This window comes from Bacillus sp. 103mf, from assembly GCF_900116295.1.
Classification (GTDB): Bacteria; Bacillota; Bacilli; order Bacillales; family Bacillaceae_G; genus Bacillus_A; species Bacillus_A bruguierae.
The window spans coordinates 1-53,698 of sequence record NZ_FPAF01000020.1 but is presented as its reverse complement, the minus strand read 5'-3'; the positions used below and the strand labels follow the sequence as shown (position 1 = coordinate 53,698).

The 53,698-nt window shown below is 33.2% G+C and carries 55 protein-coding genes and 12 pseudogenes; 48 read left to right on the top strand and 19 right to left on the bottom strand.

Features of this window, described 5'->3' with window-relative positions; all coding sequences use genetic code 11:
* From BM350_RS23750 to BM350_RS23725, 6 genes and pseudogenes are all read left to right on the top strand, one after another.
* Positions 1-924: thiol-activated cytolysin family protein (locus BM350_RS23750; RefSeq protein WP_211482639.1), on the top strand; the 924-nt coding region annotated here is incomplete at its 5' end.
* A gap of 336 nt (positions 925-1,260) precedes the next feature.
* Positions 1,261-1,719, top strand: coding sequence for a DUF2262 domain-containing protein (locus BM350_RS23745; RefSeq protein WP_090919519.1), 459 nt, complete (start codon positions 1,261-1,263; stop codon positions 1,717-1,719).
* A 75-nt stretch (positions 1,720-1,794) separates the two neighbouring features.
* Positions 1,795-2,046: pseudogene (locus BM350_RS23740) on the top strand (plasmid pRiA4b ORF-3 family protein); the annotation flags it as partial.
* Between the two features lie 34 nt (positions 2,047-2,080).
* Positions 2,081-3,400, top strand: a complete 1,320-nt coding sequence (locus BM350_RS23735) for a hypothetical protein (protein WP_090919522.1) — start codon at positions 2,081-2,083, stop codon at positions 3,398-3,400.
* 241 nt (positions 3,401-3,641) lie between these two features.
* Positions 3,642-4,466 (top strand): MerR family transcriptional regulator, encoded by an 825-nt coding sequence (locus BM350_RS23730; protein ID WP_090919525.1) that lies wholly within the window; start codon positions 3,642-3,644, stop codon positions 4,464-4,466.
* A gap of 34 nt (positions 4,467-4,500) precedes the next feature.
* The gene (locus BM350_RS23725) at positions 4,501-5,502 is read left to right on the top strand and encodes a serine hydrolase domain-containing protein (protein ID WP_090919528.1); all 1,002 of its coding nucleotides are present in this window, start codon (positions 4,501-4,503) and stop codon (positions 5,500-5,502) included.
* Positions 5,503-6,151: 649 nt separating this feature from the next.
* Here BM350_RS23725 and BM350_RS23720 read toward each other — a convergent pair.
* The 3 genes and pseudogenes from BM350_RS23720 to BM350_RS23710 all read right to left on the bottom strand — a co-directional run.
* Positions 6,152-6,793, bottom strand: a complete 642-nt coding sequence (locus BM350_RS23720; RefSeq protein WP_090919531.1) for a Yip1 family protein — start codon at positions 6,791-6,793, stop codon at positions 6,152-6,154.
* Between the two features lie 230 nt (positions 6,794-7,023).
* Positions 7,024-7,575: a hypothetical protein gene (locus BM350_RS27750; RefSeq protein WP_244548071.1), complete on the bottom strand. Its 552-nt coding sequence runs from the start codon at positions 7,573-7,575 to the stop codon at positions 7,024-7,026.
* Positions 7,568-7,765: pseudogene (locus tag BM350_RS23710) on the bottom strand (zincin-like metallopeptidase toxin domain-containing protein); the annotation flags it as partial. The pseudogene BM350_RS23710 and the gene BM350_RS27750, both read right to left, overlap by 8 nt.
* Positions 7,766-7,910: 145 nt before the next feature.
* Between BM350_RS23710 and BM350_RS23705 the strand changes: the two are divergent.
* The 7 genes and pseudogenes from BM350_RS23705 to BM350_RS23675 all read left to right on the top strand — a co-directional run bounded on the left by BM350_RS23705 (position 7,911) and on the right by BM350_RS23675 (position 15,726).
* Positions 7,911-9,758 (top strand): PDDEXK-like family protein, encoded by a 1,848-nt coding sequence (locus BM350_RS23705; protein ID WP_090919537.1) that lies wholly within the window; start codon positions 7,911-7,913, stop codon positions 9,756-9,758.
* Positions 9,759-10,604: 846 nt separating this feature from the next.
* Complete coding sequence (locus BM350_RS23700; protein WP_090919540.1) at positions 10,605-10,832, top strand: single-stranded DNA-binding protein; 228 nt, start codon at positions 10,605-10,607, stop codon at positions 10,830-10,832.
* A gap of 56 nt (positions 10,833-10,888) precedes the next feature.
* Positions 10,889-11,962, top strand: a complete 1,074-nt coding sequence (locus tag BM350_RS23695) for a DNA cytosine methyltransferase (RefSeq protein ID WP_090919544.1) — start codon at positions 10,889-10,891, stop codon at positions 11,960-11,962.
* A 2-nt stretch (positions 11,963-11,964) separates the two neighbouring features.
* Positions 11,965-13,173, top strand: coding sequence for a DNA cytosine methyltransferase (locus BM350_RS23690; RefSeq protein ID WP_090919547.1), 1,209 nt, complete (start codon positions 11,965-11,967; stop codon positions 13,171-13,173).
* Positions 13,174-13,298: 125 nt separating this feature from the next.
* Positions 13,299-14,285 (top strand): HNH endonuclease, encoded by a 987-nt coding sequence (locus tag BM350_RS23685; protein ID WP_090919550.1) that lies wholly within the window; start codon positions 13,299-13,301, stop codon positions 14,283-14,285.
* A 138-nt stretch (positions 14,286-14,423) separates the two neighbouring features.
* Positions 14,424-14,711: pseudogene (locus BM350_RS23680) on the top strand (IS6 family transposase); the annotation flags it as partial.
* Entirely contained in the window at positions 14,695-15,726 is a 1,032-nt protein-coding gene (locus BM350_RS23675) for a DUF1998 domain-containing protein (RefSeq protein ID WP_244548070.1), read from the top strand. The pseudogene BM350_RS23680 and the gene BM350_RS23675, both read left to right, overlap by 17 nt.
* Before the next feature lie 258 nt (positions 15,727-15,984).
* Here the strand turns inward: BM350_RS23675 and BM350_RS23670 are convergent, their stop codons facing one another.
* The gene (locus BM350_RS23670) at positions 15,985-16,332 is read right to left on the bottom strand and encodes a YolD-like family protein (protein ID WP_090919553.1); all 348 of its coding nucleotides are present in this window, start codon (positions 16,330-16,332) and stop codon (positions 15,985-15,987) included.
* Positions 16,329-17,593, bottom strand: a pseudogene (locus BM350_RS23665) (Y-family DNA polymerase). The gene BM350_RS23670 and the pseudogene BM350_RS23665 overlap by 4 nt, the downstream one beginning before the upstream one ends.
* A gap of 219 nt (positions 17,594-17,812) precedes the next feature.
* Between BM350_RS23665 and BM350_RS27745 the strand changes: the two are divergent.
* From BM350_RS27745 to BM350_RS23640, 6 genes are all read left to right on the top strand, one after another.
* Positions 17,813-18,187 (top strand): hypothetical protein, encoded by a 375-nt coding sequence (locus BM350_RS27745; RefSeq protein WP_244548069.1) that lies wholly within the window; start codon positions 17,813-17,815, stop codon positions 18,185-18,187.
* A gap of 188 nt (positions 18,188-18,375) precedes the next feature.
* On the top strand, positions 18,376-19,527 hold the full coding sequence (locus tag BM350_RS28110) for a polysaccharide deacetylase family protein (protein ID WP_348272217.1): 1,152 nt from the start codon (positions 18,376-18,378) through the stop codon (positions 19,525-19,527).
* 6 nt (positions 19,528-19,533) lie between these two features.
* Positions 19,534-19,749: a polysaccharide deacetylase family protein gene (locus BM350_RS28105; protein ID WP_348272216.1), complete on the top strand. Its 216-nt coding sequence runs from the start codon at positions 19,534-19,536 to the stop codon at positions 19,747-19,749.
* A gap of 125 nt (positions 19,750-19,874) precedes the next feature.
* Complete coding sequence (locus BM350_RS23650; RefSeq protein ID WP_090919556.1) at positions 19,875-20,339, top strand: DUF2691 family protein; 465 nt, start codon at positions 19,875-19,877, stop codon at positions 20,337-20,339.
* 184 nt (positions 20,340-20,523) lie between these two features.
* The gene (locus BM350_RS23645; RefSeq protein WP_090919559.1) at positions 20,524-21,330 is read left to right on the top strand and encodes a YwqG family protein; all 807 of its coding nucleotides are present in this window, start codon (positions 20,524-20,526) and stop codon (positions 21,328-21,330) included.
* A gap of 110 nt (positions 21,331-21,440) precedes the next feature.
* Positions 21,441-21,929: a hypothetical protein gene (locus tag BM350_RS23640; RefSeq protein WP_090919576.1), complete on the top strand. Its 489-nt coding sequence runs from the start codon at positions 21,441-21,443 to the stop codon at positions 21,927-21,929.
* Positions 21,930-22,219: 290 nt separating this feature from the next.
* Here BM350_RS23640 and BM350_RS28100 read toward each other — a convergent pair.
* From BM350_RS28100 to BM350_RS23595, 9 genes and pseudogenes are all read right to left on the bottom strand, one after another.
* Positions 22,220-22,407: pseudogene (locus tag BM350_RS28100) on the bottom strand (hypothetical protein).
* Between the two features lie 370 nt (positions 22,408-22,777).
* A complete protein-coding gene (locus BM350_RS23630) occupies positions 22,778-23,005 on the bottom strand; it encodes a hypothetical protein (RefSeq protein ID WP_244548068.1) in 228 nt (75 codons plus the stop codon).
* Positions 23,006-23,077: 72 nt separating this feature from the next.
* Positions 23,078-23,431: a YolD-like family protein gene (locus BM350_RS23625; protein ID WP_090919565.1), complete on the bottom strand. Its 354-nt coding sequence runs from the start codon at positions 23,429-23,431 to the stop codon at positions 23,078-23,080.
* A 167-nt stretch (positions 23,432-23,598) separates the two neighbouring features.
* Positions 23,599-23,790, bottom strand: a pseudogene (locus BM350_RS27120) (hypothetical protein); the annotation flags it as partial.
* A gap of 228 nt (positions 23,791-24,018) precedes the next feature.
* Positions 24,019-25,008 (bottom strand): hypothetical protein, encoded by a 990-nt coding sequence (locus tag BM350_RS23615; protein ID WP_090919568.1) that lies wholly within the window; start codon positions 25,006-25,008, stop codon positions 24,019-24,021.
* Between the two features lie 278 nt (positions 25,009-25,286).
* Entirely contained in the window at positions 25,287-25,703 is a 417-nt protein-coding gene (locus BM350_RS23610) for a hypothetical protein (RefSeq protein WP_090920642.1), read from the bottom strand.
* Between the two features lie 46 nt (positions 25,704-25,749).
* Entirely contained in the window at positions 25,750-26,448 is a 699-nt protein-coding gene (locus BM350_RS23605) for a DUF1963 domain-containing protein (protein WP_090920639.1), read from the bottom strand.
* A 415-nt stretch (positions 26,449-26,863) separates the two neighbouring features.
* Positions 26,864-27,050, bottom strand: a pseudogene (locus BM350_RS28095) (hypothetical protein).
* A 231-nt stretch (positions 27,051-27,281) separates the two neighbouring features.
* Complete coding sequence (locus tag BM350_RS23595) at positions 27,282-29,153, bottom strand: S8 family peptidase (protein ID WP_090920636.1); 1,872 nt, start codon at positions 29,151-29,153, stop codon at positions 27,282-27,284.
* Between the two features lie 552 nt (positions 29,154-29,705).
* Between BM350_RS23595 and BM350_RS23590 the strand changes: the two genes are divergently transcribed.
* From BM350_RS23590 to BM350_RS23490, 20 genes and pseudogenes are all read left to right on the top strand, one after another.
* On the top strand, positions 29,706-30,458 hold the full coding sequence (locus tag BM350_RS23590) for a class I SAM-dependent methyltransferase (RefSeq protein WP_090920634.1): 753 nt from the start codon (positions 29,706-29,708) through the stop codon (positions 30,456-30,458).
* Positions 30,459-30,907: 449 nt separating this feature from the next.
* A complete protein-coding gene (locus tag BM350_RS23585) occupies positions 30,908-31,213 on the top strand; it encodes a TIGR04197 family type VII secretion effector (protein WP_090920631.1) in 306 nt (101 codons plus the stop codon).
* Positions 31,214-31,248: 35 nt separating this feature from the next.
* Positions 31,249-31,611 (top strand): annotated as a pseudogene (locus tag BM350_RS23580) (DUF3958 family protein).
* Positions 31,608-33,383, top strand: coding sequence for a deaminase domain-containing protein (locus tag BM350_RS23575; RefSeq protein ID WP_090948318.1), 1,776 nt, complete (start codon positions 31,608-31,610; stop codon positions 33,381-33,383). Before BM350_RS23580 ends, BM350_RS23575 begins: the two are co-directional and overlap by 4 nt.
* A gap of 22 nt (positions 33,384-33,405) precedes the next feature.
* Positions 33,406-33,801, top strand: a complete 396-nt coding sequence (locus BM350_RS23570; RefSeq protein ID WP_090948316.1) for a hypothetical protein — start codon at positions 33,406-33,408, stop codon at positions 33,799-33,801.
* Positions 33,802-34,299: 498 nt separating this feature from the next.
* Positions 34,300-34,755, top strand: a pseudogene (locus tag BM350_RS27735) (cytosolic protein); the annotation flags it as partial.
* A gap of 367 nt (positions 34,756-35,122) precedes the next feature.
* Complete coding sequence (locus tag BM350_RS23555) at positions 35,123-35,560, top strand: hypothetical protein (RefSeq protein WP_090919810.1); 438 nt, start codon at positions 35,123-35,125, stop codon at positions 35,558-35,560.
* 407 nt (positions 35,561-35,967) lie between these two features.
* On the top strand, positions 35,968-36,486 hold the full coding sequence (locus tag BM350_RS27920; RefSeq protein ID WP_280141416.1) for a GH-E family nuclease: 519 nt from the start codon (positions 35,968-35,970) through the stop codon (positions 36,484-36,486).
* 102 nt (positions 36,487-36,588) lie between these two features.
* Complete coding sequence (locus BM350_RS23545; RefSeq protein ID WP_090919814.1) at positions 36,589-37,170, top strand: suppressor of fused domain protein; 582 nt, start codon at positions 36,589-36,591, stop codon at positions 37,168-37,170.
* A 19-nt stretch (positions 37,171-37,189) separates the two neighbouring features.
* A complete protein-coding gene (gene cdiI / locus BM350_RS23540) occupies positions 37,190-37,585 on the top strand; it encodes a ribonuclease toxin immunity protein CdiI (protein ID WP_090919816.1) in 396 nt (131 codons plus the stop codon).
* Positions 37,586-37,808: 223 nt separating this feature from the next.
* Positions 37,809-38,099: a hypothetical protein gene (locus tag BM350_RS23535; protein ID WP_090919817.1), complete on the top strand. Its 291-nt coding sequence runs from the start codon at positions 37,809-37,811 to the stop codon at positions 38,097-38,099.
* 235 nt (positions 38,100-38,334) lie between these two features.
* Positions 38,335-38,688, top strand: a pseudogene (locus tag BM350_RS23530) (polymorphic toxin type 50 domain-containing protein); the annotation flags it as partial.
* Between the two features lie 16 nt (positions 38,689-38,704).
* On the top strand, positions 38,705-39,043 hold the full coding sequence (locus tag BM350_RS23525) for a hypothetical protein (protein WP_090919820.1): 339 nt from the start codon (positions 38,705-38,707) through the stop codon (positions 39,041-39,043).
* Positions 39,044-39,327: 284 nt separating this feature from the next.
* Positions 39,328-39,669 (top strand): hypothetical protein, encoded by a 342-nt coding sequence (locus BM350_RS23520; protein ID WP_090919824.1) that lies wholly within the window; start codon positions 39,328-39,330, stop codon positions 39,667-39,669.
* Between the two features lie 227 nt (positions 39,670-39,896).
* Positions 39,897-40,310: a hypothetical protein gene (locus tag BM350_RS23515; RefSeq protein WP_090919827.1), complete on the top strand. Its 414-nt coding sequence runs from the start codon at positions 39,897-39,899 to the stop codon at positions 40,308-40,310.
* 287 nt (positions 40,311-40,597) lie between these two features.
* Positions 40,598-41,131, top strand: a complete 534-nt coding sequence (locus tag BM350_RS23510) for a hypothetical protein (protein ID WP_090919830.1) — start codon at positions 40,598-40,600, stop codon at positions 41,129-41,131.
* Between the two features lie 88 nt (positions 41,132-41,219).
* Positions 41,220-41,567: a hypothetical protein gene (locus BM350_RS27730; RefSeq protein ID WP_244548067.1), complete on the top strand. Its 348-nt coding sequence runs from the start codon at positions 41,220-41,222 to the stop codon at positions 41,565-41,567.
* 593 nt (positions 41,568-42,160) lie between these two features.
* On the top strand, positions 42,161-42,352 hold the full coding sequence (locus tag BM350_RS23500; RefSeq protein ID WP_090919833.1) for a hypothetical protein: 192 nt from the start codon (positions 42,161-42,163) through the stop codon (positions 42,350-42,352).
* Positions 42,353-42,875: 523 nt separating this feature from the next.
* Positions 42,876-43,514: a DUF5984 family protein gene (locus BM350_RS23495; RefSeq protein WP_244548066.1), complete on the top strand. Its 639-nt coding sequence runs from the start codon at positions 42,876-42,878 to the stop codon at positions 43,512-43,514.
* A 136-nt stretch (positions 43,515-43,650) separates the two neighbouring features.
* Positions 43,651-43,866, top strand: coding sequence for a hypothetical protein (locus BM350_RS23490; RefSeq protein ID WP_090919838.1), 216 nt, complete (start codon positions 43,651-43,653; stop codon positions 43,864-43,866).
* Positions 43,867-44,110: 244 nt separating this feature from the next.
* Here the strand turns inward: BM350_RS23490 and BM350_RS23485 are convergent, their stop codons facing one another.
* Both BM350_RS23485 and BM350_RS27915 read right to left on the bottom strand, forming a co-directional pair.
* Positions 44,111-45,004, bottom strand: a complete 894-nt coding sequence (locus BM350_RS23485; RefSeq protein WP_090919841.1) for a DUF2268 domain-containing putative Zn-dependent protease — start codon at positions 45,002-45,004, stop codon at positions 44,111-44,113.
* Between the two features lie 5 nt (positions 45,005-45,009).
* Entirely contained in the window at positions 45,010-45,135 is a 126-nt protein-coding gene (locus BM350_RS27915) for a hypothetical protein (protein WP_280141415.1), read from the bottom strand.
* Positions 45,136-45,485: 350 nt separating this feature from the next.
* Here BM350_RS27915 and BM350_RS23480 point away from each other — a divergent pair, with 350 nt between their 5' ends.
* The 4 genes from BM350_RS23480 (at position 45,486) to BM350_RS23460 (ending at position 47,832) form a co-directional block, all read left to right on the top strand.
* Positions 45,486-45,848: a hypothetical protein gene (locus BM350_RS23480; protein WP_090919844.1), complete on the top strand. Its 363-nt coding sequence runs from the start codon at positions 45,486-45,488 to the stop codon at positions 45,846-45,848.
* Between the two features lie 8 nt (positions 45,849-45,856).
* The gene (gene cdiI / locus BM350_RS23475; RefSeq protein WP_090919847.1) at positions 45,857-46,231 is read left to right on the top strand and encodes a ribonuclease toxin immunity protein CdiI; all 375 of its coding nucleotides are present in this window, start codon (positions 45,857-45,859) and stop codon (positions 46,229-46,231) included.
* Positions 46,232-46,454: 223 nt separating this feature from the next.
* The gene (locus BM350_RS23470; protein WP_090919850.1) at positions 46,455-46,922 is read left to right on the top strand and encodes a DUF6985 domain-containing protein; all 468 of its coding nucleotides are present in this window, start codon (positions 46,455-46,457) and stop codon (positions 46,920-46,922) included.
* Between the two features lie 445 nt (positions 46,923-47,367).
* On the top strand, positions 47,368-47,832 hold the full coding sequence (locus tag BM350_RS23460; RefSeq protein ID WP_090919852.1) for a hypothetical protein: 465 nt from the start codon (positions 47,368-47,370) through the stop codon (positions 47,830-47,832).
* Between the two features lie 746 nt (positions 47,833-48,578).
* Here the strand turns inward: BM350_RS23460 and BM350_RS23455 are convergent.
* Both BM350_RS23455 and BM350_RS23450 read right to left on the bottom strand, forming a co-directional pair.
* Positions 48,579-48,941 carry a DUF4064 domain-containing protein gene (locus BM350_RS23455; RefSeq protein ID WP_090919858.1) on the bottom strand — a complete coding sequence of 121 codons (363 nt, stop codon included), beginning with the start codon at positions 48,939-48,941 and terminating at the stop codon, positions 48,579-48,581.
* Between the two features lie 481 nt (positions 48,942-49,422).
* On the bottom strand, positions 49,423-49,572 hold the full coding sequence (locus BM350_RS23450) for an aspartyl-phosphate phosphatase Spo0E family protein (protein ID WP_090919861.1): 150 nt from the start codon (positions 49,570-49,572) through the stop codon (positions 49,423-49,425).
* A 141-nt stretch (positions 49,573-49,713) separates the two neighbouring features.
* On the opposite strand from BM350_RS23450, the pseudogene BM350_RS23445 reads away from it, so the two are divergent.
* Together BM350_RS23445 and BM350_RS23440 are read left to right on the top strand one after the other, a co-directional pair.
* Positions 49,714-49,970 (top strand): annotated as a pseudogene (locus BM350_RS23445) (hypothetical protein); the annotation flags it as partial.
* Positions 49,971-49,996: 26 nt separating this feature from the next.
* Positions 49,997-50,278, top strand: a complete 282-nt coding sequence (locus tag BM350_RS23440; protein WP_090919864.1) for a transposase — start codon at positions 49,997-49,999, stop codon at positions 50,276-50,278.
* A gap of 157 nt (positions 50,279-50,435) precedes the next feature.
* Here the strand turns inward: BM350_RS23440 and BM350_RS23435 are convergent, their stop codons facing one another.
* On the bottom strand, positions 50,436-51,401 hold the full coding sequence (locus BM350_RS23435; protein ID WP_244548064.1) for a hypothetical protein: 966 nt from the start codon (positions 51,399-51,401) through the stop codon (positions 50,436-50,438).
* 616 nt (positions 51,402-52,017) lie between these two features.
* Here BM350_RS23435 and BM350_RS23430 point away from each other — a divergent pair.
* The 3 genes and pseudogenes from BM350_RS23430 to BM350_RS23420 form a co-directional block, all read left to right on the top strand.
* Entirely contained in the window at positions 52,018-52,557 is a 540-nt protein-coding gene (locus tag BM350_RS23430) for an STM3941 family protein (protein WP_090919870.1), read from the top strand.
* Between the two features lie 239 nt (positions 52,558-52,796).
* A pseudogene (locus BM350_RS28090) lies at positions 52,797-52,985 on the top strand (hypothetical protein).
* A gap of 63 nt (positions 52,986-53,048) precedes the next feature.
* Positions 53,049-53,698, top strand: a 650-nt coding sequence (locus BM350_RS23420) for a thiol-activated cytolysin family protein (RefSeq protein ID WP_211482638.1), incomplete at its 3' end; no start/stop codon positions are given.

Genomic DNA, 53,698 nt, shown 5'->3' with positions numbered 1-53,698 from the left:
GCAAGTGCTCTTAATGTTAACGCTAAATATCTTGACAATTCACTGAACATTGATTTTAATGCAATTGCAAATGGAGAGAAAAAAGTGATGGTTGCGGCATATAAGCAAATCTTTTATACCGTAAGTGCAGAACTACCTAACAATCCATCAGATCTTTTTGATAATAGTGTTACGTTTGATGAGTTAACTCGTAAAGGGGTAAGTAATACGGCTCCGCCTGTTATGGTGTCAAATGTAGCTTATGGTAGAACAGTTTATGTAAAATTAGAAACATCATCTAAGAGCAAAGATGTACAAACTGCTTTTAAAGCTTTAATTAAGGGTCAAGGCGTTGAAGCGAGTGGACAGTACAAAGATATTTTTGAAGACAGTACCTTTACTGCTGTAGTATTAGGCGGAGATGCAAAAGAGCATAACAAGGTTGTTACAAAGGATTTTGATGAAATCCGCAATATCATTAAAGATAATGCAGAATTAAGTTCTAAAAACCCAGCATATCCAATTTCATATACTAGCTCTTTCTTAAAAGATAATTCAACTGCTGCAGTTCATAACAATACAGATTATATCGAGACTACAACTACAGAATATTCTAGTGCTAAAATGACGCTTGATCATACTGGTGCATATGTTGCTCAATTTGATGTATCTTGGGATGAATTCACATATGATCAAAATGGAAAAGAAGTACTAACTCATAAAACTTGGGAAGGAAATGGCAGAGACAGAACTGCTCATTTCAATACAGTAATCCCACTTCCAGCGAATTCAAAAAATGTAAAAGTCGTAGCAAGAGAATGTACAGGTCTTGCATGGGAATGGTGGAGAACAATTATTAATGAACAAAATGTTCCATTAACAAATGAAATGAAAGTTTCAATTGGAGGAACAACATTATACCCAAGTGCTAATATTAGTCATTAATTAAAAGTGGAAGCGCCCTGTTTATAGGGCGCTTTTTTACTTGGTCGCTGTAATGATAAGGTTTTGTAGTCCTTAGCGTACAATTTTCCCAGAATGATATGAGTGTATTGTATTCTTCTTCTTCAACTATCGAGCTAGATTCTTGAACAATACCATATAAAAAATAAGATTTCTATGTAATAGCTTAGAAGAGATTGTGAAGGTTTTTCCTAAATTAATGTGTAGTTTAGTTTAAGAAGGAGTGATTCATTTCTATAACGAATTAGAGATAAAAAATCAAGAAAATGTCGATGTAATCAATGGAGGACTATATATTAATAGAAAGGAAATTAGGAGATGGAAAAATCAATACAAAGTGAATTGATTGGAGTGTTTACCTTTAATGAGGCTTGTAAAGTATATGAGCAAAATAAGGGGAAAATACATTGGCAATTGGATATGAGAAATGAATATGTAGATGTTAATGAAATGATTAAAAGAGCAGAGAAGCTTTTTTTATGCAGAGAAGAATTTGATAAAAAGGCTAAAGTAGCCATAGCAGAGAAATTGATTGATTACAAAAATGATTTTTGGCCTGAGTATGATGAGAATGATGAACATTTAAATTGGGATGCTGTAGATGCAGGAGAATATGATGTAACGAAAGAAGAATTTGAAAAAGCAATTACTCTCTATGACATTGAAATTAGAGCAAATGATATATACTGTGAATATCATGATGGAGATTTATTTGGAGGACACAGGATACATGCTTGTTTTGATAATGATTACAAGTTATTAAGTGCAGAGGTTTAGTTTTAATTAGATAAAAGTTGCAAGAATAATGCGAGGTCGCGTTAATTCGCAACTTTTAAATTAGATGACTGGGAACATGAGCTAGTACTAGAAAAAGTACTGCCAATTGATGAGAAAATGGTTATTCCTACATGTACAAAAGGAAAGCGTGCATGTCCGCCTGAAGATTGCGGCGGTGTTTACATGTATAACGAAATTCAAACAGCCCTAAAAGGTGAAGGAGAGCTGGATGAAGGGATAAGAGAATGGCTTGGGGAATTTGATCCAGAGGAATTTGACTTGGAGTTGATTAATAGCATTTTGGAGAAATTTGTTGTAAGGCGATAATATGTAGTGAAAACGTTAGGGGTGGAGTGAGCATATGGCACAAGAAGTATCATTACAAGATTTGTGTAAGGAATTAGAGAAAGAAGAATTGATTGAATTAGTAAAGCACTTGGCAGATCAGTATATGGATATAGATATGGCTGTAATGGAATGGTATGTACTGCAGAAGGGAACCGAAAAGCAAAATCCTCTATCAGACAAGCTACTTTGGGAATATTGGGAAAGGGCCGAAGAGATTATTAGTAATTTCAACGATTATGGTGGTGGACCTGAAGACCTTGAATATGAGGCTTATGAATATTTGGAGAAAATAACAAGCTTATTGCCTCAATATTCCATCCCTACTGAAGAGAAAAGAATACTAATCAATAGATTATTTATGCAATATGCCATTGGAAACTCTGGGTTTGATGATGTACTAATGGATACAATTTATGAATTATGTGAATCGGATTCGGACTGGAAACATGTGATTACGTTACTTCAAAAGGAACCTGATGATTGGAATCAAACACTTATCATGCGCATTTATAAAGATCAATTACAAGACGGGGAAGCGTATTTGCAATTGCGGTTACAATCTTTAAAATATGGGATGGATTATTGGGATTTAGCAGCATATTACATCTCACAGGAACAGATAGAGAAAGCAATCGAAGTTGCTGAAGCAGGAGTGGAGAACGGACAAGGCAGAAAAACAGAATTATTCGCATTTCTATTTGATTACTATGCGGATCAAAATGAAATGAATCAAATACAAGTTGTAGTAGACGCGGCCTTCCATAAACAATCAGACATTGGCCTAATACGTGAGCGTGCCTTCGTATACTTTAAACGGAAGAATGAGTATGAAAAGTTAAAGAATATGTTAGTAAGGGCATTTCGAACGGATTATCGCGATAAAAAGCATTATGATGATTTCAATTCAATGAAAGAGCATCTCTCAGCTGAAGATTGGGCAGAGGTGCAAGAAGAGATGATAGGAATTGTTCAAAAAGAAAGTATGATAGATTACTTGGAAATTTGCTATGACATGGAAATGTATGATGAAATATTAAAAATCATCCTTGAACCGAGTGAATATATATACATAGATTGGGACAGCTTTGCGGACAAACTTGTGGATCAATATCCGAGAGAAATCATTGAATATTATTGGAACAAAGGCTGTCTTCTTATACCGAGCGGCAATCGCAAACGTTATAAAGAAGCTGTAAAACACTTTGAAAAAGCAAGAGATATTTACGAAAAGAAATTAAATGAATATGATGTGTGGCAAACTCGCTTAGAAGCACTGGAAATACAGTATAGAAATAGGCGAGCGTTTTTAGATGAGATGCGTGTATTTGGATAAGTTGAGGGCTATTTCGGTTTGAAATAGCCTATTTCTTATGACTAAATTTGTCAAAAGGTCTTTGTTCTATGTCGAATCGCCGATATATTGGTAAGAATGGTCGATATTGTTTTATTGATTGATAAGGGGAATTGGATTTTTCGGAATATATCTGGTTGACTTTGCCCTTAGGGTAAAGTGTATAAAAGAATAGAACAAAGCATTCCATCCGTATAAAAATATGAAGAATGGAGGTGACCTCTTGCTATCGATTGGAGAATTTTCAAAGATATGCGAAGTATCGACAAAAACACTTCGATATTATGATGAAATTGGATTAATTCACCCTGATGAGATTAACCCTGAAAATGGTTATAGGTATTATTCCATCAGGCAACTAAAAAAGATGCTCTTTATCAACCGTTTAAAATCCTATCATTTTTCTCTGGAAGAAATTAAGGTCATTTTGGAATTGGAAGAGGATCAGTCAGAAGAGAAACTGTTTTCTGCTCTTAATCGCAAAAGAAAAGAAATACAGGAAAAGCTAAATGCTTTTGCATATACCTTAAATCAAATGAGTAATGACATTCTCAATTTAGAGAACGGCATACCAATTATGTCATACCTTGACAATATAGAAGTACAACTTGTTGGAACAAAGCCAATGAATATCCTTTCTATGCGTCAGATGATGAGTAGCGATGACTATGCTGCAGGATATGGAAGATATTTTAACAGGCTATATGAAAAGATTGCTAGAGAAAAGCTGACTTTGCTTGGTATGCCAATGACTATTTATCACAGTCCTGAATACAATCCTGCCGGCAATGATACGGAGTTTGCCATCCCTATAGAAGAGATTGTAAAAGGAACGAGAGATTTGCCAGGAGGCCTTTGTGCAAAGTCTGTTTTAAAGGGATCCTATCCAGAATTGACATCAGTATATGCTAACTTGATGAAATGGGTTGAAAAGGAAGGATATGAATTAATACACCCGCCATATGAAGTATACGTAACCGACCCCAATCAAGCCGCCGTTCCAGAAGATATTGTGACAGAAGTGTATTTTCCAGTAAAGAAAAAATAGCAGCGTTCGCTAAATAAAATAGGAGGTATCTATCATGAAAAGAAATGACTGGCTATCTGCAGACCCGGCAACTTTGAAAATGGACCCTGAAAAACTTTCAGAGATTGAACCTATGATAAAATCCGATCACAGCAATATAAACGGCATTGTTGTTGTGAGAAATGGATCTATTGCATATGAAAGATATTATAATAGTTACGGCCCGGATGATACGCACCATGTGGCGTCTGTAACGAAAAGTGTAATTTCTGCCCTTATTGGGATTGCCATAGATGCAGGATATATTACAAATGTAGACCAAAAGGTGTTAGATTTTTTCCCCGAATATGTTTCCAATGCTGCCCAAAAGCAGGAAATCACTATACGCCACCTTCTTACCATGACAGCACCATATCCATTTGAGGACTGGCATGAGCCATTAGACAAGTTGTGCCAACAACCAGACTGGGTAATATATACTCTCGATATGCTAGGCGAAAAAGGAAAACTTGGCAATTTTAAATATTCCACCGCAGGAGCACATCTGCTTTCAGCCATCATCACGCGTAGTACAGGAAAAAGCGCCCGTGAGTTTGCCAACGAACGCCTATTTAAACCCATCGGCATGAAAGAAATCCCAGATTATAAAATGAAATCATTTGGATTTGAAGACTTATTCGGGAAAAATGTGAAAGGGTGGGTGAAAGATCCAAACGGTAACTCCACTGGCGGATGGGGGCTTACGCTAACTCCTCGTGACATGGCACGCTTTGGTCTTCTATATTTGAACCGTGGTATTTGGGATAATAAAGAGATTATTTCTAAGACATGGATTGATGAATCAACAATGATAAACCCAAATAATTACGGTTATTTATGGTGGGTACATGAAGAGGATGGGATTTTTGCGTACTTAGCACGGGGTGATGGTGGGAATGTTATTTGTTGCGTTCCAGAAAAAGACCTTGTTGTGGCAATTGCATCAGAATTTATTGTGAATCCTCGTGATAGATGGGAATTGATTAAGAAATGTGTTATTCCAGCTGTGGTAGATTAAACTTATTAGTCTAGTAAAGATGAGTGGAGAAATTTTCTTTATAAAAATAGCCATGTATGCAAGGAGCAAGGACTATATTCGCTGTTATGATCCTATTAAAAGAAAAAAGGAACAAAATATAGAAAGAAAGGCGACTTTCCGTTCAATTTTGAAAGAAAAGTCGCCTTTCTTGTTTTACATGTGTTTTATGAGATGAAAAATGGAAGTTTTTCAGTGGCCTTGATAATTCTTTTATATCTCTATTTTTAAGTGTTAACCACTAGTACACCGCAGCAAGTCAATATTACTAACAGCACGTAGAAAACGTTTGGATAAATAAGAAGAAAAAATAAAGATTCAGAATCACATTTGCTATAAGGACAATGGAAAATGAGTATAACGAAAAGGCTTAAAAGGAGCTTTTTTTAATTTGACCGATAATTTACGTATATTTTAAGTGTTATTTTGCATATCTAACTTAAAAAACCCAGCTACCTTCACATGAGAAGATGAGCTGGGTTTCTTAATTATTTACATTCAATCATTTATAGAACAGACAAGTAATATAGCGTCTGCTCATTGTTTAGCAATCGCGCCCGCGAATAGCGGGATAAACTTGCCTGAATTTGAAGTAGGAAAGTCTATAAGAAGCAAGTAAATTATTAAAGGGTTATAACCCTTTAATAAGTATTACTATTATTACCAATGGAAGAATGATAATCATAAAGGATACTATTGTTGTTAATAATGCTTTCCATGCTGAAAATTGGTGTGCTTCTCCTAAACATTTTAAGGAAATAATGATTGTCCAAATTCCAATAACGAAATCAATTATGGAAAAAATAAGGAACAAAATCGTTAAAGTTGTGCTACTATTCATTTTTGGTGCTTCACTTGTAAAGTTTTCTATCCCAAACAAGAAAAGTGAAGGCACCCAAACTAATATAAGAGAATAAACGTAAGGAATATAAGAATAGGCAGTAGCGTAACGTGTTTTTTCAAAGGTACCTTGTCCACCGAGTTTTTTTGCTACCCAATTTAATAACGCGGGTAGCAAAAAATAATAAATTAAGGCACCAACGAAGGTGCTGAATATAACTACTGAGATTAGTAGAAATGGACTACTTATTGAATCCGCTATACTTTTAGAAGCTGCTCGATCTAAAGCTTGTACGAATGTGCCTAATAAAATGAGTAAAAACACATTCTTAGGTTTGGATATAAAAATTTCTTTCATTGTATCACGTGGTTTTATCCAAATGGAGAACCAAGGATTAAGTGCACGTTTAAATTGATTTTCTGGAGTTTCCATATAAAAAACATTCCCCTTTCTTAAAATATATCAAACATAATTTTCCAATTATTCCTGTTATGTACATATAAATATTAAAACATAAATAGTCGATTATTTAAATATAAATATCTGATTATTTATATAGTTATTTTTAAGCCGTTGTCTGCTCATAATTACGGTGATATCGTTTTATTTCACCATGATTAAATTCATGTTTATCATGCATTTTAATTGATTAATCATCGTCATCATCGTAAATGTGGAGTTATAGGGTATCCTGATGGGTCATACATATATTCAACACATGCTTTTTCATCAGAAATAACAAGGTCTACATCATCACCACCACCAAAGGGCGAAGGTGGTACTTTCATATTAACGTGCCAAGCATAACCATCAAAACCATCGTAACGTTCATAAAAAGTTATTGACTCTCCGGTATTTGTATAAATCATTCCTTCCAAGTGATTTTCAATATTGTAATTTTGGGAAATTTGTATCAATCTATCTGTATTTAATTTAGTGTGTATATTGAGTATTTTATTTTTATTAACTCCTATTATTAAAAACGAAATGGCTTCTTTTTCATCAGAAATAACAATGAACTTATCAAAATCTTTAAAGTCTAGCTCAACAAGCCATGCGCAACCATCAATTGCAAAAAACTTATCATAAAACTGAACTGATTGGTTTATATCGTTATTTATTGTCTGCGGAAGGTAGTTTTTATTACGTTCATTCAAGTATTCCTGTGCAATATGTAATGCTTTCTTAGCAGATAGTTTTGGTCTATTACTCATCTAAACACCCCTTAAATATTTCAGAATTAGCAGGCGGCCATTCATATGGTTCCTTTTGTCCATTTCTGATTGAATAAATATAACGTTCAGCAGTAGTTATCTCAGCCCTTGTGAAACTTGCTTTATTCTTCATAACTGTATTGTATACATGCTCTTCTCCTTGTAAAATGGTTTGTTTCAAGTAACTCTCTTTTCCTAATTCTAGTCATTGTTGTGGTAGAACAGTTCCTCCTGAATATCGTTTTGAAGAACGTGTTTGTTATTCTTGTGCTAGTAAGGAATTTAGATAAAATGAGGATAGATACATTCAACAATACATAATGGTGGTGCCAAATATGGACTATAATTTTGAGGTTTTATCTCTTTTAGATCATTCGTTTGAGTTTGAGAAGCTACACAGTAAGTTGAATCGTTTCAATCCTTTTAAAATATTAAGGGTAGATAAATTTGAAATTCGTCATTCGAATATCATTTCTTGGCTGCTTGATCCAAATGGTAATCATAATTTGGGTGCTTTTTTTATAAACAAGTTACTCTCTAAAGTATTTGTAAAGGCAGAGAATGAAAGGTTAATTGGTAAATATGACTTTATTAAGTTACATAGACAGGCGCTACATGATTTGGAAGTTCTTCGTGAAGTGCAGACAACGGATAACAAACGCATTGATATTTTAGCTGTATCAGAGTTGCAGAAAATCGTAATCTTGATTGAAAATAAATATAAGTCGTCAGAATCAGATGGGCAACTACAAAACTATTTAACATTTGTTCATGATACATACGAAGGTTATACGATTGTCCCCATATTTTTAAGCTTGGATGGCATTGCTCCAAGTCATTTAGATTATTTCATTTTAGACTATGAAGATATATTAAATATATTAAAAGCATATTTGGAAATTAACAGTACCTATATTTCTAATTCGATTCAAGATTTTCTTTATTACTATTTAGATGTATTAGAAGGCGAACTGATTCGAGATGAAGAAGATGTTGAACTGGCAATGAATGTGTACAAGAAGCATAAAGAGGCGATTGACTTTCTGTTTGTGGGTAATTCAGGAAAGACATTGGGAAAGTCTGCGCATAGTAAAATGTTAAATATCATGAATCGTTTAACTTTAGAGGAACGTGAATCTTTCCGTAAAATATATACGGCTCATGCAGAAACGATTGATTTTGTATATGAAATAGGAAATAGTGTAATGAGAGAAGCATTCTTACAATTTGTTCGTCAAAATGAAATTCCAAATAATTGTTATCGTGAACATATTCGCATCCCTTCTTTTATTTTCCCTGAATGGAGACAGCTTGATGATGTTCTAGGGATACCAAAAGGAGACTGGTGGTTAAATAATGCCCTTGTTATATGGTTTGAGAAAAAAGCAGAAGATCGGATGAAACTCATTATTGAAGTAGGTCCATTAGAATATGAAAAAAGATTACAGCTATTAAACAAATTAGAAGAGAATGGGATACCTATTAAAGGGAAATCGAAAGAAGCTGGATCTATGTATACGAGAATCTATGCTGCAAATGAAGAAATTCGCAATTGGACAGATAAAGATGAAATACTTCGTAAAATGAACAAAATGTATAATAGCAATGGATTTAATAAAGTAATTTCATCAATAACTGAGGCGATAACAAGTATCGTATATGAGGAAGATATTGCGGAAACCGAAACTTTTGATTCTAGTCACATTCCAAGTGATCAAGTTGACAAGGGTACCTTAGCTGCTGCATTTCAATTATTTGTTACGCAACATAATCTACAAGAGGAATGCTATAACATTCATCATAGACTCCCATCGTTCATTATGCCAGAATTCCGGTTACTTGAAGAACAATTTGGAGTACCGCAATGGAATTGGTGGTTAAATAATGGCCTAATTATGTGGTTTGAACGTTTAAAAGATAATAGATTGAAATTTATCATAGAAGTAGGCCCACTTGAATCTTATAAAAGAATCGCGTTACTTATAAAACTCGAAGATAAAGGAATGAAAATAAGTACACGAACTAAAAATCCAGATGCCTCTTATACAAGGATTTATACGAGTACGAGTAATGTTAGTGATTGGTTGGATACGAAGGAAGTATTAGATAGTATGAATACGTTGTTTGACGATGAAGAATGCCAAGATGTTATAAGATTGTTGATAAATATAGCAGACGAGTGAGGTACTTGGTAGATAATCGAGTACGGTAAGAGTTAAAGTATATAGCAAACAGAATGATGGATATTTTTTTAAACGCCATATTTTTAAAATATAGTGCTTTATTTGTTTAATACTTACATTTGGAATTATATACTTGTATATAAATAGAATGATATAAACAGGCTTAAGTCTACTCCATTAACGAAAAAAGGAATGTTTGAAGTAATTGTAATAAATTACCGTCACGGAGGAAGCACATGTTAGAGAAACTACTCATTGAATTTACCAGAAAAATAAACCAGGTTAACAAGATAACAGTTGGATCACAAAGATAGATGATAAAGGATTATATGTTGAAACGGAATTCTCACGTGAAAAGTACGAAAGAAGAGAGGGATCACAGCCGTACTTTATGATAACTTTTGAGGCCCTTTAACATAATTGGACAGAGGAACTTTTTTACTTCTAATGCAGTTTGATATTAATTGTTATATTTCTAATAAAGAAAGAGTTTATTTTTTTATTATTTAGTATTGAGGGAATAGATAATGAATTAAAGCAATCTAACTGATTTTCTATTTTTTATGAATAAAATAATTTTTATTTTTTGTTGAGATTGTAGAGGTAGTAATATTATTATATTAAGTACTAAAAATTACCAATGTTGATTTGTCTAGTATCGAGGCCTTTAATATTATAGGATAACGTTTGTTGCTTTCTGGATTTAATATCAAGTGCTCTTCGTCACAATTAGGTATCTTTAAGACTACTAATCTTTCTTTACTTATATAAACATTTGTTCTATCATAAGCATATGCATATATTTATGTTGGGTTTTAATTTACTTAAAAGGGGAATGGAATACAAATGGATTGTTTGAAGTTAGCCATTCAAGAAGTTGAAAATTTAAATCCTGGTGAGATGTTTTTGGTCAAAGACTTATTTAAAGGCTATGAATGGAATCGTTTAGCTATTGGTGATAGACGTTCGCTAGGTGCATTATTCTTACATGAAGTAAAATATGGAGAGTTAAGTGGAGTAATAGAAATTGGAATTAAAAGTAGTGCAAATCAGCAACAATATAAGAAAAGATAGTATGTTAATTGATAAATTGTTTATTTAAAACGAATTGTTAGTTGGAGTTGAAAATATTGAGTAATAAAAAACCTACTGTTATTGATATGTTTTGTGGTTGTGGTGGCTTGTCTAGAGGCTTTATGGATGCCGGTTATGACGTTCTATTAGGTATTGATAATAATGAGTCCGCTCTAAAAAGTTTTAAGGAAAATCATAATGGAGCTATTGCTATGAATGGAGATCTCTTTCAAGGATCTACTATATTAGAAGTGGCACATCTTACTAATAATAAAAGTATTGATTTAATTATTGGTGGTCCCCCTTGCCAAGGCTTCTCATTAACTGGAAAACGTGATGAAAATGATGAACGTAACACGTTATTTGAGGCTATGGTTAATGCTGTTGCATTTTTTCAACCCAAAGCTTTTGTGTTAGAAAATGTGCCTGGTTTAGCCACTTTATATAAAGGAAAAGCTAAAGAAGCTATTATGAAGGAGTTTGCAAATTTAGGATATACAATAACTTACAAAGTTTTGTATGCCCCTGATTACGGAATCCCTCAAATAAGAAAACGTTTATTTTTTGTTGGATTAATAAATGGTATGGAATTTGAATTTCCAGAACCAGTCTGTACCCCAGAAAATTATGTAACATGTGAAGATGCAATTGGTGACCTACATGATTTCGAGAAGGATTTAGGTACAGACATTAGTGAGTATCCAAATCCACCAAAAACAGCGTATCAGAAAAAAATGAGAAAGAATGCTAAACACTTATATAATCATGTAGGTACAAAGCATACACCTGAAGTAATTAATGTCATTTCACAAGTTCCGGAAGGCGGAAATTATAAAGACTTACCCCCTGGTGTAGGAGAAAGTAGAAAGTTTAATGAGGCTTGGACTCGTTATCATAGCCAAAAGCCTTCCAAGACTATTGATACGGGTCATCGAAATCATTTCCACTATAAGTATAATAGAGTACCGACGGTTAGAGAAAATGCTCGTTTACAATCATTTCCTGATGATTTTAAATTTTTAGGAAACAAAACGGAACAATATAAACAAGTTGGTAATGCTGTTCCTCCATTGCTAGGATATCATTTAGGCATACAACTAAAAAAATATTTAAATGTAGATGGAGAATAACTATGGTTCAATGTAATTTTATAGATATTTTTGCTGGTTGTGGAGGACTTTCTGAAGGGTTTGAAAAAAAAACTTATTTTAACATGCTAGCTGCTGTAGAATGGGAAAAGCCTCAAGTACAAAATCTTATAAACAGGCTAATTACCAAATGGAACGTAACAGATGCTAACAAAAGGGTGCTAAGATTTGATATTCAACGAACGGAAGAGTTATTTAAAGGATGGTTGAATGACCCTAATTACGGAACCCATGAAGGATTAGATAAATTGTTAGAGGGAAAATCATTAGATTTAATAATCGGTGGCCCCCCTTGTCAAGCATATTCAGTAGCAGGCAGAATACGGGATGAAAATGGTATGCGTGATGATTATAGGAATTACTTGTTCGAAAGTTATCTGGAAATTGTAAGAAGATACCAACCGAAATTATTTGTTTTTGAGAATGTACCTGGAATATTAAGTGCTAAACCTGGAGGTATTCCTGTTACAGAACTTATAAAGAATGACATCGAACAATCTGGATATGAAATAATTGATGATTTAAAAATGTATGCACAAATAGATTTATCCGAATACGGTGTTCCGCAAAAAAGAAAACGTGTAATTATTATTGGGTTGAGAAAAGATTTGTATCCTGATGCGCAAAAACTTTTAAAATTTTTCTATACAGAACATCTTCCAAAATATAAAGAGTCGACTAAAACTGTTCGAGATGCAATTGAAGATTTGCCTAAATTACTGCCTTTAGATGAGGAAATCAAAGTAAGTGGTAAAAGGTTTTCGCATTCTCTGAGTTATAAAATTTCGAATCATTTACCGAGGTTTCATAGCAAACGAGATATTGGGACTTTTCAATTACTGGCTGAAGATATCGAAAGTGGTCATTGTAAATACACTTCGAGTGAAGCTTTAAAACAACTTTACACCCAAATTACAGGAAAAACTTCAAACGTTCACAAGTATCATGTATTAAGATGGGATCAGCCTAGTAACACTATTCCTGCCCATCTCTATAAAGATGGGCTAAGACATATCCATCCTGATCCTGCTCAAGCACGTACAATTACTGTACGTGAAGCTGCAAGATTACAGACATTTGATGATGACTATGAATTTATATCTAGTGCAGGGGATAACTATAAAATGATTGGGAATGCCGTTCCTCCTAAATTCTCTGAAAAGTTGGCACAGGCTCTTGAATTATTATTATAAACTCTTTTTTTGAGAAGCTTATCAAGCTTCTTTTTTTATGTAAAAACATGTAAAATCTAATTATAAAGAAATGTGTTTAATACAGAAAAACAATAATTATTTATACATATCGGGGGGAGCAAGATATGACGTACTACTTGAAAAAATTAGGACACCAAGAGTTAGGAAGTATAAAAGAACCCGGAGGCAAGCCATCTCGAGGTAGATATATATATATATCTAAAGATGATAGAGTCCTTTCTATTTTCCCTCCACTGGCTAAGTATGTCAAAAACGATTCTTCATTATTACCAATCATTCCTTTGTATTCAAAAAATGTTGAAAAAGTTTATTGTAACTACATTTATCACAATGATAAATATAATGGTAGTACCTCTAAGCGTCCAAGAAATGAGTTTAGAATATACTCCAATAATTCTTTGGAAATGAATCAGCGTCTTTTTGAAACAAATGATATTATTGTGATGAGAAAAGGTGAAATTGTAGAAGAAGAAAAACAAACAGTATATTTTTTAGATAGAGTTACTCCTGCAGAAGTTGATTATTATCAAAAATGTGAAAAAATTATTGATTCTTGTGATATTAGAGATAGCGCTGCAATTTATGAAGGCACTATTGATGAAATTGAAAGAAAAATCAATTCATTACATACAGCTCCTATACAAGTAGTTGTAGATTCAAGCGTACCTCGAAAAATTCAAAACTCAGATACGCAACTATCGGATTTATTTACTTCCACTAGTTTTAGAGATTTCACAATGGTTGCATATAATGGAAGGTGCGCTGTAACTGGAAGCATTATTAGATACGGTAATTTCTTAAATTTAGAAGCAGCACATATTAAGCCTAAAAGTCATGGTGGGTTGTACCTACCTAATAATGGATTAGCTTTAAGCAGAGATATACATTGGGCTTTTGATAAAGGTTTTTTTACATTAAATGAAGACTATACACTATTAGTACATCCCAAAATTGAAAGTGATTTTTTAAAGGGTTATAATGGAAAACAGATTTTTATCCCTACAGAGGACTTCTTTAAACCATCACTTGATAATATTCATTATCATAGGAATCGTGTGTTTGGTCTTTTTATGACATCAGGTAGATTATAGAATTCCGTTCATCATTTATAATTGTTAATTTTTTCTTAATATTTTTGAGAAGGGTAGAGTAATTTCAATATTACGGTTCTGTTGCAAAGTTTTCTAAATGAGATTACACTCTAGAAAAAAGAGTAAGGAGAAACACAAATGCGATATTTTAAAGGAAAACAGTTCAAGAAAGATATTATTTTGGTAGCCGTCGGCTACTATTGTCGTTTTTCTTTAAGTTATCGTGATGTCTCTGAAATTTTAAAAGAACGTGGAATCTCAGTTCACCCAACAACTATCATGCGCTGGGTTCATGAATACGGAAACCTTCTCTAGCAAATTTGGAAGAAGAAAAATAAAAGAGTACAACTATCTTGGAAATTGGATGAGACCTATATAAAAGTCAAAGGAGAATGGCGTTACCTGTATCGTGCAATTGATAAAGAATGTTACAGATAATCTTGAAGATAAGATTAAGATAGTAAAAAAGTTATGTCCGCCTGAAATACAAGAATATAGTCAATCAGACATTGAGCTTGCTATTCTTTATCTTGAAGGGGGATTAGAGGGTAAACAATCCTCTGAACAAATAAACCCTAGAAATGCAGAAACTGAGTTAAGGAAAAAAGAGTTTAAAACGCTTTTACAAGAAATCGACACTAAAAACTTAAAGGTGAAAAAAGAATGGAATTGTGAACAGGTAATTGAAGACAATATAGCTACTTATTTTAATCTTATTAATAGAGTTACAAAATTAAAAGAAACAATTGCTTTAACAGGATTTAATAGACTTACTACAAATGAAGATGCAGCAGGGCAAAATGAAATATCAAAAGGGAAAAAGTTATTATTTAAAGAACCCGATTTGCCAAATAATAATTGGCTGCTAGCTTATAAAGTTTATGGTGAGGGAATTTTCTTTACCATAAATTTAGAGAAGTTGATGTTGTGGGAACAAAGAACAGATGTTTCAAAATACTTTAATAGATTGCTTACACGTGTTGAAAAACGAGGATCAGCCGTTGATGATTCTTTAATAAATCCTAGAAATGTTCTGCTTCATAATCTATCCCACATCATAATTGACGAACTTGCTTTAACTTGCGGTTACAATTCTGCTTCACTCCGTGAACGTCTATATTTTAATGATAATCAATGCGGAATATTGATTTATACATCATCAGGAGATATTGACGGAACATTTGGAGGACTTGTTAGAATGGGGAAGCAAGAGAATTTCTTCTCAATAGTCTATAAGGCCATAGATAAGGCAAGATGGTGCAGTTCTGATTCAGTTTGTTCGGAGATTGGAAAATCTTCTGGTCAAGGTGTCAATAATCTTAATGGTGCAGCATGCCATAGTTGTGCCTATCTTCCTGAAACTTCATGTGAGTTAGGAAATCTCTTTTTAGATAGAACTTTGCTGATTGATCCTAATATTGGTTTCTTTAATAATGATTAATTAGAATTAAATTTAACAAAATACAGTATGTAATAGAGTCCATTGAAAAAGTCTATATAGTTTAGAGAAGCAAAGGCTTCCTCGATTCCATTGAGGAAGCCTTTGACATTTATACGTACTTGATTTCACTGATAATTCACTAGGGAAAACCACTATAAAACGAAAAATATGAACACTAATACGTATATTCGAAAGAAACTATGTATCATATTACAGCTACTGATACGTATATACACCTAAAATAGTCATTAATAGATCCTAATCAACACTTACAATATCATCAAATTTTAAACGTAATGTAAACCCAAACAAGTCTTGAAAAAACACCATTCTTGTTTGGCGTGCAATCACTTTTGTAACGACTGTCTCATGTAGAATCTGTCCGTTTTGGTAATAAGAAATCATAATTGTTTTTTGTAATTTCATTGATTCAAGTAGTTCTCTTTCGATTTCTTCTTTGGCATCTTGTGTAAGAATAGGGCGTGGTATTTTTGTGTGTTCTTCAACAATTTGTTTTATACCAGCAAATTGCTCTGGCATTGACGCAAACGGCTGCCACTTCACCATGCCACGACCTTTCATTTTCGGTACTCCTGTATTGTTCATGCTTTATGCCCTCCAATAAGCGTATTTCTGTATCTTCCTGTTGCGGCAGAAGTATAGGACACATCTCTTAAAATGCTATTCTTACTAAACCGTGTTCGTATTTCATCCATCGTTCTGGCTAGTATAATTTCTCTTTCTCTTATTCGTATGTCATCAAAAAGACTAATTTGTTCTTCACCCTCGTTCACTAAATTAGTTAGTGCAATGCTTATTGTACGAATCGGTTCCCCCTGTATGGAGCTGCTTTAAAAACATGAAACAAACACGGTATATATCTAAAGTTAAATTTGTAGGTCGTTCTAATGTACAAGTTTTTTGAATCCACCTGGATAGTCTTTGCTGTAGCTGATGGAAAATTGTATAGTCCTTGATAATTTTCTTTTTTGCCTTAATCTATAACAAACTTCTTCGGTATGTTCTAAGAGGACTGGCTGAACTTCATCTGTTTTATAATCTCGCATGAGTATTTGACTTTTACCGATTGAAGTCTCATTCGGTATATATTTTTCAGAAATGAGACTAAAATCAATGCCATTACTATGTAAATGAAGTTCTTCTCCAATGATACCGAATGATTCCTTTAGGTACTTGATAGGGTAATGGGCCAAATTACGGATTGTATGGATACCTTTTCGATTAAACTTTGCTTCGGTTTTACTCGATGTTCCCCAAAATTTGCTGAGTGGATGGATTGGCCATAGTTTTTCCGGTACATCTTCATAACTCCAATATGCAATCCCGTCAGTGTTTTTTTTCGCTTCCACATCAAGAACAACTTTACTCATTAATAAATTAGGACCAATTCCAATTGTGCTATCAATACGTGTCTTTTGATATATTTCTTTTTTGAACTTCATAGCAAATTCGTATGGATTTTGTGCGAATAGATGTAAACTTGCCGTAACGTCCATAAAGAATTCATCAATGCTATATTGATGAAAATCCTCAAAGGCGACGTATTGTAGAGCTAATGTTGTTATGTAATTCGAACACCTTATATAAGTCTCCATTTGTGGATTGACAATAAGTACGTCGTACCGTCGTGGAATCTCATATAACCAACTCACCTTTTTAACTCCTATTTTTTTAGAGGAGGGGTTGCAGCTAACACAATTGACCCTTGCCTATTCGCATCGCCAACAACAGCTAGTTTTGTACGTAAGGGATCGAAACCCATTTTGATGCAGGAAACGCTAGCGTAAAAACTTCGTAAATCCACACATAAGATCTTCCGTTTTGGTAAAAGAGAATAGTCATACAAAGCAATCACTCCTAATAATGAGAACATTTGTCCTTGTTATATACGAACAAACGTTCTTTCGGAAGGGGTATTTTATTAATTTTCCACATGGAAATATATAAAAAGTAAATTTAACCATCATTAATGGGAAATTTATACTCTATTTACATTTCGTTAACTTTAAAGTGCTAAAATTTTACATGTAATAGAGGGACGAATTACAGTAAAGGAGAGAAGAAAATGAAGCAGTTGGCGAAGTATAAAGTATCCGTATCAGAAGGACAGGAGTTAATATTGCATATTGCAGAAGTGAAGCGTGGTCATAATACATATTATTTCGAAATTAATAAAGCGATTGATTACATTTCGGTATATTTTATTGATGGGGTAAAGCGTAGATTCTTAATTGCTAGTGTCGAGAAAATGCTCACATCTATACCTAATGAGATAGAACGGAAGCGGTATCGGAATATCATAGGTGATGCGCGTTGGTTATTGCTAGATGGAATACATGATTTTCGTGGTATGACGAAAGAAGAGCAAGCAGCGTTTCTTTATTTGAAAGAAAACGTATTAAATACCATGGAAATGGAGTTAGAGAAAGTAAATATATAAGCGTAAAGTAAAACCGTCTGCAAGGGCGGTTGCTTTTTTGTTGTTGATTTTAATTTATGTAGCCAGTTTTTCTCTGCAACGTAAAGCATCAGTAGAAGTCATTATGAATACAAAAGAAAACAATTCCAATGTACCTGACCTAATGTATTCAGTTGGTTCATAATTAACAAGGTGAAATATGGGGGGGAATGTTTGCGTCATACAAGTTCAAGAAACCAGTAGCTCGCTCTCTATCTATTGGAAGTTTAATTGTCTTCTTACTTCTTACAGGAATTTATTTGTATTTTCTTCATACAGGATCGGAAAAAGTATGGCTTGAATCCATTCGCTATCTCGGTGTTTTCGGGATATTGTTAGGTATTATGATTCAAACGGTTGTCAATGTAATACCTGTGCCTGGCGAATTTGTTTCTCTTTTTCTTATAGAAATATACGGTGCAGTTGCAGGGGGATTCTATTCATGGATTGGCGGGATCTTAGGAGCAGTCCTTGCATATTATCTATCCGATTGGCTCGCTCGTTCAATCATTGAATCATTGACTAATCCTTACTTGATAAAAATAGATCGTTGGCTACAAAAACAAGGAGATACAGGGCTTTTGATTCTGCGTTTTGTACCGTTGGTTCCTTATCATTTCATAAACTATACGGCAGGTATATTGGGAGTAAATAGAAGGGTTTTTATATGGACGACCGCCTTAGGGATATTGCCTTATACTATATCGGTAAGCAGCCCATTTGCAGGGGTACGTTATGGAAGATTTCTTCCTTTTATACTTGGCGGCGGACCTTTTATCTTGTCTTTTATTTTCAGCATTGTCCTACGAAAAAAATGCAAGAACAGAAATTATAGAGAGGGGAGAGTGCAGGAAATGGTTAAGGTTATTTTACTGGTGTTGTTTTTACTAGCATTATACTGGCTTGTTCCATATATTCTTACTGCCGGTTTTGGTATCGGAGTGTTAAAAAGGAAAGATTCTTCTGCAAAAATTGCTTTTACTTTTGATGACGGTTCAAACTCTATTTATACTCCGCAGCTATTGGACTTGTTAAAAATAAATAATATGAAAGCGACATTTTTTGTCGTTGGTTCTAAAGCGGAACAATATCCTGAGTTAATTGAAAGAATACGAGCAGAGGGACATTTAATAGGAATTCATAATTACGTGCACAAGTCCAACTGGATTATGGACCATTGGATGATAAGGAGGCATTTAAGGAAGAGTGCTTCAATCATTGAAAACATTACTGGGGAACGTCCCATCTATTACCGTCCGCCATGGGGACTATTAAACGTATCCGATTTTTTTCTAATGAAAAAGTACAAGATCATCCTATGATCGGTAATGGCAGAGGATTGGGGCAGTAAAGGCGGCAGTGAAAAAGTTAAAAAAAGACTATTACGGGATATGAAAAATGGAGATATCATCCTCTTGCATGATTGTGGAAAAACCTTTGGAGCGGATGAAGATGCTCCTATGAATACCATTCATGCATTAAAAGATGTCTTTCAAGAACTATCAAGCCGAGGTATGTCTTGTGTAAGAATTGATGAGTTGTGAGATTAGATTGAGTGGTAGACACCGATTACGATCATATGAGAAAAAAGAATGCCACGAAAAGAAAAATTGCTGCATAGCTATCAAACTGTTTCGTTTTATAATAATCTTGAGGGGGAGGCGATGTTATGAGGAGAGGAATTCGTTTTGAAGTTCCAAACGAATATGGAAGTTTGCTTGGAGAAGTGCTAAAGCCAATCGACATTACTGTTTTTAGTTGGCGAATTGGCGATGGTGAGTCATATATAGTAGAAAATGACCAATTAGGTAAAGAACTTTTCTCAGAAGATAGAGATATTATTGACGGGGCTGAACTCAAAAATCTATTGGAAGGTAATAAATATTATATGATTTTCGCTGACTTACAAGCATATTTAAAAGGTAAATTCTCCGATATTGATACCTATGAAGAGTTTATTGGAAGCAAGTGTCAACTTGTTCTGTTAGTGGTTGATTGTAGTTATGTCACGATATACTGCAAAAATAAGAAAGACCTCGAATTATTATATGACAATGCAAGAGATTGTGGGTTTGAGAATGTTGAATATATAACTGACGAAAATGATACAAGAACAAGGCTATCTGTTTGGTGATGTAAAAAGAAGAGCTTAGTCAAACCATGATATCTACAATAGCCTGAAAAAATCACCCTCACATTTTAAATAAAATCTCAATTTGTAAGCACAAACAATGCCAGCCATGTAACTACCACATAGGAAATATATGTATAAGATGTTTTGTTATGTTAACATTTAAATAAAAACAGGGGGATTCTAAATGAAAGATATAGAGTTATATATTCCTAAGCAATTAGAAAACTATAAAGAAGATATTTTAAAATCATTAAAACCAACACTAAAAATGACAGGTAAAGTAGGGACTACAGAGTTATGGGAGAGTAAAATTGGTGGAGATCCTTATTTGCTAATTGGTGAGGAACTCCCTAAAAACAAACAAGGGGAGACATTGCGTTTGCTGGCGCAAATCAATTTTGAAGATATGCCGCATATCGATAACATGCCGACACAGGGCATCTTACAATTCTTTGTAGATGCTACAGATGATTTAGTTGGGGCGGATTTCGATAATCCTACAACCCAAGAAGGGTTTAGAGTTATATATCGTCAAGATATTATCAAAGACAAAAGTAAATTGGTTACTGAGTTTAACTATGATATTGGCGAGGATGATGAAGAGTTTATTTCTCCTTTGGAAGCGAAACTTGTATTTGAAGAAAGATTACAGCCAGTTACAACTTGTGATTACCGATTCGGAAGTGAGTTCCTTGTGGGTTTTGAGGGGGAAAAAGAGGTACAAGACGGTGATAGAACGATTGAGTTATGGGAGTTATACGTTGATCATATGAGTAATATAGGACATAGGATTGGTGGGTATCCATTCTTTACACAGTATGATCCACGAGATGAGGGGAGCAAATATGATACGTTGCTTTTACAGATTGATACAGATGATGATTTAGGAATTATGTGGGGAGATTCAGGTGTTGCAAACTTTTTTATTAATAAAGATGACTTAGCTCGGTTAGACTTTTCAGATGTGTTATACAATTGGGATTGTTTCTAAGGATGGGAGAGTATGTTTGACGAAGTAGTGCATATTTTTAATACTTAATTTTGGTATTATTAGATGATGGGAATATATTGGAAATTCAATTAGAATATGGAGTGAATCGTTTGTTTACAATAGAAAATTACACAAGTTCTTTAAAAAAGGGTCTTGAAGAACATTCCGATGATCTGATTCGAAATATAAAAGAGACAATTCAGTTTAATTATTATAAGGGGATAGATTTATTAGATTTCACAGCTTTTGTTCAGGGATTTGGAATGTCCATTGTAATGTATTCCATGGACGGGGGAGCAAGTGAAGTCTTTTATGAAGGGAGCGATAGCAGTATCTTTTCAGGTAGTCACGATTTAATAGAAGATATAGAATACTATGATGGCAAATCAGATGAATTTTGGGAGTTTTATGATCAAAATGGTGAGGAACTATCTAAAATTGAAACAGAAGCCATTGTGGAATGGTTTGCTGCGTGCTGGAATAAAGCAGGTGGCACAAGCGTTAAAATGCCTGCCTACTTTAGTTTTCATGATTATGATCCATGCTTTGATTTACATAACAGTAAATGGATTACTGATGGAGACAAATGGTTCGATTAAATCCTAGAACTTGATAGGGTTATTTGTAGTATGTTCTTTACATAAAGAGGGTATAATTCTGTCAATCTACCACTATCTTTCTATCTTAGATTTCGGTTATATTGAATGATCTTTTCTGAGTTAACATAACTTCATTTATCAACAGCCTAAAGTATGTAGAAATCTAAAAACGTCCCTTCATATTGATCTAAAGGGACGTTTGCTCATACAAATGATCTGCATAACAATTCATCTTTGCAATACAGATCATTTGTATGATAATTTTTATAAATAATTGCGGAATAATGAACTTACATAAATGCTTTTAAAAGTTCTTGAACTAATGGAATTACTCCACCTAAGAATGATAAAACTGCCATTGCGATTGCCATAATATTTCCTCCTCTTTCGTAGGTGCTAAGATGTGGTTAATCCTTATGTTTTTATTATAGTAAGCGCTTACAATTTTATCAATACTTTTTAATATGCAATATTGCATATTTGGGTACGATGAACGAAATATCAAATGATACACATCAATACAATTGTAGCAAATATTATTTTTTGTGTAACTTTATATATATTGAGCCTATTCCGATAAATTTCTTTATATACATTAAAGAGGATGTTCCACACGGAAGATGGCTTATATAGTATTACACTTTATGTTAAAGGAAAATTAAAAGAACCCTGCACAAAGCAGGATTCTTTTATTAGGTATTCTGTTGGCAAATGATTTCACCACAGAAATTGAGTCCGGATCACTCGATTCCTATTTTTATGCTATAACCAGAAAATGGAATCTTGTAATACATATATGTATGAGGAGTAAACCTTTATTTACAGTTTCTATTGTTTTTACAATACATTCAATTGTCTTTCTGATTATTTTTCGGCTTCCTTACCAAACAAAATATGCTAATGATGAGTAAAATAAGAGGGATTCCCTGAATCATAAAGAATCCAATGGAAAATTCGGTAAGACCGCTTCCAGGAGCATCTGTTGCCATTGTGCCAAGAAACATAGCAGCAGGAAACGCACATACATTCAATATTAAACTAGCACACAGAAAAAATATTTTCCAAAACACTAACACAATTCCCCCTTGTAAACGAAATGAAATGATATATATTTATAATATCATATATGAAGAGAAAGGTATGAATTTTCAAACAGTTATTCCTTGCACATCAATAATGTCAATAAACTTAAAAGTCATTTTATGATAAAATGCGTCTGTACATATTACAGAGTTATTCAAAGGATCTATGCCAACTACAGTTATATAGTTTGTAAGTAGATGACCATCCTCATAATAAGTAATTAATATTTCTTCTTCTGAAAGGAATGAGCATAATAACTTGTTTTCAATTCTCTCCTTTGCATTTTTTGTTAATACTGGTCGTGGCACCTTCGTTTTTTCCTCAATAATTCTGCGGATTCCAGTAAATTGTGCTGGTATTACAGAAAACGGACTCCATTTTACCATTCCTCTATCTTTTGGCATATTTGCGTTACTCATGTTTTATTTCCTCCTAATCATGTGTTTCTATCATGTTGTGTAGTCCCTTGCATGTAATTTACACCTCTCATAATCGAATTTTTACCATCCATTGTAATTATTAATATATTTGCTGTTTGTTTCATATCTAGAGAGCAATTGTTAATAGAATATCGGTGAAAATCTTATTGTAGAGCTAATTTTGTTATGTAATTCGAACATCTTATATATGTTTCCATGGTCGGAGTGGCAGCTAACACAATTGATCCTTGTCTATTCACATCACCAACAACCACTAGTTGACGTAAAAACTTCGTAAGGTGACGGCTTGGTAATAGAGAATAGTCATACAAGGTAATTACTCCTACGAATCGGAACATTCGTTCTTATTATATACGAACTTATGTTCTTTTGGAAGGGGGATTTCATTTATTTTCCGTTTGACGATACATAAAAGTAGACTTAGTCATGTTATTGATTTTAGCAAATGCATAAAAAGAAAGAGCATATTTTGAAATATGCTCTTACACTATTAATACAAATGATTTATTTTAATAACTTATATTATGCTTTCACACCAAATAACAAACGTAAAAAGTGCTTTAGATTTATTTCTCAGGATACCGTTCTTTTACAAGTTCTTCGATGTTATTACTTTGTTTGATTTCTTCTGATGATAACCAGGCTTTATATCTTGTTCCATCTTTGTTGGTTAAACATATGGTAAATTCTTTATTGTATAGTTCCTCTTTAAGGATAGTGGTCACCTTTGTTAGATCCTCAATTAAAGGGGAATCGTTTTTAAATTCCGTACTATTAATAACTAAATTCACTTTATATCCCGGACACTTCCCATCTTTCGGATGTGAACAAGTAATACCTTTAAATACAAAACGGTCGCTTTGAACTTCTTTTAATCTGTCTACTACCTTTGTTTGAGTTTGAATCAAATATGTCCAATAACTGTCTAAAGTGTTTTTCATTGTTAGAAGCAGTTCTTCTTTCGTTATAGCTTCTTGCACATTGTAAAAAGGGAAACCTATATCTTCACCATTATGATCCTTAATTTCAAGTTCTGTTATCTTCTTATTACTCTTCTGAATGAGTTGGAATAGAGCATATAAACGATCTAATTCTGCCGATTCAAATTGACTATAATCAATCTTGTTACTTGTTTTTAAAGTTAATAACAACTCATCAGTTGGTTTTTCTTCCCTATAATCAACTATATACTGAAGTACATTTTCTTTTTCGAATTCCTCGTAGCCTAACTTTTTAATTTCTTTTAAAATTGGTCTGAATTTCTTATATTCCTCATATGTATTTTTTCCATATTGGTATTCATCACCTTTTATTCTTGAATAGAGGATACCATCTACCTCTACGCGAAATTGCATATTTTTGTTGTTTTTTGCTTGAACAGTATGGTATGTATGTCCCATATTCCCTTCATGTATAGCACCCCAATCTGTTACAACAACATCGATGCCATGTTTTTCTTTTATATATTTTTTTACCTGATCTTCATTTTCATAATTACAACCACTTAAAAATAAGAAACATACCACTAACAACATTATATTTTTCATTCTCTTCATATAACCCCTTATACCCCTTCCTTACGTAAGAAATGATCCCTAGTTGTGCAGCAAATTCAAAGTCATCTTTTCTGTATATTTTTTTAAAAAGAATAGCGTTTTTGACTCGTTATGGGTATAGATTTATCCCGCATTAACGGGCAGTAATACTCCCACCTCAAAATTCAGCAAAAACAAAGAAGTTAGGTGGGAGATAAACTGCCCGTAAAAGCCCGATTGGTTCAACTAATAATCAGTGGGGGATGAAGAAAACCCCCACTGATTAAAGTTTCACTTTATCATTTTCGTTCATACATGGTTCTGCTCACGAAAAATGTAATAGAACAAATAGCAGTCAGCCCCATATATGGCATCATCTCAATAGTAAATATGTTCGTTGTATTTGCTCCTAGTACAATCCCAAATACAAATATAATTCCTGTGCCTAGAAGGATATATAGTATTGAAGAAATGATAAAATGTAGTTTATTAGGTAAAATGATATACCTAAATAGTAACTCTCCGAGAACACATCCAAGTAAAACTAGAGGAACTCCAATGTATACAACAACAACTGTTATTTGCATTGCATTAGTAATAATATGAAAATAACCTTCTCCTCCAAAAGTCTCCTTAGTATAGTACAGTTGAAGAATATTCATTGAGATTAATAGACTGAATACAGTAAATACGAAAGACATTAAAAATTTTTTCAATAATAACCACCTCTTTTTAAAAACTCAATCACTTAATATTCTATTTCTACAAGAAATCACAATGTGCAATCCAATTATTTGTTTTACTATTTTTGGCAAAGTAAATTCCGCCGCCGTGAATAATTCCAAACTTTGCTTTTGGATCTTCTGTTATTTGAAAAATAAATTCATAATCCGCGGGCCATTGGATACCTGATTGAGCAAAGCAAGCATAACCTCCTAATTTGTGTCTGTAATGATTTTCTTCAAAAATATCCTCGTAGTAGTCAATCCCAATTGTGTTTTCAAGTTCAAAAATTCTATCTTGCATGTTATTAGGGAAATCGTCCGTATCCCATTTTGGAAACTCATCGGTTACTAATTTTGGTATTAAAGGAAAAGGTTTTAGATTGGGAAACGTAAGTGACATTTCATTTGGTACCAATTCCTCTAAAGAATCATATTCTCTAATACAAAAATTTCCTGATAAGTTGGATAAATCTTTAGCAAAGTTTGGGGAAAGAAATACTGCTATGGCTTTTATATCTTTTAATGCTTCTGGAACAAAAGGGACCTGAGTTAAATTAAGCATCATGATTGCATACATTTTGTCTTGATAACGGTCGATTGGGTACGTTTCATTTGGCAATGAATAGGGAATCTTTCCAATCCAACTTTCATTTATAGATAGATCGGGTCTTTTTCCACCTGTTTGAAAGATAGTTGCTTTTTTTCTTAGGATATTTTTTATATTATCTATTTCCAAAGTATTTCTCCTCCTAAATATATATGTAGTTGTTTCTTTTGAATGGTAATTATATTGTAACAATAATGGATGTTTTTGTTACAGCGATTCTTTTAAGAGATATTGTTAAGTGAGTTATTGATTTTCACATAGTAATCAAGGTTTTATCTTCTAAAGAATGTATTAGCGTGGAGTGTTGGTTCTATGTCGTTTGGTTATATCCATCGGGGATATTCGCAAAATAGAAATTTTATCTATTAGGGGGTTCGTAAGGGTTCTTTCTTTTTTGAGATTGTTCTATATATCTAGGAATCTAAAAAAGTCCCTTCAATACCTAAAGGGACTTTGCTCACACAAGTGATCTGTGCATCAATTCATCTTTGATATACAGATCATTTGTATGATAATTTTTATAAATAATTGCTGAATAATGAACTTACATAAATGCTTTTAAAAGCTCTTGTACGAATGGAAGTACTCCACCGATAAATTTTAAAACTGCCATTGCGATTGCCATATGATTTCCTCCTCTTTTTTTGTGTTAAGATGTGTTTCATCTTTATACCCTTATTATAGTAAGCGCTTACATTTTTATCAATACATTTTGATATGCAATATTGCATATTAGGGGGTAGAGGGAGCAATCGTGATGTGAGGTGTAAAGTAACTCACAGAAAATGTAATAATACAGTTGATTTCGTATCATGAAAGCAATTATCTTAATAGATGTTTCCGTTGCAAATCAATCTCCGAGAATGATAGGAGATTTGGTCATAAAAAACTGCACCCCAATTGTTAGTTGTGTCTAACAATTGGAGTACAGTTCATTTTTGGAGTTCCTTTATGCATAAAATCTATTTTACGTTTAATGAATACGATCCATTTTTATTTTCATACTTGTAGACGTATAAATAATATTTCCCTGGTTTCGCTTCATATTTTCCTTTGATCATATTACCATCATTTTGTCCATATGCTACGTAGTTTTGTAGATCTGACTCATGATAAAGTGTCCATGTCATTCCAATCTGTTTTTCATTTAATGTAGAAATATCAATATTGCGCTGGGAATCAATATTAAAAGTATACACATCTACATTATCATTGTTGTTAAGATTTCCTTTAATAGTTGCATTAAAATCTAATATATTTGCCTGTATAGACTGATTATTTGGCTCTTGTTCTGTTATTTGTCCAGTCTGGGGATGTTCTGATTCTGAATCAGATGCGTTTGATTTAAATCCCAAATTTGATAATATAGCTTTCAAATCTGGTAAAACACCAATTCTATCGACAGATGGATTTTTAGATTGTGTTCCTGTGTTTGTGTTACTTAAGATAGCTCTTAACTCATTTGGTTTATAAGGTTGACCTAAACGTTCCTTAGCAATACTTTGTATGGAAGTTGCTGCACCGGCGATGATTGGTGAAGCACTGGATGTGCCATTAAATCTAGACGTGTATAGATTTAGAATGCTTCTACTTGACTCTGCAGAAGTTGTATCTACATTTTCACCCCATCCATATACATCAATTCGACTTCCATGATTTGAAAACCATAAACGTTCGTGAGGAACGGTTGATGAACCAGCTCCGACCATGATTGCACCTGAATCTTTGAAATCTTTGCTATTACGATTCAAGACTTGTTTTCCATTTATATCTTTAAATTGATCTAAATCATTTGAACCATTTGCTCCAGCCTCTATGATTATGATCCCTTTATCTGTTCCAGTACGAATCGCATCAAATACATCCGGTTGCACTTCAACTGGTAAATATTGTTTTCCGTATCCAACATAAGATGATTGTGCCTCTAATAATAAAACATCACCAGCATTTAGGTTATTTACAGCGCTTAATATGGCATCTGCTGTGTTATACTGACCATTATCCCTTATTTGAGAGATTACCTTTACTGTAGCTTTTGGTGTAATACCAATATTACCTATATTATTATCTTCCGCTGAAACAACTCCTAATACTGAAGTCCCATGACCAACATGCTGATCTAAATTCCGCCCAGACATAAGTTCAATATTTTGATTTATTAAATCCTCATGATTTAATAACCAGCCATACTCCATATCTACAAATGTTATCCCTTTTCCATCGCCGCCTTTTATCCCCCATGCATAAGATGCATTGATTCCATATGGTGCCTCTTTTAGATATCCTTGGTTTTCAAATCTAGGGTCATCATAGGGGTTAAGAGATAAATTTGGCAGCTGTATTTCAGGCGGTGTTAAATTTTCTAGTTCTTTAATGTATACATCCTCTATCAAAGGTGATTGTTTTAATTTTTCTACTAATCTTTCTGCTTGTACATTCTTTGAAACTTGAACTGTATAATAATTTAATAGGTTAGAAGATGAATTATTATTATCGGTTTTCGCATTTTTATCTAGATTTTGAATTTCTTCCGGACTTACAGACGTAAATAAGCGAGTTAATGTTAAATCTGGGAATTCGGAAAAAAAGTTTTCTAGTACCACATCATTTTTTTCGTGTTTTATTCGCTTTTCTATACCATCCTCATACGGTAAATTGATCTCATTTTTAAACTTTACAATGATTTGTTTTTCATCTTTTTTTTCTACATTAGCTTCTTTTTGCTGTACTACTGAATTGTTTGAAGCAGCACTCACTATATGAGTAGTCTTTCCTAGTCCCGTAAAAGCTGTAATTGCAACTGTAGACACTAGCATTCCTTTTAAAATTCTCATTCATTTTCCCTCTACTTTTTTGTTTTTCAAATATTTTCCTAAAAATATTAAACTAATTACGTACAAAGCTTTATACTAGATAAATTATAATGAGCATCTAAATAAACTTCAATGTATTTATATATGCAATATTTCATATTAGCTTGGAATTATATTCTGTATTTTTTTGTAACAAAAAGGTTTTAGATTAATAATGTTATGAATTAGCTATGTTTCGTTTTAGCGTATAGATCTTTTTTTGGGTTATGATAACAGAACAATTCATCTAATAGTATGTATTTTACAATATACACAAAAAATGTAATAGAGTATAATAAATATAATCTTTCAAATGGGGTGAAGTGGATGTCTTTCCGTATTGTTCGAAGTAATTAGTTTTCGGGTTGGGTAAAACGCGTACCAGCCATCAAGGGAGAAGTCTGCCCTTTTTCGGAAATGTAAACTTTGAATCTGTTTCGGGAGTCACCATTATTAAAGCAAGGAGCGGGCTTGATTCAGTAACAAGTCTTATAACCTTAGATTTTATACTCTTTTGGAAGGTGGATATACAAAATGAATGAATTAGATTACAAAAACTTTTATGATACAGTTGGAAGATCAAATGGCTGGGATTTTAGTAAACTCAAATACGTAACTGAAGGTGCTACTTGGGATTTTTATGAAGAAGTAATTAGAAGATGCAAACCCTCAGATGTGTTGCTCGATATTGGTACAGGTGGGGGAGAGAATATACTAAAAATTGCATTGGCTGCTTTATTCATGATTGGCATTGATAATGCAAGTGGAATGATAGAAACAGCACAGTCTAACCTGGAAAAAGCACGTGTTTCAAACGTTAGATTTTACAAAATGGAATCCGAAGATTTGCTGTTTCCACACTCTTTTTTTGACATTGTGTCTACTTGTCATGCTCCTTTTACGGCGGCAGAAGTAGCAAGAGTGATCAAAAAGAACGGTATCTTCTTAACGCAGCAAGTTAGCGAACATGATAAATTGAACTTAAAAGAAGCATTTGGAAGAGGGCAATGCTTAGGAGAAAAAGATGGCACATTAAAGGAAAAATATGTCCGCGAGCTAGGACAGGCAGGTTTTGCTGATGTGCAAGTCTTAGAGTATGATGCGATTGATTATTACCAAACACCTGAAGACCTCATTTTTCTACTAAAACATACACCGATCATACCAAGATTTGGTGAAACGAAAGAGGACTTTGACATTTTGAAAAAATTTATTGCAACAAACAACACTGAAAAAGGGATTCGTACGAATTCAAAACGTTTTATGATAATAGCGAATAAATCTTAATCCTTGTTACATGAACAGGGGTGTTCATAATAAATGATACATTACAAAAGCCGTTTTCCATAGTTTATAGGAAAACGGCTTTTTTTGGCATGCAGTTCAAAATCCTAACTTGATGGCACTGGGGAAGTCCTCCTATTTATTCCGATAACGTAAAACCTCAGTTAGTAGTATTCTAATTTCTTCTTCCGAAAACCTTTTAAATAAAACTTAATCCGTTGTCCAAACGTTTGAAGGAGATGGAAACAGGCTACATCAGAAAGACTGTGTCGACTATCCTATTTAACACAGTTAAGTGCTTTGAGAATGAATATACAATAATTGGGATTTATTCATAAAAAACCCTTTTTGTATGGTATAATTTTCATAGTTTGTAAAGTTGTGTAGAAGTATGAAGACCTTCGAATAAACTCAGAAAGACTGGACAGAAAAAGAGAGAGAGGATTCAAGCGATGGGACAATTTCAAAGTAATTTTCAAACGGCAGGACAAATTGTAACGCAAATGGGAACAGCTTCCAATACGATTCAAAGTGCTACAAGTAGATCCATAACCAAATCGGAACGTACAACGTTATCTGTCAACGCTAAAGCCCAAGAAGCGAATCAACAAGCTATGGAATTAACGAAACAATTTTATAGCGCCTTTCAACAAGCGGTTAGCAACATTCATTCTGTAGCTAACGAGTTCGAGCGTATGGATAACGCACTTCAAAACAATTTTTCACAATTATCCTTTAATAAAGGTCCCTTTAACTGATACCTATGTGAACGTAAAAAAGTAGGAGGGAAAAGATGAGCCAAGATATAGAGAAACAAATGAATCAACTGAACGAAAAATTAAGAAGTCTATCTGAAGAACAATATCAAAATCAACGCGCGATTCACAGGCAAGAACAAGCGGAAGCAGATTTTTATCAATGGAAAGGGCGAAGCTATCGCTTGTTTGATCGTATATTAGAAACTTGGCATAATGATAGAGAACTAGGACAGTTTTTTCATAATTTACGTCAAGATGCAGGGTAAATTGAGCGAAAGCTTACCCACGAATTGGAAGACCAAAAAGAAACGTTGCTAAAGGAAAAACAAAACCTAAGCAATCTAGAAAATGACATTCACCATCAGCGCCAAAAATTAGCACTGGAGGTGAGGTCATGAGCCTAAACATGTATCTAGGAGAAGTACAATCTCAAACACAAAGTATGAATGCTATGTGTACTGCAACGATTCAAGGTATGGAACAAGTCATCAATTCGATTGATGCTTTTATGTTCGATGCAGTTTTGCAAGGACAAACTTATGACAGTGCAAAAGCCTTCTTTGCACAAACATTCCGCCCTTTAGCCCAAGGGATTATTTACTTGTGTGAAGAATTGATCCGTCAAAATGATGCCTTCCCAAACGATTTTCAATCCAAAGTAGCTTCAACAGATGTTATTGAACAAGAAATAGAAGAACAAATGCGAGGGATTGACCAAACGAAAGCAGGTATTGAAGTAATTAGTAACACCCTTCCCGGCATGCAAGCTATGATGGGTATTTTTGATATGATGAAACAAAAGCTGCAAGAAAAACTAAACCATCTGCGTGAATTCAATTTTACTTCTAGTAGTAATTATGATACAGCACTCCAACTAGCTGCGAGCATCGCGAAAGGTCTTGCGGAAGTTCAAAGCGGGAAAGGTTTTAGCCCCGTATCAGGAACATTTAGTACGCAAGGGTTGAATATGGAGTGGACCGGGCCTATTCAAAAAATTTCAGAAGATAAAGCCCGTCAAGCTGAGGAAGAGAGTAAAAAAGACGAATCGTTATTTGATCAATTTAAGGATGCTGCTGAGGACGGAATAGAAGTGGCGAAAAATATTTTCGGACTCTATCATAGCTACAGAGAAGGAAAACGTGAAGCTGTTATAGATGAACTTAAAGGATTGGCAAATACTATCCTACACCCAATAGATAGTATTGAAAGTGCTATGTATGCCCTTTCTCACTTAGACGAAACATACAATGCTATAAAACAAGCTATTTCTAATTCGTGGAATCAAGATGTTGTAAATGGAGATTGGAATAGCAGAGCTAAATGGTTTGGAAATGTAGAGGCCCAAGTCGAGCTGGCAGCTGTTCAATTAGTGGCAGGAACAAAAGGTGCAGATAAAGTTTCAAAATTAGGTACATTTTCAAAGTCGGGTGAAGTCTCAAAAATTAGGGAAAGTGTAAACCTCATACAACGTGTAAAAAACGTAATGGATTCCGATAAGTATAGGCAATTCGTTGACAGACTGTATAATCTTCTAATGCCAAAAGACGAATTTGCTCTTGCAGGTGCAAATGTTGTAGACTCTTTCTCGGATAGCGATGTCTTTAAACAAATTAAGGAAAAACTACCAAATTATCAATTTTTTAAAGGTGAGGGTACTACTAAAGATATCGGAAAAAATTTACAAAAAGAATCAAAAAACATTAGAAATAACTTGGATGAATTTAGAAATAATTATAAAAAATCTGATGAATATTTAAATTTATCTAACTCAAAGAAAAAAATAATTAACCGGAAATTAGATAAACTAGGAGCGGGTAATGTTGCAACAGCGGAAGTTGATATTTCAGGAATAAAAAAAGATTTTAAAGCACATAGTCAAATACATTCTAGCGATTCGTTGGGTTATGCAGATGATTTTTCAATTACTCCGTCAGAAAAGGATAGAGTTCTAACGAATTATGTGAAAGATGTACACGACAGGTATAATGACACAGAAGCTAAAATTTTAGAAGATATCGCTTCTAAAATAAAAGACCCCAATATAAAAGGGGAGATAAATTTATTCTCTGAACTAGATTGCTGTCAAAGTTGTACTAATTTAATATTTGAATTCAGGGAAAAATTTCCTAATATTAAGGTGAATGTTATTACAAATAACACGTTAAAATAACAAAAAGGGAGATTGGATATAAATGAGCAACTCAATAAATTATGAATATATAATTGAAGCAGTTCAATTAGACTTGGATGAATATGTAGATGAAGATGGTTTAACTGTTACTGAAGCCAGTGGGAAAATCATTGAGGAAGACTGGCAAAATATTAATACCAGTGATTTTATAAAGTATTCGTATCTTGTTAATCTTGCGTTAGAAGGAATAAAAAGAAAACAACTTCCAGATTTTTTATATGAAAAATTGTCTCATGCTGGAGAGGCTATTTCAAAAATAGAAAACAATGAATCAGAAGAATTAAAAAAAGATTTTAATATATATCAGGATAATTTAAAACAGAAATTGTTTAATGTTATTGAGACTAGTGCTAGTGATAAATCAAGAATTGATTATATTTTAAATCAAAAACAATAGTTTGTTTTTCTAGATTCTGAGGGGAATATTCTCAAGGTGAAAGGGGCAATTCCGAAAGGGATATGTCCTTTTTTGTGTTATCTAGCTGTTTAGAGGGAAGAGTCTAAATAACATTGAACAGAGAAAAACATTTTAAGATATAAAAGAATTATGCAGACAAACAAGTATGAGTGGAAATACCATTAGAGGAAATTTTTTTGATGAACGCTTTCCGAAATATAAAATAGATGGATGTTGCTTTTAAATAAAGTCACGATGTTTATAAGAAAGACGCGATGTTTTGCCCCCCTTGGTCTGTTTATCTAAAGGGTTTTTTTATTGTGAAACACAGCTACATCTAATATTAAAGTAAACGTAAAGTAACTCCAAAATATACAATGAAAGTTAATTTTGGAGTTATTTTTTGTTTACTTTACTCTACTTTACTTTTTTTCGGTACTCTGCATCTAGATGGTAAATCCATTGACCATGGCAAGACTTTATCAATTTCTTCTTTTCTACAGAAGAGGAAAACGTGAAGCTGTTATAGATGAACTTAAAGGATTGGCAAATACTATCTTACACCCAATAGATAGCATTGAAAGTGCTATGTATGCCCTTTCTCACTTAGACGAAACATACGATGCTATAAAACAAGCTATTTCTAATTCATGGAATCGAGAGGTTGTAAATGGAGATTGGAATAGCAGAGCTAAATGGTTTGGAAATGTAGAGGCCCAAGTCGAGCTAGCAGCTGTTCAATTAATGGCAGGAACAAAAGGTGCAGATAAAGTTTCAAAATTAGGTACATTTTCAAAGTCGGGTGAAGTCTCAAAAATTAGGGAAAGTGTAAACCTCATACAACGTGTAAAAAACGTAATGAATTCCGATAAGTATAGGCAATTCGTTGACAGATTGAGTAGTATTTTAATGCCAAAAAACGAATTTGCTCTTGCAGGTGCAAATACTGTAAACTCTTTCTCGGATAGCGATGTCTTTAAACAAGTTAAGGAAAAGCTATCAAACTATCAGTTTTTTAAAGGTAAATCTACAAAAAATACTACAACTTTATGGGATATTAAAACAACAGCAGATAAAAAAGTGAAATATAAATTCAATGGTGATACGGTTACAGCGTATCGCGATCCTAAAACAGGTTTATGGTGGGCGAAAGATACAACTGGTCATGGCGATTCTGCTTTTAAAGTCTTTAAAGAGGCAAAGGGAGGAAAAGAACTTCACTGGATAGCTGATTCTGATAAATATGGGAATTTTATTCTTGATAAACATAAAAGTTCAACAGGGACTGTAATAAAAATAAAATAAGTAAAGGGGCCGACAAATGTCTTTATCCAAAACAGAAGCAGAAAAACTATTTAAATTAGGATTTAGGAGACCTAAATACGCCGATGAAGTATATCCTCAGGATGTATATGAGTACCAAAATTCCACTTGGACAGTAGGAGGAAGAATTGTACCATCTAGTAAGTTGCTATGTGATGAAGAAGTATATAGACAAGGAACATGGATTCCTTCAATGACAGATTTGATAACTTGGCTAGAGGAAAATGATTGTAAATTCACTTTATCCTATGATGGGTTAAGTTATAAAGTTGAAGTATCTTACATCAATGAACGGAACTATAAAGGAAAAGGTATGTCAGCTGAAATGGGCTTATTTAAGGTTATTGCTCAAATACTCCACGAATTTGGAGGAGCACCAGTACAAAAAAGTTATAGAGTAATTGATGCGGAATTTATTGAAAAAGAAGACCTTTAAGAGTTCCAAGTCATTAAGTTAAGAAAATGGATAAATTTCAACCAACCGGGACTGACCACAAAAGGCACATAAATGTTTTTTGTGGTCAGTCCCTTTGTTGTATAAAAATAAATGAAGTGTCTTTTCTTGATATGATAGATACCAATACAACAACTTATCATAAAAAAGAAGCTACAAGAGAAGTTAGAATATTTATATACATTCGATCAAACATCTAGTAGTAACTATGATACAGTACGTCAATAAGCTGCCAGTATCACGTAATGTTTTGCAGGACATGTTTTTAGCAGGATTGGCATCCATTGTAGAAAATTCAAGAAGCTCTTATCTTCATAGCAGGTTTTAATCTTTTAACTCTAGTAGTGGAAGTAGGGACCCTTGGGTTAGCAACACCAATTGCTATTCCATTGGATGTAGCTGTTACAGCGGTTGGAGCAGGTGTTGCTACACATGGTGGATTTGTTGGGCGTAATGCCATTCAGAATGGTAAGGATACTCTTCAAAGGTTCCAGTCTTCTGGTGGGTCTGTTAGTAGAGTTAAGGATGGTAGTGGCTCTAATCCCATGACGTGGAATGAATTTCAGAATACTAATAAAGGTAAATATGGTAAAGATGAAATGAGCAAAGCTTGGGAGAAGTATAAAAAAGAAAATGGCATTGAAAGTAACTCAGGCGATAAAACTTACGAAAGACCTTCAGGATATAGAAAGGGCGTAAGAGATACTGCCTGGGATAATGCTAAAGGTAAAGATGGTCAAGTAAGGGATCCAGAAACCAAGGAAATAATGTATAAAGATGAGCCTTGGGATATGGGGCATAAACCAGGTTATGAATTTAGAAAGCATCAGAAAAGTGCTGAAGAAAGAGGGATAACCAGAAAACAGTTTTTAGATGAGCATAACAATCCTGGATCATTTCCGCCCTGAACTTCCGTCATCGAATAGAAGTCATAAAGGTAAAGATTTAACGGATAATGATTTTGGAGACTAAAATTATTAAGAAGTATTAGTGAAGGAGAGGAGAGTATAATGGGGATACCAAATGAAAGTAAAATAATTGCTAAATCAGCTTTAAAAGCGTTTGGAGGTAATCCTGCCGTTTCTAAATATTGGGATGATAATGATATAAGTAATATAGATATTTTATCAACAGGGGATAGACCTTGTGAGGGTGTTACATCGTATTCTACTATTGGCTTGTATATGCATTCAATAGGACGATTTATAGATGAAAAGTCTTTGCGAGTAGAAATTGTTGGTGCGAGTGCAACGGCTTATAAAGGTTATGCAAATGTACTAGCAACATGTGCTTTTTGTGTAATCAATTCAAAAATGCCAATCTATCCAGGTCAAATATTTTTGGATGTGTTGAAGTTTTATTATCCTAACAGTGAAATGAAACATATGCTTTTTGTCCCACCATTTCTGTGGGAAGATCAGTTACAAACAATCGATTTCCTAGACAAAAAGGTCGCATGGTTGCTTTCTGTTCCAATATCAGAAAAAGAATATTTATTTGCTCAACAAAATGGTTCAGATAAGCTTGAAGACTTATTTGTGCAAAATGAGATAGACATTTTCAATATTGAACGAGGGTCTGTACTATTATAGATTAAGGAGTAGAGACATAATGGAGTACAAATTGATTACCTATAAAAATGAATTAGATATTTTAATGAAGGATTATTTTTTTGAGATATCAGATGTTAGAAATAAATTGCAAGAAGCATTACATTATTTTAGTAAAAAAGAAGGTTTCGGAAGTGGTGGAAAAGTAATTTTATTTGTAAATGATTTAGATGAATCTGATGAGGCATTTTTTGAATTGCAAAATAACAAGGTATTGTTTTCTGTTGACCAAGCTACTTCGAGTGCTAATGAGGATAGTGAGGCATATTTAAGTTTTCAAGAGTTCTATGAATATTTGAAAGACCAAGTAGAAAAGGTAAGCACGGATAAACCTGAAGAGAAAGAAGAATTAGAAAGATTATTACTTCAAGTAAAACAAGGGTTATCAATAGAATGAACAAAAAATACTAAGGATTATCTAATTAATTGTAAAATAGGTAAAGTCAATAGTGAGGAAGCAGATAATCGAAGTTATTAACCTATGTTTTGGGGAGAATTCGGCACACTGATGGTTAGTAATAAAGCAAAACAAGTATTAGAACCTCTAATTTCTGCAAGGTGTTATCGAATTTGCCCAAGGTGCTGGCAGTGCAGTTTTAGAAGACTATATTGGATTAAAATTGCCTGATAATGATGAATTAGAAAGCAAGTTAACCTATCAAGCTGGAAGTTTTGCGGGACATGTTTTAGTAGGAGTGGCATCCATCTTAGAAATTCAAGAAGCTCTTAGCTTCATAGCAGGCTTTAATTTTTTAGCTCTAGTAACGGGATTAGGAACTCTTGGGGCAGCAACACCAATTGTTATTATAGTGGATGGAGCTGTTATAGTGGCTGGATTGGGTGTTGTTGCACATGGTATTTTTGCTGGAATTATATTCTTTACTAAACTTCTAAACGAAATGTATGGCTGAGTAGTTACAATAAAAGATTATATTCTTGCTTAATAATGCATAATTAGTATACAAATAACTTTTATTTTTCTAGATTCTTGCTATAAAATTTGATGGATTTTAAGAATGCAATAAGTTGTAACAAATAGAAAAAATAAATATGTATTATAACAAAGAAAAAGGGCAAATGTTTCAAACAAGAAATATTTGCTCTTTTTCATGAAGAGAAATTGAAAAGAATAAAAATAACGATAGAAAAGATTCTGTAGCTAAAGGTCCATACAGTGAAGTAGATGGTTACTTAATAAAAGTGAAAGCTGGAGCTCAATAAAAGCATATTCCCGATACACCAAACTATAAACAGGAAGTAGCAAACGGTAAAAACAAGAGTATATTCTATGGTGATAATAAAACAGCACAAGAATTGCTTGATAAATTTGCAGGGGTAGGTACAGTACTAAAAAACGGTAGAGAAAGAGTAGACTTTTGTCAAGTAATAGGAAAATACTATGATATGCAAACTGAGAAATATATATAGACTACTAGAGGCATGATACATTATGGAAAAGACGGTGCGCACATAGTTCCTTCAAAACCATTAGAACCATAAGAAAAGGATGATACAAATGGAATATAATTCTTTAATAAAAACATTAGATGAGTATGGAGGTAGTGAACTGATAATAGAATGGCAAAGTGGATTAAAGATTATCGGTAAACCAGACACACTCTTTGAAACAGACAATGGGTTGGATGACGATGATGTGAATTATACAGAATATTATGCTGTTGCATTTCAAGTAAATGATATTTTAGCCCATCCTACTAGTAAAGAAAGCAGTATATATAATTGGTTAATACAAGAGAAAGGTTCATTGGTTGAAATTTCTCTCTATGATGATCCACCAAGTGCAGTATTTTTAATCGACGGAAAGAAAGTATGGGAAAGGGAAATACATAAATAATAGTCGCTATTTAAATTTTGATCTTGATTGGCTTTTAGCCTTTCAAGGTTTTTTATAGTTATAAAAAGTTTATAGTTAAATGAAATGTAAATCGACATTTGAATCAAAAGACCACGAAGGTAACAAACGTACGAGATTAATTGCAGTGCCTAAAAAATTTATTACTTGACTTATACTTTAAACAGGGTAATGACAAAGTTCGTGAAGTTGAAATTGAAGAAGTAATAGCTATAGAAAATAATGAGATAATAACAGCATATCCTATTCATACAAGGAGGTGAAAAATGAAATATACATATGAATTTTATCGTAATGGGCTTGGGGGATTGAGAATACGTTTGCCAAAAGAAATTTCTATTATCTCTCATTTTTTAGAAGATATTTTAGACGATGAGGCAGATGAATATATACAGGTTTTAGATAGTGTGTTAGACAAAAAATTCCCACATTATGAAATAGAGGGGAATGTGGCAGCTGTTTATATAGAATCTAATTATACAAGTGCAATTAACTTTTTTATGAGCCCTCCAAATAACCAGTGTAGAATTGAAACCTCTGAATTTAGAAAATTACTAATGTTATGGAGAGATAAGGTAGTAGCAGAAGGAAAAGATATAGAATTGTAAAAGAAGACATCTAAGAGTTCCTAAGCTATGTTGTAACTCATTTGGACAAAAAATTACTTGCTATATGGAATGTCTTATTAGATTCCTTTTGGTATAGAGTAATAATAAATGGAGTTGAGATTGATGTTATCAAAATTGGTGATGATGTAACTAGCGATTACTAAACAGGAAGTGTGAATGCATCTCGTCCATCAGGATTTTAAGATTTAAATGGAAAGGTGATAAAAATGTATAAAGAATTAGATAATCTTTTATCTGCGTATACAACTGAGGACGCATGGTACGATGATGGTTGTATAATTGCAAGCGAGATATTATTAGAGTTTAGCCAAAAAGATTGGGAGGAATTAGCAGGTGAGACACTTACTAAACCGATAGAATGGCAGAAAAAACTGGCATACTGTATGGATAGTAACTGTAATGTATATGAATTCGGAATATTACTATCATTGCTTAGCATTGAAGCTGAAGAACTCTTTGTGATATGTATAGATACCCTAAGAAGCTTTACAACTGTAGAAAATAAGCAAATGCTATTGAACGATCCATCCATACTGCATCGAATAAATGAAATACTTCCAAAAGCAAGCATACCAGTAAAGAAAATACTTGAAGATTTCCTCGTGAAGATTGATTCTTAAAGAATCTAATTGTTTACAACCAACAAATTCAAACACTAAAATCCTTAGCAAATAATTGATAACCTTTTTAAAGCTTATTCCCACACGAATCATATATAGGAATAAGCTTTCCGCATTGAGCCAGTTTCATATGAGAGTGGTTGCGGTGACATTTACATACAACTTACCACATCAAGTTTTAATGTGTTTTCACTCTATTTGTGAAAGCAGGGGCTTTTGGAGGAGGTTCGGCATCTAAACAAGTTACTTATATCTATGGCTATTCGGTAAAATAATGGAGGCTATTTATGAAACAAAAAGTTTTAAATACCATTGAAGGACTTTACCATTGTGGTGATTTTGGATATGTTTTGCTTAATTATGTTGATACTAATGTTTGGACTAATAAATTCACCCATGAAACTAGGGATATTCACATTGATAATCTGACAGATTTTAATTACTCAAAATGTTTTACGCTATATATTCAATCTTCGATATATCCTGGATTACAAATCGGTACGGATAAGTTTAATTCATATATTAGAGAGAATTCCTATTTAAATGGATTATTAGTTTATATCTCGGCAATCGCTCCATATGCTGCAGCAAAATATATTAAATATGAGTATGTTGAAGGTGATATTGAAATGCAGGAACAATATGAACCATTCGATGAAACTACAAAACAAATTGGTAATGAGATTTTGAAGTGTTTAGAGAATGAAGGCATACAATTACTTGAAAAGAATTTATTAGAAATAGAAATACCTAACATTTCATTAGAACTTAGAGAGGAAAAAGTAACAGTATTTCACTGCTTATTTGAAGACGGTTATTAAAAGATTTGTCATGAAATACTTATAAGATAGGAATAAGGCGCTTGTTGCTCCAGATGGCACAATTTCGCACTAACATATTAGGAGGAGTATGATGTTCCAACTTAGTTTATTTGTAGAATGTCAGAATGAGAACGAAGCATTGAAAATTTTGCATGAATTATTACAAAAAATAGACACCATTATTATTTCACATGATGTAAGCTCAAACGAACCTTATTGGAAATGTGACGGTTGGTTTACTATTGTGTGTAACATAGAAACGTCAATAAGCATTATTGATATTGAGAAAGCGGAAAAAATACTTGAAAAGGTATCAAATAAATGGTTGTGGAATAAGGGGAAAATTTCAGCTAGTTCTACTATCAATAATGAAGGTACAGTCTTTTTTAATGACAAGGTACGATTTTTCACTTGTTGGTTTGAAGACCTTGAATGATTTTTTGCTAACCTTGATTGGCTGTATGCCTTTAAAGGTTTTTTGCGTTTTAAAGATCGTTAGGATTAAATCATCAAATATTTAATTAAAATAAGCAGGATGTTAACTCATGAGATTGGTTACAGTGACATTTAAATAAAACTACCACAATTATTACTCTATTTATATTTAAACACGAGAATGACAAAGTTCGTAATGCTAAAGGTGATTATATGCAGGCACATAAAGCAAGAGAACAAAAAGGAAAATAAAGATTAATGAGTGAGATAATACGAACAATACTAAGTTTGAAAATTGAGACCTGGTGAGGGCTGTACCATCACGGAGTTTGATTGTAATAATAAGATAAGGTGACGGGAACAAAGATGATAGTTTATTAGATAATGAACACAAACCTAGGGCCTAGATTATTCTTTTCAGCTGTTAAATGATAAAGTGCACAAGAAATATAAGGAAATCATCTTCTTTTGTTGTATATTGGAAATAAATAATGTAGTTTTTAATTCAAATGGTCAGAAATGAATTTTATACGCTCTTATATAAAGAATTTGCTGTTGAATTTCTTGTAACACTAAAGAAAAAGGAGTAAATATATGCGTCCGTTTAAACAAATGAGAATTATATATTTAATAACAGTACCTATTATTGCTATTCTTATGTTTCTTCTTCCACAGTCATTAGGAGACCGTATTCTTGCGTTTTTCTGGATACTTATTTTTGGTGGATTAGCAGTAGGTTTTACTTATTTAATGGAATTTATCGGAAGAAGATTAAAAGGTAAATGAGGAGAAAGAAATTAATATGTTCAAATCTGCAAAACTGTAATAATCATAGCAATTGTAAAATTGAATCCGTTGTGTGAAGGGTTATTACGCCAAAATGATACTTTTTCGAATAATCATAGCAATGGAATCAATGAGTGAAAACATGCTAGAAAACAACTTAAAGAATACAATTTTAAAATGTCTGAAAATTTAGATTTAAAAAATATTGAGTGTAGTTATTTACATTCAATATAAAAAGAAAATCCACGTTGAAGGTTAATTTCATTGTGGTTTTTCTATTTTTATTATCTATTAGTATACAAGGATTGCATATAGGTATGGCGGCTATTTAAAAAATTACAGAAGATAAAATGCGTGAAGCTGAGTGAAAACTATCAATCTATCAATTTGTTAAGGATAAAGGTACGAGTGATAGTGTTCCTAAGGAAAAGAGTACCTACTAATGTATTAAAGTAGATGTTCAAAAATGGTAAGATTACAAAAATAAATACAATAAATTTCCAAAGAACAAATGGGGTGTTTCATGTTGAAAGTTTTTGGTGAAAAAAACACATTTGCAATTCAATATGAGTTTCTCGATAATCCTTTTAATGAAAGCGATTTGATTGGTGAAACATGGGGGAGTTTTCAAATTTTTATTAATGGAAAGGATATTTGTCAATATAAACGTAAGGATATGGTCGTAAACTATCAATGGAATTTAATGTATATAGTCGAGTGGTTTAGCGAAAACCTAAAGCATATATTGAGTACTGAGCCATTTCCTCTTCCTGTTGAAGGAAAGCATTCTATTGAACTACTGGAAAATTGTTTGGAATTTGATTTAGATCATGAGGATGAATTTAATGAGTGGTTTGACAAAAAACAAGATTGGGAATTTAAACATTCTTGGTTTTCAAATAGAGCTGGTTCATTTTTGTCAGATGTATTTTTCAGAAGAGTTGGAGATGAAATAGAGATTGCTTGGAATAATGAATCGACTTATATCTCAGAAGGGGTTTCATTTATTAATTCAATAGGAGTTGAATATGTACCAAGTAGTATATTTGAAGTTTCTGTAAAAAAATTCATAGAAGATTTCTCGGATACTCTTATGCAGAATTCTAATCACAAAATTAATGCTAAAGAAATTTGTGGGAAAATAAAGAAATCAGTAGAGTAACCATTTTCGCTGAAAAGAAAAGATATAGAAAGGCAAAATAAAGTCCATTTTAATAATTAGTCATTGTGAATTAAATGTCAATAAGTCCATTAGAGTACTAATATTCGGTAAAACATTTAATGAGGGCTTAAATGTTTTGTTTAAAGTAATTGGAGAATTAATAAAAAGGTTTGAAATGAACTTGCTATTACTAGAGAATGGATCTGATCAACTTATTAGAAAAGAAAATGACATTTTAATTGTTAACGCTGAATTGGATCAATATCAATTAATTTATCTTTCTAAAAACCTACTTGAATTACTTGATTATTCATACATTGAAAGGAAGTTATCAAAAAACAGCAGAATATAAATGTTGTCACAGAATTATGTATCTGTGGCATTTTTTTAGTTAAATCTTTTCTCTGCTTTCTCTGAATGTAAAAACTTCAACTTCTAGCGGAGTTACGGGTGGTAATATAGCAAAAACAGGTGCAGGTGATACTTTAGGTCAAGTGGAAGCAATAAGTGGACATTTGATTGCACAGCATATTTATAAAATAACGCAGAATGTACATTCTGCGTTATAATACTTCAAACTTTAAAGTGCTCTGTTTTTAAAAAACGCCACATTCTGTAATGATTTCTTCTGCACTTAACAATGTGGCTTCTTGAATTGTGATATTATTTTTTTTCATAAAAGATTGTACGGCGTAATAACCTACGGCATAACCCGCGCCAGGTGATAATCCTACTGGTGAATAACCTTCTTTTTTAGCAATTTCATCTCCAAACATGTAGCTGCTAACTTCCGCAAATCCTTTTAAATGAAAACCTTCCCGAATGACATGGATCGAATATTCGAGTTCTTCTTCATCAATTGATGTGACCCAAGGGCCTAAATATTCTTCACCATACAACTCAGTAGCAAACGAATCGGCAAGTCCTTCGATAACTAAATATTCACTTAGCGTTACGTCTCCATGATTCCAATCGAAATAGGAAAAACGGAGGTTATGATGAAATTCATGAGCAATGAGCGCTGGTATTCTCGAAATGTTATAATTGTTTAGGTGAACGGTTATGGTGACATATCCAGGTATTCCGCCAAAACCACAGTAACCATTTTGATTTTTTAGCTTTTCAGGGTCAGCAATATACATTCCAAACTTTAATTCTTCTGCACGTACTTCCAAGTTATTAGCTTTTGCAAACTCTATGCATCTGTTTAATGCTGTTTGAGCGATCTCTAGAGCATCTATTGTTTTTAAATCGTACAATGCTTTTTTTGCTATATCACTTTCTTTTATATCGAGATACCCTAACATTTTCGTGGCCATCATAACGTCATATCCGTTTGGTTGTTTGGCCTTAAGTGGCACGTTAATTGTATGCCACATCTCCTCAAAAGGTTTCATCATTGTATATCTAAAGAAATTTTCTCTCTCTTTGAGAGGTAATGAAAGTAAAATTTCGTATTGACTTAAAGTATCTTCCATATCGATTTTCATTTTAATCACCGCTTATTTATATATTTTTCATTACATTCATAAGATAGTTTCAGAGTATTTAAATCACAATAATGTCTTATTGCTCTTTCGGACAAACCAGTAGCCTGTTTGACATCTCCTATTGTTACCATTTGAATTCACCTCCTAAAATGAGCTTAATCTATCACGTCGCGTTAGGGTCAAGCTGATTATCGATTTTTGATATAAAAAAGAGTCCCTTCTAAGATTGAAAAGGACTCGATAAATGCTTTGATTTTTAAGCTGAGCAATTTCATAATTTTCCTGAATTAGCACGTCAATTTTAGATGGAACCCAGTGGGATTACATAAGAAAATAGAAAGTGTTGGCGTGTAGACCATTTAAATTGGTATGAATTGAATGATGTAAAGACAGTGCAGCTTGTACCGACAGAGTAAGGAGCAAATTTAGGCATCTTGGCAGGGGAGACTCAGACTATTGAAATAAAATAAGGAGTTAGATAATGATGAGTGAAGAACTAAAAAAGTTAATAAAGAATTATGGTATAGATGTGGAAGATGAATTAGATGTTAGTCCATTTGAATTTGCTTATACATTTAGAACTAGAGAACTTTTAGCGACACAATATGAATTATTAGATAGTGAAGATAAAAAAAGGTTAGCATATTACGATACGGTATTAATTAGTCGGGCAAAAGAGTTTTATGAGTATTTCAAACCATTAAAAGTATGGGGAAATAGTAATGTTCCAATTGAATACTGGTGGTGGCATTTAGAAAAAATTATATTAGGAGAGCTTATCGTTGAGGTTGAAAAAAATGAAATTAACTATCGTGGAAACATTACTAGGCTAACTAAAAATTGAGGTCTATCATGATTGAATTAATTAATGTTAATGATTTAATAACCCCTGAGCATCTGCCAATAAAAAATCTATTGGACTCTTCTTTAATGTGTAATAGTTTTAAATGGGTGTTAGAGAATGTAAGTGATGGAAATGGGTGTGGATTGGATTATTCCGGAGGATTTACCTTTTGGAGTGATTTAGATGACTATGACAAAGCTTTTTACGAAGAAGAGTTCACAGGGGTTGAAGTCGACTATCGAGATAGTCAAGTAGTGATTGATTATGAAACTATTTATAAGTATTTTCAAATTGCAGTCAGCAATTATTTAAAAACATCCCCGAATGAAAAGGAGGGGGTTTATCAACTTCTTTCCAAAATGAAAGAAGCCTTTGGATTATAACTTCAAACTAATAATTTGCCTTGAGATACTAGAAATAGCTGCTTCAAATGATAGAAAAGAATGTTAATGCAAAATATAACTACCATTAACTTGGCATGAGTTAAATGATATAAACAATATGCAACTTGTACCATCAAAGACAAACAGCATATTTGGATATCTTGGAATAAACACAGGGGCATTTAAGTCTGAAGAATTTGTCAATAAAAAAGGGGATTTTAAAATGATAATAAACGATGCGATTTTCGGTAAACTTGAATATGATTATGCTTGGTCTAAGGATACTATCATTAATTTTTTTGGAAAGGAAGTCGAAATAGCATTGATGGTCGATGGTGATGGGGATGGTAAATTTGATGAAGAACAATATGCAGCATATACCTCACTTATGCAAAACTGGGAACACTTACAACAAAGTTTTTTGCAACCAATATTAGACTATTACAAACAAACGCGACATAAACTAGGTTATGATATTGAGTTAAATGAAAATTATCCACTAGTTGAAACGACTGATCAAATACTAGAAATGATAAGTTTAGATGGAATTGTTGTTTCATATGCGGGGATTTTTGAAGGTCGAGATATCGGAATTACATTTAATTGTGCCTGGGACATGGAAAATGGACTAGGGCTTCGTTTATTAAATGAAAAAGTAACTGAAGTAGGTTACCAGGATGTTGCAATTTGAATATGGCATTTATAGAAAGATTAATGAATTATGAACATCGGGGAGCACTATAAATCTAGCTTAGAGCTTTCTTTCAAATATGAAGAAAAAGAAGGCATTATACATAAATCGAGTAAGGCCTAAGAGCTGTTTTTAAAGAGAATCAACAAATACGCTTGATAAATTTAGAAGGCTTATTTCACCTAGTTGACTCATATGTTCCCAATAAGGAAATCGTATTGAGGTTTACCTAATTTAGTGAAGTTCAAGAAAAGACAGCACTGAGGTACTTGAATAAGGTTACTAAAAAATATTCTTTAGGTTCCAAAATATTAGATGGTACTTTTAATCCTAATGTTCTTAAAGGTGAATTAATATTAGAAATACCAGTTTTATAAACAGTTCTTGATGAAACAACAAAAAATAGGATTATTAGGGATATTAAGAGGAAGGTGAATAATCGATTATGAAAGTTTATTATTGTGACAAATGGTCCGACATCAAAAAGAAGCCTTGGAACATTTTTGATGACCGTACTGCATATTTGTGCCATCAAGAACATGAACCATATACGGCGGTATTAAGCGAAGATGAAAAACCTAAGTATATTGTAAATGTGACAAATGAATGGGTTTCGGTCGGATTTTATGATGACTTGAATCGTAAGTATTTAAATTATGATTTTAAAGTTATGAGTAAAGGTAAAATTTTTTTAAGAACAGCCATGTATTGGGAATATGATGATGAAACTGACAAGGAGGTAAGTAGTTTAATTTTGGGCTTTCAAGAAGATGGCTATATAGCAATGGAAAAGAGAGATTTTAAGACTGGTTCAGTCGAAGAGCGTGAGACGAGCGATACCCTTGAGAGAAACTGGGACGTATTCCCTGAATTTGGTCAATATATTCATTTGTGCAGAGAGGAAAGATAACGTGTTCGGAGCATTACCCGGTGCCTTATGAGGGGATAAAATTTTTGTATTGGGGATACTTCAAAATATTAGTTTGATGGGCATGCGGCGAGCCCTCTATAAAAAACACTTATTTCAAGAAAAAAATATAAATATAACAAACCCCACAGAGAACAAGAATGTTCTTTGTGGGGTTTGGTTATTTCAAAGGAGCTTAGGGGAAAGCTCGGTTTGATCCATTTTATTTTTCTAACACATCTGAGCGATTTGTTCTTCACTTCATAAGATGCTTCTACCAAATGCGCTTCCGAATTCATAAATTTACTAAGATACAAAAAAATATTTAATATTAAATTCGGTATTACTATTGTATTAGAAAAATAAAATATGCAGTTTAGAGGGTGTTTTGCATATGTATTAGCGATAAATTTATTTTACTTTAAATATCTTTCAAATTGCTTTCGTAAATGTTACAAAAGTCTTTCATTGAATTTAACGGAGTTAAATCAATGTGAATAGGAAATAAGCAATTTTCAGCCTTTAATTCATATCGATCACCTTATATGTAAGAGTCTAAAGTACAAAAAACGTTATTCTTTCTAATCATTTAGCTTGTTTAGAAAGAATAACGTTTTTTCCTTTTTAGGATAGTGAATATTCTTAAGTTGATGGGCATGGAGTAGTGACAGGGTTGCTGTCATAAACTGCGAAGTATAATCAAATAAAATTATAAAAAGTACATCGTGTACCTTTGTAAAGGGTTTGTTTTAATTAGATTTCTGTTGTAAAGTTCGAAATGCTAATGCACCTGAAACGATTTGTAAAATCACTGGAAGAGTTAATACAAAAACCGATAACAGTAACGATATTACACTTAATACAATCATACAAATACCATAAACTGTATTATTTGTTTTATTTACACAACAAGTTAATACTAATAGTCCAATTTGAATGATTAAGGCACTGCTAAAAAGAACGATCATATATTCAAAACCTTCAGAATTATCGTAGGAAAAACTATCTCCAGAATTAATGTAGGAAACACTACCAATTACCATAAGGAAAGAAAGTAGTACTCCGAAGATTCCTCCGATTAAGCCAGTTATAAATTCTGCGGTGCGCTTCAAATTACAATATCCCCCTTCAAAAATAGTATTCAAGTTCATTTTTTTTTTTTTTTTTTTTACATATATTAACTATAACTTTATAATATCAAAATATTGTAAATTAATCTATTAAAATATTTATTGTTAATAATTTCAATATACAACATATATCATTTGTTTCTAACTATGCTGATCTGCGCTTTTTTCTTCGCTCGAATTAATGTACCCTTGCTAATTCCTGTTATCCCTTCAACTTATTTATCCCGCTATTCGTGGGCAGTAATACTCCCACCTCAAAATTCAGCTGTTTGTGTATCCTCAACTAAACCTATATTGAGTATATGAACCTTTACACCCTAAACAGAGAGTCGAAACTATGGGGTTATGAACTCCTTTTTAGAAATCTTTGAAAAATGTTTATTGATAACTTAGCTCTACACGTATCCCAGCTGAATCCCCAAAAGAGAAAATATAATGAATATAAATCTCATGAAAGAACTCTTCATTGTCTTTTCATAAACTTAAAAATTAAACAATCTAATTCTTGGCTTAATGTAAGTACTTTTTTATGATTGATACCATATTTGAGAGCGAGTTGAACTAATTCATTCTTTTTATCTTCTATCACACTATGTAGCTTTGTTAATCCCATCTAAAATCTCCTTTGTACCTATTGCATTAATCGCGAAAATATTCAAATAAAAAACAAGACTGATAATGACAGTCTTGCCTTAAAAACACATATACAAAAAATAACACTAATAAAGAGAATACAATACAAATTCAATTTTTTAAAGGGGAATTATTATATTCACTAGCAATTCCTAAAAACGATCCAATTTTAGAAGATACTAAATTGAAAAAAGAAGTAAATTGGAAATTGATTGATTCAAATATAGTAGATAAAAATTCAGGTTATCATTGGAGCAAAGCGGTTACAAGTGGTATTTCGCATAATGTAACTGTAGGGTTATCTTATACTATTGGGATGGAAGTAGGTCTTGTGAGGGGGATGCAACAGTAAATCAATCATTAACTGCAAGTTTTGGGAGAAGCTTTTTCAGCAGTATCTTCGTTTGATTCATCAAGAAATTTACAATCAATTAAGAGAACAGCGCTTGTCCATGAGAGGAAAAAATCTCCGTTCTGTTCGTCCATCTACAGTGGAATTGAGTTTCGCACATAGTAAAGAACTCCACGGTTTGCGCTACGCGCGATACCGTGGAGTTCAAAAAGTTAAAGCACAAGTTTTGATGACGGCCATCATACAAAACTTAAAAAAGTGGACCAAACTTCGCTCACTTAAGCGAGTTGGTTTACACCTAACACATCAAATTATAGAAGAAACTACTTTATAAAACAAATACAAATCAAAGAAAATGCCAAAAAAATTTGGCATTTTCTTTGACATAATCTTTTTTCAACAAAGTAGAAAAGGTGCTTTATAGCACCTCGTATTCCTATAGTTTTATTATTTTGCAATCTTATATGGTCCTTAAGCAAAGTGTTAGACACTTAATTATGCGAGTAGTAACCACTCACCGACACCAAACGGTAACCTTTGGCAACTAGTTCATTGAACGTCTGTTGGTACTGAGCAGACGTTAACCCATGCCGAGCCTGCCATGCAGGACCACCACGTTTTTCCCAAATTGCCGCGAAACGATCTGTACCATTACTACCATAGCCGCTTACTTGTATCAGCCGATAGCCTTGCGCAACCAATTCATTGAACGTTCGCTGATATTGATCTGCTGTCAGACCATGTCTGGCTTGCCATGCAGGACCACCACGTTTCTCCCAAATCGCAGCATAACGATCCTGACCATTATTTGTGTGACCACTAATGTGGATAAGCCGATAGCCTTGTGCAATCAGTTCATTGAACGTTTGCTGATATTGATCTGCTGTCAAACCATGTCTAGCTTGCCACTCTGGGCCACTCCCTTTCTCCCAAATCGCAGCATAGCGATCTTGCCCACCACTTCCGTAACCGCTCACGCGTATCAAACGATAACCTTGCGCAACCAGTTCGTTGAACGTCTGTTGGTACTGAGCAGACGTTAATCCATGCCGAGCCTGCCATGCAGGACCACCACGTTTCTCCCAAATCGCAGCATAATAATCCTGCCCGTGCACAGTGTAGCCGCTTATATAAGTCAAACGATAGCCTTGGGCAACTAGTTCGTTGAATGTCCGCTGATATTGATCTGCTGTCAGACCATGTCTAGCTTGCCAGTCTGGACCACTCTGTTGCTCCCAAATCGCAGCGTACAGTACCTTACTCGCCTGACGAAGATTTTCGTAATAATATTCTCCTTCATATGAAGGAAATGGAGAACTTAGGTAATTACGATAATCTTGATAAGGTGAATAAGTATGATAAATATCCATTGGATAAATTACTCTAGCTCCATGGTAGGGAGGATAATATAAGTAAGGATAGGTTTGATAATACGGAACACAAGTAAAGTAACTCAACTCATCACATCCTTTCATCATAAGGATATGATGGTATAACTTGGTTTGTGTCAGAAGGGACTCTGTCACGAAAATAATTTGGTAAGAAAATAGAGCCTATATTACTTACTCATTTGCAATTTATGATGGCTTTTTAAACACCTTATATATTTTTTTCTTTCCCAATAACCCACTTCATCACTATCAGAAGCAATTAGCTCCGGAACAATACATTTCTTAAGTTGCTGGATGGGGGATGAGACCCCAAGATTAAAAGTATTTAGAGATAAGGAAACTGTATCAACTTCATTTGTATATAACTGGTTTCTTTATTTTAAGAGATAAACAAAGTAGGTGATGAGTGTTTTCATGGTATGATGTATAGGTACCAATTTTTGAACAAGGAATTTTTTATGAAAAAACATATTGAAGCATTGGTTGACAAGTATAAATTAACACATCGCCGCTTGGAGAATGTGTGTTGTATGTTGCAGTCCTGTTAGGCGAAATAAATCATCTATATAAATTGAAAAACTGCATAAAATTTTCTTTTTAGATAGGATAGGCATTGTGTTTTGGTTCTGCATAGCGATATGTTGGAAAATCAAAGTGGATTTATATTAGTGGGGAGAATCGTATGGGGAAATATTATATTTATGAATCAAAGCTAAAAGTAGTCGGATTATTTTTTTTGATTTTGGTAATTGAAGCGATGTTTCTCTTTTTTGTTACATATGCATTTTCATCTGAGGAGCCTAATTTTATAGTTGGATTTTTATTTGGAGCTCTTGCATTAGTTGTACTAATTGCTCTTTGGAAGGTTATTCAAAAAATGATTGCAAGAAAACCAGCCGTCATTTTAGAGCCAGAATATATTACAATTATTAATAATCCAAAATATCCTGTGAAAATTGCTTTGGAGGATGTATACGGTGTTTTACCTTATACAATCCAAGGGCAAAGGTATTTAGGAGTTGTGATGGAAGATGATGTTGAAGAGCGATATATCTCCTCTATACCATCAAAAGGACAACGGCTGTATCGAGTTAATAAACGTGCTGGATTTATACCATTTAATATTCATATGAATTTATTGAAAATCGATGGAGAAGCATTACTTGCGAAGTTAGAAGAGTATGATATAAGCTTTTTAATTCCAGAAGATGAAGCGAAATAATATAACAGAAGAATTGATTTAGGTATAAGGAAAAAAGAACATCTCGATGAAAAGAGATGTTCTTTTTTCCTTATTTTGTTCTGCCGTTTTCTCTATTGATGGGCATGGGGTACCGACATATGACCATCAAGCTGAGATTTTGAAATATCCACAAAACAAAGATTTTATCTTTTTATAGTTGTCCGTAGGAATTGATATCCCCTTCTTAACAATACAAAGGGAACCTGCCACATTCTTATATGCAATATTGCATATAAGAATGTGTTGATAAAAATGTAAGCGCTTACTATAATAGGGGTATAAAGATAAATCACATCTTAGCAACAACAACCAGAGGAGGAAATCATATGGCAATCGCAATGACAATTTTAAAATTTATAGGTGGAGTACTTCCATTCGTTCAAGAACTTTTAAAAGCATTTATGTAAGTTTACTAGTTAGCAATTATTTATAAATAATTATCATACCTTAATACGAAAAAAAGGAAGGGGTTGATTTTTTTGAAAATCAAGAAAAATACTAAAGGAATAAAATTACTAGCATGTTTATCAATTGGCTTATGCACTTTTAATTATTCTTCTATTTCTTTCGCTGAAACACCTAAAAATAATTCAGCTGATGCAACAAAAAAAGCGATTAACATTGATACTGGTATAGGAAATCTAAAGTATAATAATCAAGAGGTTTTAGCAGTAAATGGTGATAAAGTAGAGAGTTTTGTTCCGAAAGAAAGTACAAATTCAAATGGTAAATTTGTAGTGGTTGAACGTGAGAAAAAATCACTTACAACTTCACCAGTGGACATTTCAATTATTGATTCTGTGGCTAATCGTACTTATCCAGGAGCAGTACAACTTGCAAATAAAGCTTTTGCAGATAATCAACCTAGTTTGTTAGTAGCTAAGAGAAAACCTTTGAATATTAGTATAGACTTACCTGGTATGAGAAAAGACAATACAATCACTGTCCAAAATCCTACATATGGTAATGTGTCTGGAGCGGTAGATGAGTTAGTATCTACTTGGAATGAAAAGTATTCAAAAACACATACGTTACCTGCAAGAATGCAGTATACAGAATCTATGGTGTATAGTAAATCTCAAATAGCAAGTGCTCTTAATGTTAACGCTAAATATCTTGA

Coding starts and splice junctions, on each gene's coding strand:
- BM350_RS23705 (WP_090919537.1), top strand. CDS start 7,911: ATGGACTATAATTTTGAGGTTTTATCTCTTTTAGATCATTCGTTTGAG.
- BM350_RS23495 (WP_244548066.1), top strand. CDS start 42,876: ATGTTGAAAGTTTTTGGTGAAAAAAACACATTTGCAATTCAATATGAG.
- BM350_RS23545 (WP_090919814.1), top strand. CDS start 36,589: ATGGGGATACCAAATGAAAGTAAAATAATTGCTAAATCAGCTTTAAAA.
- cdiI (WP_090919816.1), top strand. CDS start 37,190: ATGGAGTACAAATTGATTACCTATAAAAATGAATTAGATATTTTAATG.
- cdiI (WP_090919847.1), top strand. CDS start 45,857: ATGATTGAATTAATTAATGTTAATGATTTAATAACCCCTGAGCATCTG.
- BM350_RS23645 (WP_090919559.1), top strand. CDS start 20,524: ATGAAAGATATAGAGTTATATATTCCTAAGCAATTAGAAAACTATAAA.
- BM350_RS23450 (WP_090919861.1), bottom strand. CDS start 49,572: ATGGGATTAACAAAGCTACATAGTGTGATAGAAGATAAAAAGAATGAA.
- BM350_RS23690 (WP_090919547.1), top strand. CDS start 11,965: ATGGTTCAATGTAATTTTATAGATATTTTTGCTGGTTGTGGAGGACTT.
- BM350_RS23735 (WP_090919522.1), top strand. CDS start 2,081: ATGGCACAAGAAGTATCATTACAAGATTTGTGTAAGGAATTAGAGAAA.
- BM350_RS28110 (WP_348272217.1), top strand. CDS start 18,376: ATGTTTGCGTCATACAAGTTCAAGAAACCAGTAGCTCGCTCTCTATCT.
- BM350_RS23515 (WP_090919827.1), top strand. CDS start 39,897: ATGTATAAAGAATTAGATAATCTTTTATCTGCGTATACAACTGAGGAC.
- BM350_RS23460 (WP_090919852.1), top strand. CDS start 47,368: ATGAAAGTTTATTATTGTGACAAATGGTCCGACATCAAAAAGAAGCCT.
- BM350_RS23575 (WP_090948318.1), top strand. CDS start 31,608: ATGAGCCTAAACATGTATCTAGGAGAAGTACAATCTCAAACACAAAGT.
- BM350_RS23595 (WP_090920636.1), bottom strand. CDS start 29,153: ATGAGAATTTTAAAAGGAATGCTAGTGTCTACAGTTGCAATTACAGCT.
- BM350_RS23685 (WP_090919550.1), top strand. CDS start 13,299: ATGACGTACTACTTGAAAAAATTAGGACACCAAGAGTTAGGAAGTATA.
- BM350_RS23590 (WP_090920634.1), top strand. CDS start 29,706: ATGAATGAATTAGATTACAAAAACTTTTATGATACAGTTGGAAGATCA.
- BM350_RS23555 (WP_090919810.1), top strand. CDS start 35,123: ATGTCTTTATCCAAAACAGAAGCAGAAAAACTATTTAAATTAGGATTT.
- BM350_RS23720 (WP_090919531.1), bottom strand. CDS start 6,793: ATGGAAACTCCAGAAAATCAATTTAAACGTGCACTTAATCCTTGGTTC.
- BM350_RS23570 (WP_090948316.1), top strand. CDS start 33,406: ATGAGCAACTCAATAAATTATGAATATATAATTGAAGCAGTTCAATTA.
- BM350_RS23670 (WP_090919553.1), bottom strand. CDS start 16,332: ATGAACAATACAGGAGTACCGAAAATGAAAGGTCGTGGCATGGTGAAG.
- BM350_RS28105 (WP_348272216.1), top strand. CDS start 19,534: ATGGCAGAGGATTGGGGCAGTAAAGGCGGCAGTGAAAAAGTTAAAAAA.
- BM350_RS27730 (WP_244548067.1), top strand. CDS start 41,220: ATGATGTTCCAACTTAGTTTATTTGTAGAATGTCAGAATGAGAACGAA.
- BM350_RS23725 (WP_090919528.1), top strand. CDS start 4,501: ATGAAAAGAAATGACTGGCTATCTGCAGACCCGGCAACTTTGAAAATG.
- BM350_RS23650 (WP_090919556.1), top strand. CDS start 19,875: ATGAGGAGAGGAATTCGTTTTGAAGTTCCAAACGAATATGGAAGTTTG.
- BM350_RS27750 (WP_244548071.1), bottom strand. CDS start 7,575: ATGAGTAATAGACCAAAACTATCTGCTAAGAAAGCATTACATATTGCA.
- BM350_RS23700 (WP_090919540.1), top strand. CDS start 10,605: ATGGATTGTTTGAAGTTAGCCATTCAAGAAGTTGAAAATTTAAATCCT.
- BM350_RS23585 (WP_090920631.1), top strand. CDS start 30,908: ATGGGACAATTTCAAAGTAATTTTCAAACGGCAGGACAAATTGTAACG.
- BM350_RS23510 (WP_090919830.1), top strand. CDS start 40,598: ATGAAACAAAAAGTTTTAAATACCATTGAAGGACTTTACCATTGTGGT.
- BM350_RS23480 (WP_090919844.1), top strand. CDS start 45,486: ATGATGAGTGAAGAACTAAAAAAGTTAATAAAGAATTATGGTATAGAT.
- BM350_RS23525 (WP_090919820.1), top strand. CDS start 38,705: ATGGAATATAATTCTTTAATAAAAACATTAGATGAGTATGGAGGTAGT.
- BM350_RS23615 (WP_090919568.1), bottom strand. CDS start 25,008: ATGAAGAGAATGAAAAATATAATGTTGTTAGTGGTATGTTTCTTATTT.
- BM350_RS23745 (WP_090919519.1), top strand. CDS start 1,261: ATGGAAAAATCAATACAAAGTGAATTGATTGGAGTGTTTACCTTTAAT.
- BM350_RS27915 (WP_280141415.1), bottom strand. CDS start 45,135: ATGGTAACAATAGGAGATGTCAAACAGGCTACTGGTTTGTCCGAAAGA.
- BM350_RS23485 (WP_090919841.1), bottom strand. CDS start 45,004: ATGAAAATCGATATGGAAGATACTTTAAGTCAATACGAAATTTTACTT.
- BM350_RS23520 (WP_090919824.1), top strand. CDS start 39,328: ATGAAATATACATATGAATTTTATCGTAATGGGCTTGGGGGATTGAGA.
- BM350_RS23625 (WP_090919565.1), bottom strand. CDS start 23,431: ATGAGTAACGCAAATATGCCAAAAGATAGAGGAATGGTAAAATGGAGT.
- BM350_RS23430 (WP_090919870.1), top strand. CDS start 52,018: ATGGGGAAATATTATATTTATGAATCAAAGCTAAAAGTAGTCGGATTA.
- BM350_RS23470 (WP_090919850.1), top strand. CDS start 46,455: ATGATAATAAACGATGCGATTTTCGGTAAACTTGAATATGATTATGCT.
- BM350_RS27745 (WP_244548069.1), top strand. CDS start 17,813: ATGAAGCAGTTGGCGAAGTATAAAGTATCCGTATCAGAAGGACAGGAG.
- BM350_RS23500 (WP_090919833.1), top strand. CDS start 42,161: ATGCGTCCGTTTAAACAAATGAGAATTATATATTTAATAACAGTACCT.